The 55,266-nt window shown below is 44.0% G+C and carries 42 protein-coding genes, 1 other RNA gene and 1 pseudogene; 17 read left to right on the forward strand and 27 right to left on the reverse strand.

From position 1 onward, the window contains the following. The first annotated feature begins 45 nt into the window (after positions 1–45). The 5 genes from W293_RS0113905 to W293_RS0113930 all read left to right on the forward strand — a co-directional run bounded on the left by W293_RS0113905 (position 46) and on the right by W293_RS0113930 (position 8,542). Positions 46–561, forward strand: a complete 516-nt coding sequence (locus W293_RS0113905; protein ID WP_025651076.1) for a helix-turn-helix domain-containing protein — start codon at positions 46–48, stop codon at positions 559–561. After that, positions 549–1,394 (forward strand): IS3 family transposase, encoded by an 846-nt coding sequence (locus W293_RS16545; RefSeq protein ID WP_084212336.1) that lies wholly within the window; start codon positions 549–551, stop codon positions 1,392–1,394. Before W293_RS0113905 ends, W293_RS16545 begins: the two co-directional genes overlap by 13 nt. Positions 1,395–1,603: 209 nt before the next feature. After that, positions 1,604–5,374 (forward strand): transcription-repair coupling factor, encoded by a 3,771-nt coding sequence (mfd, locus tag W293_RS0113915; protein WP_025653012.1) that lies wholly within the window; start codon positions 1,604–1,606, stop codon positions 5,372–5,374. 219 nt (positions 5,375–5,593) lie between these two features. Beyond that, positions 5,594–6,025: an HIT domain-containing protein gene (locus tag W293_RS0113920; RefSeq protein WP_025653013.1), complete on the forward strand. Its 432-nt coding sequence runs from the start codon at positions 5,594–5,596 to the stop codon at positions 6,023–6,025. Positions 6,026–6,340: 315 nt separating this feature from the next. Beyond that, complete coding sequence (locus W293_RS0113930; protein ID WP_025653014.1) at positions 6,341–8,542, forward strand: neutral/alkaline non-lysosomal ceramidase N-terminal domain-containing protein; 2,202 nt, start codon at positions 6,341–6,343, stop codon at positions 8,540–8,542. A gap of 87 nt (positions 8,543–8,629) precedes the next feature. Here W293_RS0113930 and W293_RS17285 read toward each other — a convergent pair whose 3' ends face one another. Further along, positions 8,630–8,794 carry a hypothetical protein gene (locus tag W293_RS17285; RefSeq protein ID WP_156915669.1) on the reverse strand — a complete coding sequence of 55 codons (165 nt, stop codon included), beginning with the start codon at positions 8,792–8,794 and terminating at the stop codon, positions 8,630–8,632. A gap of 40 nt (positions 8,795–8,834) precedes the next feature. Here W293_RS17285 and W293_RS0113935 point away from each other — a divergent pair, with 40 nt between their 5' ends. After that, complete coding sequence (locus tag W293_RS0113935; RefSeq protein WP_025653015.1) at positions 8,835–10,235, forward strand: adenylate/guanylate cyclase domain-containing protein; 1,401 nt, start codon at positions 8,835–8,837, stop codon at positions 10,233–10,235. A gap of 474 nt (positions 10,236–10,709) precedes the next feature. Here the strand turns inward: W293_RS0113935 and fdx are convergent, their stop codons facing one another. The 8 genes from fdx to W293_RS0113975 all read right to left on the reverse strand — a co-directional run bounded on the left by fdx (position 10,710) and on the right by W293_RS0113975 (position 18,072). Continuing rightward, positions 10,710–11,048: an ISC system 2Fe-2S type ferredoxin gene (gene fdx / locus W293_RS0113940; RefSeq protein ID WP_025653016.1), complete on the reverse strand. Its 339-nt coding sequence runs from the start codon at positions 11,046–11,048 to the stop codon at positions 10,710–10,712. 93 nt (positions 11,049–11,141) lie between these two features. After that, a complete protein-coding gene (hscA, locus tag W293_RS0113945) occupies positions 11,142–13,022 on the reverse strand; it encodes a Fe-S protein assembly chaperone HscA (RefSeq protein ID WP_025653017.1) in 1,881 nt (626 codons plus the stop codon). A gap of 249 nt (positions 13,023–13,271) precedes the next feature. After that, entirely contained in the window at positions 13,272–13,853 is a 582-nt protein-coding gene (gene hscB / locus W293_RS0113950; protein ID WP_025653018.1) for a Fe-S protein assembly co-chaperone HscB, read from the reverse strand. Positions 13,854–14,030: 177 nt separating this feature from the next. After that, entirely contained in the window at positions 14,031–14,351 is a 321-nt protein-coding gene (gene iscA, locus W293_RS0113955; protein WP_025653020.1) for an iron-sulfur cluster assembly protein IscA, read from the reverse strand. Between the two features lie 266 nt (positions 14,352–14,617). Further along, entirely contained in the window at positions 14,618–15,034 is a 417-nt protein-coding gene (iscU, locus tag W293_RS0113960) for a Fe-S cluster assembly scaffold IscU (RefSeq protein ID WP_025653021.1), read from the reverse strand. Between the two features lie 194 nt (positions 15,035–15,228). Continuing rightward, on the reverse strand, positions 15,229–16,455 hold the full coding sequence (locus tag W293_RS0113965; protein ID WP_025653022.1) for an IscS subfamily cysteine desulfurase: 1,227 nt from the start codon (positions 16,453–16,455) through the stop codon (positions 15,229–15,231). Continuing rightward, positions 16,452–16,961, reverse strand: coding sequence for an Rrf2 family transcriptional regulator (locus W293_RS0113970; RefSeq protein ID WP_010199379.1), 510 nt, complete (start codon positions 16,959–16,961; stop codon positions 16,452–16,454). Before W293_RS0113970 ends, W293_RS0113965 begins: the two co-directional genes overlap by 4 nt. Before the next feature lie 466 nt (positions 16,962–17,427). Beyond that, complete coding sequence (locus W293_RS0113975) at positions 17,428–18,072, reverse strand: hypothetical protein (RefSeq protein ID WP_025653023.1); 645 nt, start codon at positions 18,070–18,072, stop codon at positions 17,428–17,430. Between the two features lie 572 nt (positions 18,073–18,644). Here W293_RS0113975 and W293_RS0113980 point away from each other — a divergent pair. Beyond that, complete coding sequence (locus W293_RS0113980) at positions 18,645–18,917, forward strand: HU family DNA-binding protein (protein WP_025653024.1); 273 nt, start codon at positions 18,645–18,647, stop codon at positions 18,915–18,917. A 374-nt stretch (positions 18,918–19,291) separates the two neighbouring features. After that, complete coding sequence (locus W293_RS0113985) at positions 19,292–21,166, forward strand: SurA N-terminal domain-containing protein (RefSeq protein WP_025653025.1); 1,875 nt, start codon at positions 19,292–19,294, stop codon at positions 21,164–21,166. Between the two features lie 155 nt (positions 21,167–21,321). Here the strand turns inward: W293_RS0113985 and purH are convergent, their stop codons facing one another. The 6 genes from purH to mrcB form a co-directional block, all read right to left on the reverse strand. Then, positions 21,322–22,902, reverse strand: coding sequence for a bifunctional phosphoribosylaminoimidazolecarboxamide formyltransferase/IMP cyclohydrolase (gene purH, locus W293_RS0113990; protein ID WP_025653026.1), 1,581 nt, complete (start codon positions 22,900–22,902; stop codon positions 21,322–21,324). Between the two features lie 152 nt (positions 22,903–23,054). Beyond that, positions 23,055–23,300, reverse strand: coding sequence for a helix-turn-helix domain-containing protein (locus tag W293_RS16550; protein WP_037026284.1), 246 nt, complete (start codon positions 23,298–23,300; stop codon positions 23,055–23,057). 325 nt (positions 23,301–23,625) lie between these two features. Then, positions 23,626–24,822 (reverse strand): DUF3426 domain-containing protein, encoded by a 1,197-nt coding sequence (locus W293_RS0114000; protein WP_025653028.1) that lies wholly within the window; start codon positions 24,820–24,822, stop codon positions 23,626–23,628. Between the two features lie 196 nt (positions 24,823–25,018). Continuing rightward, positions 25,019–25,945, reverse strand: coding sequence for a 50S ribosomal protein L11 methyltransferase (gene prmA, locus W293_RS0114005; RefSeq protein ID WP_025653029.1), 927 nt, complete (start codon positions 25,943–25,945; stop codon positions 25,019–25,021). A gap of 124 nt (positions 25,946–26,069) precedes the next feature. Then, positions 26,070–26,936, reverse strand: a complete 867-nt coding sequence (locus W293_RS0114010) for a tetratricopeptide repeat protein (RefSeq protein ID WP_025653030.1) — start codon at positions 26,934–26,936, stop codon at positions 26,070–26,072. A 33-nt stretch (positions 26,937–26,969) separates the two neighbouring features. Then, entirely contained in the window at positions 26,970–29,447 is a 2,478-nt protein-coding gene (mrcB, locus tag W293_RS0114015) for a penicillin-binding protein 1B (protein ID WP_025653031.1), read from the reverse strand. A 404-nt stretch (positions 29,448–29,851) separates the two neighbouring features. Between mrcB and W293_RS0114020 the strand changes: the two genes are divergently transcribed. Next, positions 29,852–32,686 (forward strand): heavy metal translocating P-type ATPase, encoded by a 2,835-nt coding sequence (locus tag W293_RS0114020; RefSeq protein WP_025653032.1) that lies wholly within the window; start codon positions 29,852–29,854, stop codon positions 32,684–32,686. 118 nt (positions 32,687–32,804) lie between these two features. On the opposite strand, the gene W293_RS0114025 is transcribed toward W293_RS0114020, so the two are convergent. Continuing rightward, positions 32,805–33,527 carry a Bax inhibitor-1/YccA family membrane protein gene (locus tag W293_RS0114025; protein WP_025653033.1) on the reverse strand — a complete coding sequence of 241 codons (723 nt, stop codon included), beginning with the start codon at positions 33,525–33,527 and terminating at the stop codon, positions 32,805–32,807. Between the two features lie 297 nt (positions 33,528–33,824). On the opposite strand from W293_RS0114025, the gene W293_RS0114030 reads away from it, so the two are divergent. Next, positions 33,825–34,829, forward strand: a complete 1,005-nt coding sequence (locus W293_RS0114030) for an NAD(+) kinase (protein ID WP_173238908.1) — start codon at positions 33,825–33,827, stop codon at positions 34,827–34,829. A 38-nt stretch (positions 34,830–34,867) separates the two neighbouring features. Beyond that, positions 34,868–35,179 carry a YeaC family protein gene (locus W293_RS0114035; RefSeq protein ID WP_025653035.1) on the forward strand — a complete coding sequence of 104 codons (312 nt, stop codon included), beginning with the start codon at positions 34,868–34,870 and terminating at the stop codon, positions 35,177–35,179. 106 nt (positions 35,180–35,285) lie between these two features. Here W293_RS0114035 and W293_RS0114040 read toward each other — a convergent pair whose 3' ends face one another. From W293_RS0114040 to W293_RS16555, 5 genes and pseudogenes are all read right to left on the reverse strand, one after another. Continuing rightward, a complete protein-coding gene (locus W293_RS0114040) occupies positions 35,286–35,660 on the reverse strand; it encodes a HopJ type III effector protein (RefSeq protein ID WP_037026278.1) in 375 nt (124 codons plus the stop codon). Between the two features lie 168 nt (positions 35,661–35,828). After that, positions 35,829–35,996, reverse strand: a pseudogene (gene csrA / locus W293_RS0114045) (carbon storage regulator CsrA); the annotation flags it as partial. A 371-nt stretch (positions 35,997–36,367) separates the two neighbouring features. After that, on the reverse strand, positions 36,368–37,654 hold the full coding sequence (locus W293_RS0114050; RefSeq protein ID WP_025653037.1) for an aspartate kinase: 1,287 nt from the start codon (positions 37,652–37,654) through the stop codon (positions 36,368–36,370). A 342-nt stretch (positions 37,655–37,996) separates the two neighbouring features. Next, on the reverse strand, positions 37,997–40,672 hold the full coding sequence (alaS, locus tag W293_RS0114055) for an alanine--tRNA ligase (protein ID WP_025653038.1): 2,676 nt from the start codon (positions 40,670–40,672) through the stop codon (positions 37,997–37,999). A 155-nt stretch (positions 40,673–40,827) separates the two neighbouring features. Continuing rightward, positions 40,828–42,597, reverse strand: a complete 1,770-nt coding sequence (locus tag W293_RS16555) for a DUF389 domain-containing protein (protein WP_025653039.1) — start codon at positions 42,595–42,597, stop codon at positions 40,828–40,830. A gap of 290 nt (positions 42,598–42,887) precedes the next feature. On the opposite strand from W293_RS16555, the gene W293_RS0114065 reads away from it, so the two are divergent. Further along, a complete protein-coding gene (locus W293_RS0114065; RefSeq protein ID WP_025653040.1) occupies positions 42,888–43,100 on the forward strand; it encodes a hypothetical protein in 213 nt (70 codons plus the stop codon). A gap of 297 nt (positions 43,101–43,397) precedes the next feature. Here the strand turns inward: W293_RS0114065 and W293_RS16560 are convergent, their stop codons facing one another. After that, positions 43,398–44,798 carry a L,D-transpeptidase family protein gene (locus W293_RS16560; RefSeq protein WP_037026291.1) on the reverse strand — a complete coding sequence of 467 codons (1,401 nt, stop codon included), beginning with the start codon at positions 44,796–44,798 and terminating at the stop codon, positions 43,398–43,400. A 526-nt stretch (positions 44,799–45,324) separates the two neighbouring features. Here W293_RS16560 and prmB point away from each other — a divergent pair. After that, entirely contained in the window at positions 45,325–46,500 is a 1,176-nt protein-coding gene (gene prmB / locus W293_RS0114075; RefSeq protein ID WP_025653041.1) for a 50S ribosomal protein L3 N(5)-glutamine methyltransferase, read from the forward strand. 76 nt (positions 46,501–46,576) lie between these two features. Next, positions 46,577–47,680, forward strand: coding sequence for a chorismate synthase (gene aroC / locus W293_RS0114080; protein WP_025653042.1), 1,104 nt, complete (start codon positions 46,577–46,579; stop codon positions 47,678–47,680). A 154-nt stretch (positions 47,681–47,834) separates the two neighbouring features. Here aroC and W293_RS0114085 read toward each other — a convergent pair whose 3' ends face one another. The 5 genes from W293_RS0114085 to W293_RS0114105 all read right to left on the reverse strand — a co-directional run bounded on the left by W293_RS0114085 (position 47,835) and on the right by W293_RS0114105 (position 53,334). Then, positions 47,835–48,320 (reverse strand): hypothetical protein, encoded by a 486-nt coding sequence (locus tag W293_RS0114085; protein WP_156915670.1) that lies wholly within the window; start codon positions 48,318–48,320, stop codon positions 47,835–47,837. 26 nt (positions 48,321–48,346) lie between these two features. After that, positions 48,347–48,547, reverse strand: coding sequence for a hypothetical protein (locus tag W293_RS0114090; protein WP_025653044.1), 201 nt, complete (start codon positions 48,545–48,547; stop codon positions 48,347–48,349). A gap of 110 nt (positions 48,548–48,657) precedes the next feature. Next, positions 48,658–50,418, reverse strand: a complete 1,761-nt coding sequence (gene creC / locus W293_RS0114095; RefSeq protein ID WP_025653045.1) for a two-component system sensor histidine kinase CreC — start codon at positions 50,416–50,418, stop codon at positions 48,658–48,660. A gap of 85 nt (positions 50,419–50,503) precedes the next feature. Continuing rightward, positions 50,504–51,319, reverse strand: a complete 816-nt coding sequence (locus W293_RS0114100; RefSeq protein WP_025653046.1) for a response regulator — start codon at positions 51,317–51,319, stop codon at positions 50,504–50,506. A gap of 653 nt (positions 51,320–51,972) precedes the next feature. Next, complete coding sequence (locus tag W293_RS0114105; RefSeq protein ID WP_025653047.1) at positions 51,973–53,334, reverse strand: glycerophosphodiester phosphodiesterase family protein; 1,362 nt, start codon at positions 53,332–53,334, stop codon at positions 51,973–51,975. Positions 53,335–53,494: 160 nt separating this feature from the next. Here W293_RS0114105 and W293_RS0114110 point away from each other — a divergent pair, with 160 nt between their 5' ends. From W293_RS0114110 to W293_RS17085, 3 genes are all read left to right on the forward strand, one after another. Continuing rightward, positions 53,495–54,166: an alpha/beta hydrolase gene (locus W293_RS0114110; protein ID WP_025653048.1), complete on the forward strand. Its 672-nt coding sequence runs from the start codon at positions 53,495–53,497 to the stop codon at positions 54,164–54,166. Positions 54,167–54,251: 85 nt separating this feature from the next. Next, positions 54,252–54,629: a transfer-messenger RNA gene (gene ssrA / locus W293_RS17080) on the forward strand. 215 nt (positions 54,630–54,844) lie between these two features. After that, a partial coding sequence (locus W293_RS17085) for a helix-turn-helix domain-containing protein (RefSeq protein WP_025652747.1) occupies positions 54,845–55,266 on the forward strand: 422 nt, incomplete at its 3' end.

Below are 55,266 nucleotides of genomic sequence, written 5' to 3' on the forward strand. Positions count from 1 at the left end.
TGAACTGACCCCCATAAGTTGGACACAACTTCTGGGGGTTATTTTATGAAATACGACATAGACTTTAAGATCAAAGTCATAGCATACTATCGTCAAGGACATAGTAGCGGTGCGACAAGTGAGAAGTTTGGACTTGATAACAAAATGGTATCTAAGTGGGTTCAGCAGTATCAGCATAGTGGTATAGACGCCATCAAACCTAAGACTAATAAAACTAAATACAGTAGCGACTTTAAGTATAAAGTGATCGCTGTGATGTTAGCAGAAGGATTAAGCCAATCTGAAACCGCTCTTAGGTTTAATATCAGCTCACCTGCGCTTATTAGCCACTGGCATAAAGCTTACAGACTCCATGGTATGTCTGGACTCACATCCAAATATAAAGGTAGTCACCCCATGACCTCTCCTATCACAGACAAACCCGATAATGAAAAGACACTAGCAGAGCTCAAACGTGAAAACGCATATCTACGAGCGGAGAATGCCTATCTAAAAAAGCTCGATGCCTTGCTTCGGGAAAGGGAACACGCCGCGACAAAGCAAGGCTCATCGAAGGATTGAGACTAAAGCACACGTTATCTGACTTACTCAGCATAGCAAAGCTTGCGCGGAGTAGTTTCTACTACCATAGGGCGAGTCTTAGTAGTCAAGATAAATACGCCGAACTCAAACAGCGCATCCGTGATATCTATCATCAGCATAAAGGTCGATATGGCTACCGTCGAATCACCCAAACCCTTAAGAATGAGGGTCTCATTCATAACCACAAACTGATTGCACGGCTGATGGGACAGCTTAAGCTGACAGCGAGAATCAGACGACAAAGGTACCGATCCTATAAAGGAGCGTGTGGCGTCATTGCTAAGAATAGAGTCAAGCGCAAGTTTCGGGCGGGTGCGCCCAATCGCAGATGGCTGACAGACATTACTGAATTTAAAGTCGGCGATGACAAGCTATATTTATCACCGATACTTGACTGCTTTAATAATGAGATCATCAGTTATGAATTATCAAAACGACCTGTCTATGACTTGGTCAAACAGATGCTTGATCGTGCGCTTAAGGGCATACCAACAAAGCGCACCGAGCAGCTCACGCTGCATTCAGATCAAGGATGGCATTATCAGATGAAAGCGTTTGCGAATACGCTTAAAGAGAATAACATTAAGCAAAGTATGAGCCGAAAAGGGAACTGTTTAGATAATGCATTGATGGAAAGCTTCTTTGGGTCTTTAAAGTGTGAGACGATTTATATTAAGAAGCCGAAAACCATTGAAGATTTAGAGAAACAGATTCATGAGTATATGCATTATTATAATCATGAGAGAATTCAGCTTAAACTAAAAGGACTGAGCCCTGTGAAGTACAGAACTCAGTCCTTGGTGCAAACTTAAACTGTCCAAGTTTCGGGGGTCAGTTCACTTAACCGTTGAGGTTTTTACATTTACTCTGTCTTTATATACGAATATAATTTTTATCAACTATTTAGCTATTGGTTTTTTATTAAAAATGCTAAGTGACAAACCGTTACGGCATAAATTTTGGTAATTGCTGAAATATTCGTATAATAGCTTTCTGACTCTTAACGTTGATCCTATTCTTTATGCCTATCACTGCTTTGACTGACGCCTTTGACCCGATTAACCAGCAGTTATTCCCTATCCAGAATGCCCAGCGCCGTTGGCTGGCACCTGTGCATGGGGCAGTCAGTAGTTTGTGGCTGGCAAGTCTGGTGCAAACGCCGCTATGGAATGTTGCCGACCGTTTGAAAGTCGTGGTAACTCGTGACCAAAACCAGCTTAACCAGATAGAGACAGAGTTGGCATTCTGCGGCGTCGATGCTTATGTATTCCCTGATTGGGAGACATTGACCTATGATGAGCTGTCACCGCATCAAGATATCGTCAGCGAACGTATCAATCTATTAACCGATATGCCAGCGTCAGGCGTGCTGCTCATCTCGGTACAGGCGTTGATGCATCGGGTCGCACCGCCAAGCTGGCTGATAGGGCAGCATTTTGATTTGAGTGTGGGTGATAGATTCGACATCAACACCCAACGTGGCTTGTTGGCAAAGGCCGGTTATCGTGCGGTTGAGAACGTCTTTGAGCCGGGCGAATTTGCCGTACGCGGTAGTATTATTGATATCTTTGCCATGGGTCAGCCGTTTCCGCTACGTCTAGATTTATTCGACGATGAAATTGAAACCATTCGCTTCTTTAATCCGCAGACCCAGCGCACATTGACCGTTGATGACCTAAAAACGATGATGAGCGGCAACGATAGTAGCATGGGCAAAGAGTCGCTGTCGCTACTGCATAAACTGCCAGATATCTCAAAGCCTATTGAGCAATTTCAAATCTTACCCGCCAAAGAGTTTCCGCTTGATGAGGGGCGCGAGACCTTTCGCACTAACTTTGCTGCGATGTTTCCTAATACCAGTAGCCGTAAGTTTGAGCTGCATAAAGACGTCATGGCGGGTATCGCCAGTAGCGGACTTGAATACTATCAGCCACTATTTTTTGACTTAAAGGATTGGGAGGCTGAGAGTAGCTTATTTGCTTACCTACCAAGTGATGCGCTATTTATAACAGATGAGTTGATTAACGAAAAACAGGCAGATTATTGGTCACAGATTCAGCGCCGCTATGAAGAGCGCCGTCATGATATCGATAAGCCTATCGTCGCGCCTGAGTTGTTGTATTTATTATCAAATACTCTAAACGAGCACCTCAATCATTATCCACGCGTGATTCTCAGTGCCCGTAATGAACTCGCTACTATGACCGATGTCGCTGCGATTGATAGCAGTGATTCATTATTAAAAGATGCGTCATTGTTAGCAGACAAATCATTGCTGCAAGTTGAAGGGCAGTCAGATTCACAGTCACAACTGTCGCTTGTGCCGAGTAAGCAACAAGGTTTGGTGACGTTAAGCGCACAAGAGCCACCTCAATTGGCCGTGAACCATCAAAAAGCTGAGCCTCTTACCGAGCTGTTAGAGTTTTTAGCGCTGCAAGAACAAACGGCAACCCCAGTATTAGTAGTAGCAGAAACGGCTGGTCGTCGTGAGATTCTCATTGAGCTATTTAAAGGTAAAATTGATATCAAGGCTTATGATAGCTTTGAGGCATTTTTAGCAGCAGACAAATCAAAGAGCAATGGTAATAAGCTGCCGCAGGTTGGACTCACGGTTGCACCCATTGAGCGCGGGGTTTATGTTCCTGAACGTTTAGTGCTGATTAGTGAGACACAGTTATTTGGTCGGCAAGTACTACAAACGCGCCGCCGTCGTCAAAGCGGTGTGTCAGAAGAGTTTTTGGTTAAAAGTGTTACCGAGATAACCGAAGGTAGCCCAGTGGTGCATATCGAGCATGGTATCGGGCGTTACAATGGACTGATTACGCTAGATGTCGGCGATGGTGAACAAGAATTTATTCATTTGAAATATGCCGATGATGCCAGTATCTATGTACCGGTTGCCAATTTACAAATGATTAACCGTTATAGCGGCGGTGATCCTGCACTGGCGCCATTGCATAAAATTGGCAGCGGCAAATGGGATAAAGCCAAGCAAAAAGCGCTCGAGCAAATCCATGACGTGGCGGCTGAACTGCTTAATATGCAAGCACGGCGCGAAGCCAAAGTTGGTATTCATTTTAAAATAGATCCATCACAGTACGAGCTGTTTGCCAGTCAATTTGCTTTTGAAGAAACGCCCGATCAAGCCAATGCTATCCATGCGGTGATGGAAGACATGAGGCAAAACCAACCAATGGATCGCCTTATCTGCGGTGACGTAGGTTTTGGTAAGACTGAAGTGGCCATGCGCGCGGCGTTTATCGCGGTCAGCGCCGGTTATCAAGTGGCAGTATTGGTGCCGACAACCTTGCTAGCAGGCCAGCATGAAGACAATTTCCGCGACCGTTTTGCTGATTGGCCAGTGCGTATCGAAACGCTATCGCGCTTCGGTGGCAAAAAGCATCAAGAAACAGTGCTAACAGACCTTGCAGCTGGCAAGGTTGATATCGTTATCGGCACGCATAAACTATTACAACCCGATGTGAAATTCTCTAATTTAGGCTTGATGATTGTTGATGAAGAGCATCGCTTTGGCGTGCGTCATAAAGAGCGTATCAAGGCGATTCAGACTGATGTGGATAGTATGTCGATGACTGCGACTCCCATCCCTAGAACGCTTAATATGGCGCTCTCAGGTATGCGTGACATGTCGATTATTGCGACACCACCGGCACGTCGTTTGGCTATCAAAACCTTTGTCATGCAAAAAACTGATGCTCTAATGAAAGAGGCTATCTTGCGTGAGCTACTGCGTGGCGGGCAAGTTTATTTATTGCATAATGACGTGGCGAGTATTGAGCGTATGGCAGAAACCATACGTGAGCTGGTTCCTGAGGCGCGAGTAGGGGTCGCTCATGGACAAATGCAAGAGCGCCAACTTGAACAAGTCATGCAGCAGTTTTATCATAAAAAATTCAATGTGCTGATATGCTCGACCATTATCGAAACCGGCATTGATGTACCCAATGCCAATACGATTATCATTGAGCGCGCCGACAAGTTTGGTTTGGCGCAACTGCATCAGCTACGTGGTCGCGTTGGTCGTAGTCATCACCAAGCCTATTGTTATCTGCTAGTGCCTTCTATCAAAGGTCTTAAAGGTGATGCCAAGCGACGCTTACATGCGATTGAACGCGCCAATACCTTAGGTGCAGGCTTTATGCTGGCAAGCGAAGATCTAGAGATTCGCGGCGCGGGTGAGATACTTGGTAAACAGCAAAGCGGTAATATGCAAGCGATTGGTTTTAGCTTATATATGGACATGCTAGAGCGAGCGACGAAGGCGATTAAAGCAGGTAAAGAGCCTGATTTAAGCACACCATTGTCGCTGACCAGCGAGATTAACTTGCATAGCTCGGCGTTGATACCAGAAGAATATCTACACGATGTTCATCAACGTTTATTATTTTATAAGCGCATCAGTAATGCTGATGATAAAGAAGCTCTGACTGATATTCGTACTGAAATGATTGACCGTTTTGGCATATTACCTGAGCAAACCAAGCAGTTATTTGCCATTCACGGACTGCGTATACAAGCTGAGCCGCTAAAGATTAATAAGATTGATGCCAATAGTAATAGCATGACGTTAGAATTTGCACCTGATACACCGGTCGATGCCTTAGCGATTATTAAGTTGATTCAGAGCAATGGGCAGCGCTATCGTATGAATGGTGCCTCTGGCATTCGTTATCAGGATGCCGATAAACTGGCAACACCGCAGCAGCGCGTCAGTGCAATTCAAGAGCTATTACGCTATTTTAGTGAGCATATGGTGGCAGAGTCAGCTTAGCTTCATTGATTTATATTTTTAAACTGAACAGATTCGCTAAATAATTTAAATAAGGTGAATGTTGCATCCTAAGACAATCAGTCATAGCGCTATTTTATCGGTTGGATAACTGATAAAATAGCGACATCCTATATTTAGCTTATTATCCTTATAGCTTATTAATTTTTGAATTAATTCTAATTCCTTTTATTCAAGCGTCATAACAAGAGAACCGTCATTATGTTCCAACTTCATCATAAACTTGCTGCTGATAGTTTTTTAGTGGGTGATTTCCCATTATCGACCTGTCGTTTAATCAATGATTGCCAGTTTCCTTGGTTGATATTGGTGCCGCGGGTATCAGTTATCAAAGAGTTATATGAGCTGTCTGAGGCTGACCAAGCGCAGTTTTTGCGTGAATCGAGCTGGTTATCAAGCCAATTGGCCAAGACCTTCCAAGCTGATAAAATGAACGTGGCAGCACTCGGCAATCAAGTACCGCAGCTACATTTCCATCATATCGTTCGCTATCAAAACGACATGCAGTGGCCAAATCCAGTATGGGGTGTACCTGCTATACCGTATACCAACGAAGTATTGGCGCAGATGCAGCAGACATTAATGATGGCATTACGTGGTCATCATCAAATGCCGTTTGATTGGCAAATGTAATCAGGCATTAAATGATGAGTTGTCAGTTTTGCCTCAATGTTTTTATTAAAGTAGTTTTTATTTAAAAAAAGTCATAGTAAAGTTAGATTTAATGATAATTTCAGCTGAGTTAACATAAATCGTTTTACATTTGTCTGTTATTCATTATATTAGAGAGTGAGTTGGTTAAATGGATATAGCCAACTTATCTGCTCGTAGCCGTTTTTTGCGTATTAATCAGTATGATTTTTTTGCCGCATTGCAAACGCTTCGAGGTACTTAATCTTAGATTGGAAGCTTTCAGTCTAAGATTTCACTCTGTGTTAAGGATAACAGATGGCTACTTCCTCTATCGCACCTCCACTATTACGACCTTCTATGTTACTTATCTCTATTTGTACCGCGGCTCTCGGTTTGACTGCCTGTGAGACGGATTCAACTGAAGACTCCCCAGTAGATAGCTCTGTCACATTAAATTATAGTGCTTCTACGGCAGCGACATCTACAAGAGCAATGCCGACAACACAATATCTCGTTGGTAGCGGTAAGGCAGATATCACCGGTGCTGCTGCCGAGACGGGCATGTTTGGTTATGCTTCTGGACAGGTTGTGCAAGGTATTAATGACCGCTTATATTCTCATGCTTTTATTATCGGAGAGGATACGAATAGTCAAAATCAAGGTAAACGCGTCGTTTATGTCTCAGCAGATATGGGGGCGATGTTTACCGCGGTAAAGCTTGAGGTCATCAGGCGCTTAAAAGCAGATTATGGCGAATTATATAATGATGATAATGTCATGCTCACTGCTACTCACACCCATGTCGGCAATGCTGGCTACTCGCATCAACAGCTGTATCAAATTGCCAGTACTGATGATACCTTATCAGGCTATAGCAGCCAAAACTTCAATGCTATCGTTAATGGTATTGTCACCTCGATTAAGCGTGCTCACGATACCTTGGCTCCCGGGACGCTATCTTTGGCGCAAGGCGAGCTAAAAGGTGCAACGCTCAATCGCTCAGAATTTGCTTATGACAATAATGCCGATGCAAAAGACTTTGATAGTAATGTTAACGAGACCATGACTCAGCTGCGCCTGAATGCTGCCGATGGCACGCCAGTAGGTCTGATTAATTGGTTTGCACTGCATCCAACCAGTTTTAGTAATCAGTTTATGCATCTAAGCGCTGACAATAAAGGTTTTGCTCAGCGCGGCGCTGAAAAGATTTTTGGTAAAAATTCAGACAAGCCGTTTGTCGCCGCTTTTGCCAATGCTGATGAGGGTGATGTGCTGGCGGCAGGCGGCAATGCCAACTCAAAGCCAGGCTATCAAGGCAGTGATAATGAATGGGAAAATGTCAGGCGTGATGGGCAACTGCAGCTTGATAAGGCGGTTGAGCTTTGGAATCAAGGTGTGCCGGTTGCTGGACCAGTAGACGTACGTGCCCGTTGGGTCAATTTGAAGGGCTATCAAGTCGATGGTAAATTCACCAATGGCGCAGGCAATAAAGTCTTATGTATGCCAGCCCGCGGTTACTCGTTTGCTGCTGGCAGCGAGAATGGTCCATCGAACATACCGGGTATGTATGAGGGCATGACGCGAGAAAATTTCCGCATTAATGATGATATTAATAAAGTCGACCAGTCTTTCCTAGGTAGTTTGACGCGCGGCGCCTTTGGTATTGTTTCAACCGTCAGCCAAGATGATTGTCAGGCTGAAAAACAGGTGTTATTACCGACTGGCAGCTGGGGCTGGATTAATACTGAACAACCTGTTCAGCTGATGCGTATCGGTAATATCGCTCTCGTTGCTATTCCTGGTGAGCCGACCACCATGGTCGGACGACGGATGCGCGCGGCAGTACTTGCACAGCTAAAAGACTCAGGAGTTGATACCGTTATTATTAATGGCTTGGCCAATAACTATAGCGGCTATTTAAGTACGCGAGAAGAGTTTGCCACCCAGCATTATGAAGGGGCGTCTACTGAGTATGGCCCTTATCAAGCTGCTGCTTATGTCCAAGAATATACGCAACTGGCCGAAGCGCTACGGGATGGCATAGAGGTTTATGACAGCGCCACGCCGCCTGATCGCTCAGGCAAATCGTTTAATGAGCGTCCGGGGGTGGTGTTTGATGACAAGCCTTTAAGACAAAGTTGGGGACAAACCCTCACTCAGCCCAAAGCCAGTTATCAAAAAGGTCAGGTTGCCACTGCGGTATTCCGCGGCGCTCATCCTAAAAACAATCTACGTACCGAAGACAGTTTCTTAAAAGTACAGCGTTTTGAGAATGGTCAGTGGGTCGATTATTTGAGTGATAGCGACTTTGATACCACTTATACTTGGCAGCGTGAAGGCGCGGCTTATAGTAAGGCTATCGTTGATTGGCGAATCAGTAACGATACCCCAGCGGGTACTTATCGATTGACCCATCAAGGCGACTGGAAAAATGGTTGGACACGTAAAATTAAGCCTTATTCAGGCATTTCTAATACTTTTACTGTTCAACAGACCCTAGTATTTTCCATCTTTTGAATGCTAAAAAGCCAGATATTTAATATCTGGCTTTTTGATAATTGTTTTAAGTGATAACTGCCGTAAATTATTTTTATTTTGAGAGTCTTAAAAGTATTTGAAAGAAAAAGGAACGACCAAGGGTATTCTTTTGGTTACCAATGACATAGGTTGTATAAGCTTATTGTCGTATAATAAGCAATCACTATTATTATCCTCTTTTTTGTCATTGTCATCATGGCTACTATAGACATGCGCTGATGTATTTGTCATTGACTCTCATTAGTTTGTCTTGCTTAAGCGAACATTCCTTATGACCCTTTTAGATAAGTTAAGACCGAAAATCCTGTTGCAGGACGATAGGATTTATCGATTTGACTATCCAGAAGTCTTCGTTTTAATCCTGACCGTTGTACTGATGGCTGTGCATTTTGAGTTTAGCCCAATGTCAATGGCTTTGCTCGTTATCATCTCTCTGCCAAGCCTCATGATTCTTATTTACAACTATCGTCGCCAAACCAGCTTTTGGACGTCTAATATTGTCATTATTTTGTTGTCTGCAGTGATAGGTTCGCTACAGTTCTGCACCGTGATGTCCATTAGCTTAGCGGCGTTGATAGCTATTCGTATTATCATAAGTAGTCCTGAAAATCATTTAAAGCTGATAGCGGTATCGGTAGTAACCATCATTATTTTTTATTATGTCAGCGTTACTTTACATGGTACTGGGATGGACTGTTATGAAGGTTGGCTACCGGCCATCGTGCTGATTACGAGTATGACCGTCATTATTTTTCATTTTCGCTACATTTATCATCAATACATTGGCTACGAAGCCAGCGCGTTACAAGCAGGTGGGCGTTTAAATACTATGGTGTCTGTCATTAGTAAACTGACACGCTTTGTTCCTCCTCAAATCTGGGAGCCCATTGTAAAAGCAGATAGCCCTATTAGTGTCTCGAATAAACGGGCCAAGCTCACCATTATGTTCTCAGATATCGTTGGCTTTACTGAATTGTCTGATAGTCTAAGTGCTGATAATTTGGCCGATATTCTGAATACCTATATGCACTGTATGACCTTGATTGCGCATAAACACGGCGCAGTACTTGATAAGTTCATTGGTGATGGTATGGTGTGTTTTTTTGGTGAACCGGACAGTCGTGGCGCTCGGCAAGATGCCTTGGACTGTGTTGCCATGGCTATAGATATGCGCCGTGAAATGCGCACGTTACGACAAAAATGGCGACTCATGGGTTTTGATGGTTTATACATACGTATTGGTATTACCACCGGTTACTGCCATGTCGGTAATTTTGGTAGTAACAATCGCCTGAGTTATACGCTGATTGGCAAAGAAGCCAATCTAGCATCAAGGCTTGAAGCCAGTGCTGGGAAGGGTGAAATACTCGTTAGCGAAAGTACGCATGATTATATTTGTCACGATTATGAGTGTGATTATTCAGGTGCTTATCAATTAAAAGGCTTCGATGATAAGATTAAAGTATGGCAAGTACTTGATCCTGATGCCAATAAAGGTCGTTTATCAAAGTGGGTCGACCACACACTCCCTGGCTTTAATTTGCACCTCAACTTCAAAGATATGAAAGACAGTGATTATCAAGATGTGAGAAACCGCCTAAATCTTGCACTTGAACGTATTGAGCAAGAAGAGGCGGTGGCGCTTGAGGCTAATATAGTCGATACTAAATAAAATGGATACGTTATTTAATAACGCGAAACTGGTATAAGTTTTTCTGGCTTGCTGTGCCTACGCCGACAGAGGCTGCAAAACTCATATTAAAAACTAAGCATCCCAGTCCCGCTGTATCTTTTTAATATTGGACTGACTATAGCTTGAATAAGAGTAATAATAATCGTCATTAGGGCGTGTCCTCAATTCAACCAATAGCAATCTAAATGGGTTAAAAATGGTTAAATCTTGCCAAACATCGTCAAATAGCTAGGTAATATCTCGATATTATCTGCACTATTTTCCTTGTTTGACTGCAATCTACCTCATTTTTATCACCATTTTTAAAATGAGTACACGCCCTAGAAAAGCTTTAGATACGCTCTTTCTTTAAGTTTTTCCAAAAAAAAGGTCAGTTCATTGTTTTAACAATGAACTGACCTTTTTTACAATACCTAGATATTATAGGGAGCAAGAAGCTAATGCTGCGAGTGCTTAATGATTTTCTTTTGCATGGTTAAGCGTATATTTAGGAATCTCAATAGTTAAGTCATCATCATCAAGCATGACCTGACAAGACAGGCGTGAATCAGGCTCCAAGCCCCAAGCACGATCTAGTAAATCGGCTTCGATATCATCCATCTCATCTAAACTATTAAAGCCTTTGCGCACGACCACATGGCAGGTAGTACAGGCTTTTGACATCTCACAAGCGTGCTCAATCTTGATGCCTTTTTCTAATAGCGCCTTGCATAAATTGCTGCCAGCTTCTAGCTCGACTTCGGTGCCTTCAGGGCAAATTTCATGATGCGGTAGTACGGTAATCTTTGGCATAAATTGTCTGTCCGATGCTAATCAATTAAAAAAATAAAAATATAAGAGGTCAGCTTAGTAAAATTGCTAAGCTGTATTGGTTCGATATTTTTGCTACCAGTCTTTAGCACTCGTACCTGCCATGCTGGCTTTGACGCTTTGATTCATAATTCGAGCAGCAAAGGCATCGCTATGAGGCTTGAGTTTTGCTTGCTTTGCCTCGATAAGCGCCAAATCATCAGTACTGAGCGTGGTTTGTAATGCTTGTATTTGCTCAGCCAATAATTGCTGTTCATCAGATGTCAGTAAGGCAGCAAATTCGTTAAGTGCTGATTGCAGTGCTAAAACTTCACGTTCCGCTTCTACTTTGGTCTCAATTAAAGAGCGTGCATTTTTATCTTCTTCAGCATATTTAAAGCCCGCTACCAATAGTTGTTCTTTTTGTTCATCAGATAGCCCATAAGACGGCACGATTTCAATCTTGCTTTCTGTCTTAGTCGTGGTTTCTTGCGCACTGACGGTCAGCTGACCATTGGCATCAATACTAAAGGTCACTTCAATACGGGCAAAGCCAGCTTTCATTGGCGGGATACCGTATAGCTCGAAGCGGCCCAGTGAGCGGCAGTTATCTACTGTCTCACGCTCGCCTTGTACCACATGAATCACCATACCTGTTTGACCATCTTGATAGGTAGTGAATACTTGGCGTTTTTTGACAGGAATAGGTGTATTGCGTGGAATCAGTACCTCAACCAGACCACCCATGGTCTCAAGACCGAGCGATAGCGGCGTTACGTCTAATAGCAATAGATTGTTATCACTATCACCGTTGACCAATTGATGCGCCGTTTGGGCAGCGCCTAAAGCCACAACTTCATCTGGATTTAGACGGCAAAGCGGCTCTTTAGCAAAAAACTCAGTCACTACCTGCTGTACAGCTGGCATACGGGTAGAGCCACCGACTAAGATAACTTCATCTAAGTCTGAGGTAGATAGCTTGGCATCACGCAGTACTTGTTCACAGACACTTATCGTGCGGCGGCTAACGGGCTCTGCAATAGTTAGCAAGTCTTCACGGCGTAGCACACCTTGATAAGACTGCTCATTGACAGTGATATCGATATCGACCTGTTCAGCATCAGTTAGTGCTTGCTTATAAGCTTTGGCTTGTTGCGCAAGTATTGACTTGTCATGCAAGCTTACGTCTTTGGGGTCGATATTTAATTGCTTAATCAGCCAATTGGTCAGTAAGCGGTCAATATCATCACCGCCAAGCGCACTATTGCCGCCTGTGGCCAATACTTCAAAAACGCCGTCATTTAGTTTTAAGATAGAAACGTCAAAAGTGCCACCACCCAAATCATAAATTAAGTAATAACTTTCTTTATCACCTTCTTGATTAGGCTGATCGAGACCATAGGCAACGGCTGCGGCGGTCGGCTCATTTAATAGACGCAGTACATTGATACCAGCCGCTTGCGCCGCATCTTTGGTCGCTTGACGCTGCGCTTCATCAAAATAAGCAGGTACGGTAATGACAGCACCTGCAATACTATCTTCAGGTAATGCGCTTGCTGCACGTTGCTCAAGAGCGGCTAATATACGAGCTGACACCTCAACAGGAGATACTTCACCCTGAGCGGTGACAAAAGCTGGCATGTCATCTTTATTGCCACTTAATTCGTAAGGATGAGAGAATTTTATATCCGCTTGGCTGCGACCCATAAAGCGCTTAGCCGAGACGATCGTATTTTTTGGATCATCCGCTAAGTGGGCTAGGGCATCATACCCAACCAATGGCTTGCCAGTACTTGGATAATAGACCACAGAAGGTAGTAAAGTGTCGTTAGCTGCGCCTGCTTCTAATACTTGCGCCTTGCCTGAGCGCACCACAGCGACCAATGAGCGCGTGGTACCAAGGTCTATCCCTAGGCCAAAACGATGCTGATGGGGTTGGGCACTTTGATTGGGTTCGGCAATTTGCAATAAAGACATAAGATAACTCAAAGATAAAATGAATAAGTGAAATGGGGCAAATACAACATAGGCGCTATGACAGTTAACGGCTGCGATTCTTCTCTAACATAGAAGAGAGTAGCGTTTAATAGCGCTTAAAATATGGGATTATACGGTATCGTTGAGACTATTTTAACCACCGCTTTAGAATATTGCTTTAAATAAGAGCGATAAATTAGAAAAGCTTGCACATACTATCAATGATACAAGCTTTTGAGTATTCATTGTCTAAACGTATAAATCATCATCATCTGAATGCTCAGACGTTGCGACCTCATCAAGACCCGTTGTCACATCAGCATTTAACTTGACCAAGAATTTTAATTTTTGCGTCGCATCAATCGCGGTTTGCCAGTCTTTGCTTTGGTAAGCATTATTAAAACGCTGAGACTGTTTGGTCAAACGTTCTGTAATCTGCGGATGTAGCTGTTGTAACGTTGAGAGATTTTTATCTTCAATCGCCTCATCCAATTCGATACGCATCTGCATCGCATCTTCTAAAAAGTCTAAATCAGCGATTGAGTGTTCTAGGTTTTGTGCTTGTCCTGCCACATCTAACAGATAGCTTGCACGGCTATCAGGCGCACTCAGCGCTTGATAGGCTTGGTTAATCAATGCTGATGCTTGCTCAGACTGCTGTTGCGCTTGGGCGGCGTCTGTCAAGTTCTTGGCGACATTATCAGGATGATAGCGTTTTTGTAGCAGACGTAGATGCTGATCGAGACTCTCTTGATTGACATCAAACTGTACCGGCTGCTCAAATAGGGCAAAGAAGTTATCAAACTGGGCTTCTTGAGTAATGTCTGTCATATCATACGCCTTGCTTTTTTTATTTATTTTTAAGGTTTTATCTAGCCAGTGGCTACTTTACTATTTGGTTGGCTGCACTGCTTACTGATTTAAGATTGGCTATTGCAGCACTTATTTACCATCGCCCGAATGTTAGGTCAAAAACCCTAAACTCAGAAAAATCAAATTATTTTATCATTAAACCGTAAAGGATTCGCCGCAACCACATTCGCCTTTCTGATTGGGGTTAGTGAACTTAAAGCCTTCGTTTAATCCTTCTTTTTCGTAGTCCATCAACAAGCCATCTAAATATACCAAGCTCTTAGGATCAATAAAAATACTGACGTCACGGCTTTCATAGCGCGTGTCATTTTCGTCAGGGGTATCTACGAACTCTAAAACGTAAGCTAAACCTGAGCAACCCGCTGTGCGGATACCCACTCGAATACCTTCGCCTTTACCGCGATTGTCCAAAAAGTCTCGAACATGCTGAGCGGCGCGTTCTGTCATTTCAATCATGCCAACTCCCATTGACTATCAATAATAGAGATAATAATTTAAGAAAACTGTAGATGATCTGACAACCAAAACAACGGGCTTGCCAAAATAACATCTGGATAACGATGAGTTAATAACTAAATTAATAATTAATAACTGCTAGAAAATAAAAGGTGACAATTACATAAGCGTCATTGTCACCTCTATAGCGTTAGTAGCGATGCTAAACACAACTACTAAAGTATTGCTATTATAATACTCAAAATACAATGCTTACGCTAATAGGCTTAGCTAGTCGCTTCTTCTGCCATAACAGCAGCTGCTGCGCCATGCTTACCTTTATAGTCGCTAATAGCGGCTTTAATGGCGTCTTCTGCAAGAACAGAGCAATGCACTTTTACGGGTGGTAATGCCAATTCTTCAGCAATGTGACTGTTCTTAATCTCACCAGCTTGATCCAAGCTTTTGCCTTTTAACCACTCAGTGACGAGCGAGCTTGAGGCAATTGCTGAACCGCAGCCGTAAGTCTTGAAGCGTGCATCTTCGATGATACCGTTATCATCGACTTGGATTTGTAGACGCATCACATCGCCACAAGCTGGGGCACCAACCATACCAGTACCAACGTTTTTGGCATTTTTATCAAGATTGCCGACGTTGCGTGGGTTTTCGTAATGATCAATAACTTGGTCACTATAGGCCATGGGGTTTTCTCCTAGTTAGATGATGAGCAGTGGCTTCTGAAAGTTGAAACACTACCCACTCATCGATAATTGGGGTCAAACATTTAGGTAATAAAAACGGTATTTATAAAATAAAATTCATAAAAACTATGTTTATAATTGTCTGATTCATCATTTAATAGCTATATCTAATAAGTACTTCATTGTTTCAGGTTTTAGTGTTCAGCCCACTCGACTGAATCTAAATCAACACCTTCTTGATACATATCCCAAAGTGGTGATAGGGCACGTAATTTATCAACCGCTTCGTGCATCTGCTTGATAATCGTATCGATGTTTTCTTCAGTAGTATAACGACCGAAACTAAAGCGAATTGAGCTGTGTGCCAATTCGTCTGGACGACCAATAGCGCGCAGTACATATGATGGCTCAAGGGTCGCTGATGTACAGGCTGATCCTGACGATACGGCTAAGTCTTTTAGCGACATCATCAACGACTCACCTTCAACGAAGTTAAAGCTGATGTTTACAATGTTAGGAACGCTGTGCTCTAAATCACCGTTTAGGTAGATCTCTTCGATATCTTGTAGACCATCCCACAGTTTTTGGCGCAGTTTTGCAGCATGGGCATGGTCTTCTTCGTAACGCTCATTGGCAAGGGCAAATGCCGCGCCAAGACCAACGATTTGATGCGTTGGCAACGTTCCTGAACGCATACCGCGCTCATGACCACCGCCATGTTGTTCTGCTTTTAGACGAATACGTGGCTTACGACTGACAAATAGCGCACCGATGCCTTTAGGACCATAAGCTTTGTGGCCTGAAAAGCTCATCAAATCGATTTTCATCTCTTCAAGATTAATGAGTATTTTACCGACTGACTGAGCACCATCCACATGGAAGACCACACCAGCTTCGCGAGTAATTTCGCCAATAGCAGCGACATCAGTAATCGTTCCAAGCTCGTTATTTACCATCATAAGTGATACTAAAATCGTATCGTCACGTAGCGCTTCTTTCACTTGCTCAGGTAAGATAAGACCGGTGCTTGGCTGTGGCTCAAGATATGTAATTTCAAAGCCTTCTTGCTCAAGCTCGCGGCAAGTATCTAATACAGCTTTATGTTCGATTTTACTGGTGATGATGTGCTTACCGCGAGACTGATAGAAATGTGCCGCCCCTTTGATCGCTAAGTTGTCAGACTCAGTCGCACCAGAGGTAAAGACGATTTCGCGTGGATCGGCGTTGATGACTTCTGCCACTTGTTGACGCGCCACTTCGACCGCTTCTTCTGCCTGCCAGCCGTAGCCATGCGAGCGCGAGGCGGGATTACCAAAGATGCCATCTACCGTCAGATATTCGCTCATCTTAGCTGCAACTGACTTAGCAACTGGGGTGGTGGCGGCATAATCTAAGTATATAAGGTTGTTATGTTGGCTCATGCTGGGTTTGCCTCGCTGGTCGATAGGGTAATAGTATTGATGTCTTTTATGGAAATATCTTTGGTAACGGTCTGCTGACGGTCTGAGACTGACTGCACGTTTTCCATGTCTAATAATTGCGCTAAAGTTATATTTTTCAAGTACTGTTCGATATGATTGGACAGTGCACACCATAAGTCATGGGTTAAACACATTGTACCACCTTGGCAGTCACCGCGTCCTTCGCACTGCATCGCGTTCACAGACTCATCGACAGCAGAAATAATGCTCATCACATCGATTTCGTGCAATGGCTTGGCTAAATGATAGCCACCTGCCGCACCGCGGATACTCGTGACTAAGCCACGTTTACGAAGTTTAGAAAATAACTGTTCGAGATAAGAGATAGATATGGATTGCCGCTTGGCAATATCGGATAACGATACCGCTGTCTCTTGTTGGCTGGTCTGTAACGCCAGATCTAGTAACGCAGTAACGGCATATCTGCCTCGAGTAGTCAAACGCATGTGTTATCTCCCAACTTCTCAGTTATAAGTGTATTTAACAACGATCTTAGTCAAGTAGTTTTGGTAAAAGCGAACTTTTGCCTCTGTTAATTGTCTATCAACTAAGTATGTCTTATCGCTATTAAACAACAGATGATGAACCCGATGTGTGCAACGATAGAGTAATTATACTTAATCCCGAGTAATTTAGTCAAGATTAAAGTGTGGTTGAATGGTTAATCCAATTGATTACTACGATTGATAAAAACAATGGTGGCTAAGGTAGGGTAAAAGCTGGCTTGTATAATAAAAGTTTTGTACCGATTTAAGCTTTTATATTTGTTTCAAGTTCACGGTTAGCAAATTAAAGCGATAAAAAAAGCGTTTGGTAGCTTATTGCAGCTATCAAACGCTTAATGGTCATTAAAGCAATCACCTAACAGGTGCATTATTATTTATCAATAAATATCACCATCATTAACGAAAACTAGTTCATCAATAGTGCTATGACTGAGCCAATCATAATTACAAGCGCCATAATAGTCACAATTATCAATGTCTTCTGTTTACTCTGCAATTCCTTTACGGTGGTTTCAAGCTCACGATTCTTAGTCGTTAATGTACTGATTTGCGTCTGCTGCTCTTTGATACGGAGCTTATAGCCATCTTTCTTTTCGGCCATTTCCGCGTCAGTCGGCTTAGATTTGCCTTTGCCGCCTTTGATTTTTTTGATCAAACCCTGAATCAAGCCACCAAGACCAAGCTGCATAATAAATTGCTTAACCAATTGTACTTGTACGGACTCACCGCGCATCTGTAGTTTTTCAGTCGTTTCGCTATCGTGGGTCGTGATGGCATTGATGACTTGGATACTATAAGCGTTGATGACCACGTCAGGCTCACTACGATCAATGGGTAACTGCGCATCTAATAACACGCCCTTGGTGCTAAAAGTGGCAAAAATCTCGACATGAGGCAAATACAAACGCAGCGCAACGACAGTGCCTTGCTTGGCAAGTGGATAAGCGGCTTTACGTAGCTCGGGATCTAAACGTAACAGTAGGGTCAGAGCCGACTCGACGAACACGAGAATAATATTAAGAAGAGAGGTGGACAACGTAGTACGCTTCATGTAAATAATCCGTTTTTTATTTGGCAAGTTAGAGGCAAAAAGACAAACAAGAGTCAAAGCCGACTCAAAACATATAGCAAGATTTTGCTTATAGTAACGTCTTTATAATAAAAAGTAACGTTGGTTTCTGTCACTTAGCAAATAATTGTCTTAAAATCATCTCACTAATGCTTAGCGTTATGTCACTAATCCCTAGAACTATATTGCTAATAATATATCGTTAACGAAACTGTTAGGATTTGCGCGTAGTAATGTCTATAGTGCTGTCATCAAAAGCTGAATAACTCGTAAAAGTAATAACTCGTAAAGGTATTGTTTAATGTATGAGTTAAAAAACAGTCAGATGTTCAGTTGCATATATTTTGCGTAACATTGGGTGTCAAATACGTAGTACAGTGCACAAAAATATGTAAAATTGCTTGCGCTCCTTATGCTGCCTTGATATAAAGACGTTAACAAAGCGAAACCTGTTTATGCGTGAGTCAGGTGGTTTTTATTGCTTAAGTGCTATGAGAGCGATACAATACCTGGCGTGAGCGTTTATTATCCCCCTTAAACTTGAAGGAAATTTTATGAATAAGTCAGAATTAATTGATAGCATCGCCGATAAAAGTGGTCTAAATAAAACTCAAGCTGGCGATGCATTGAATGCTGTTATGGAAAGCGTTGGCGAAGCTCTAGAAGCTGGCGAAAGCATTTCACTAGTTGGTTTTGGTACTTTTAGCGTAAAAGACCGTAAGGCTCGTACTGGCCGTAACCCTAAGACTGGTGAAGAGCTTAGCATTCCAGCAAGCAAAGTACCAAGCTTCAAAGCTGGTAAAAACTTAAAAGAGCGCTTGAACTAAGCCGATATAGTTAAGTCACTCTATTACAGACAAACCCTACATAATGACGTGTCATACGAATAAAAATAGCGTTTGTTGATAGTAAAATGATAGAGAATCGCTTATTGATTGGCTACAGCCTAAGTAATAAGTGAAACCGCAAAAAAAGCACCTAAATATTAGGTGCTTTTTTTACAGCCATCGTTTGTATCATATAACGTGAATATTTTGAGTCTAGCGTAAAAATCACGTATCATAGGCGCGCGATAGTGGGGTTGTTTAGACAAGCCTTATTTTGCCCTTATAACTTGCCCAGGTTTTTACCCTTGCCATTGCCTGCTTAGATAGCATTAAATGGTCTTTCATCAATATAGGTTAATAAAGCAGAGATAACTATGGATAAATTGCGCGATTTCTTAAAAAGCTGGCCAGGTCGCATTTTATTGATTTTATGCCTATCGCCGCTCGCTCTATTGGGTGTCGAAAGCTACTTTGGTGGCGGTGTCGATCCCAACCAAATTGCGCAAGTAGGTGAGGCAAGTGTTGGATTATCAGAATATCAGACTGCTGTTAATAATCGCCGTACTGAGACCTTAGAGCAAATTGATGATGCCAGTTTATTGAATGAAGATGTGCTGCATGAGCAAGTACTAAAAGGTCTGATTGATCGAACTTTGCTAGAGCAGCAAGCGGGTAAGCTGGGTATGACGGTCTCTGACGACACCATCAATCGTCTACTGCGTCAAGAAGAGATCTTTAAAGATGCGGATGGCAATTTTTCAAACGATCAGTTTTCAAACTTTTTGCGTCAGCGCGGTATGACCAAAGATCAGCTGTTTGCTGAGTTTCGTAACCAGTTAAGCCTCGATCAGCTGAATGCCAGTATCGTTGGTACGGCAGTGTATCCGATGCAAGCGGTTAGTCAGCTAATAGATCTACAGCTAGAGTCGCGTAATATTTGGTTGCATCGCTTTAATTGGCAGGATTACCAAGAACAAGTGAAGCTGAGTAAAAACGATATACAAGCCTACTATGATGCCAATAAAGACACGCTAAAAAGTGCGGCAATGGTCGACTTGGCTTACCTGCAATTGAGCCCGCAGACGGTCCAAATCACTGATGTCACGACAGAAGATTTGCAGCAGCAGTACGCCGCCTATAAGCAAGGACTGGCTGTAGTCGATGAGCGCAAAATCAGTCAAATATTGATAACGGGTAAGGATGCCAAGGCTCGAGCAGATAAAGTAAAAGCCCGTTTGGATAAAGGTGAGGCTTTTAGCAAGCTTGCTAAGACAGAATCTGACGATCCATCAGGAGAGACGGGTGGTGACATCGGTCGCTTCAATCCTTCTGTATTTGGCAATGACGCAGCAGCAGTTGAAAAAGCCTTGGAAGGCTTGAGCGTTGGCGATGTGAGTGCACCAGTTAAGACCAGCTTTGGTTATCAGATATTTACTGTAACCGAAGACAATGGTAGTAAAGTACCTAGCCTCGAGAGTATGCGTGAAGAGCTAACGGTTAAGGCCAAAGAGTATAAGCGTCAGGAAATGTATGCCGATAAAGTCACGGCAATTAACGATTTGGCAGCAGATGGTTTTAGTATCGAAGATATTGCTCAGCAAGAGGGCGTGACACTAAAGCGTATCAAAGATTATCGTAAAAAAGGCAACCAGTCAGCATTGTCGCAACCAGCAGTGATTAAGCAAGCTTTTGATGAGTTTACGATTCAAGACCAAGCGGTGACGGCAGGTATTGAAGTTGGTAATGGCACGGTATGGGTACAGCCAAGCAATTATCGTCCTACCAAGACGCTTACTCTGGCAGCGGCTACGCCAAGAATCACACAGATATTACGTCAGCAAAAAGCCACAGCATTGGCGTTAAAAGACGCTAAAAAACTGGCGGCTGGTATTAAAACAACGGCCGATATCGGTAAGCAACCGGTCAGATTTCAAGCCTTAGGCGAAGTCAATCGTCAAACCACACGATTGACAGAAAAAGAGCGCGGCTTGGCATTTAGTCAGCAAGCGGCCAATAATGGCGTTGTTGCCATTGCGAGTAAAACAGAGATGGGTGCGACGTTATTGGTTGGTGATCGTATCAAGACCGAACAACAATCACCACTGTCTGATATGCAACGTGCGCAAACGGCATCTATTATCCGTGATAATTTGGGTCAAGATCAGCTACAAGACTATCTAGAGTATCTACGTTTAGTGTATAAGGTTGAAATTAATGAGACTAATATGGCCAATGCGCAAGGACGTTAAGCCACTTATAAGGCATTTGTTAAACCCTTTGTCTGAATAAGCTTTATCAAATCTTAAGTATAAAAAAGCCACTATTGATAGTGGCTTTTTTTATGCAATACGATTTTGATTTATTCTTAAAAAATTTGTCTGAACAGCATTATCTTGACAGCAGATTAATGACGGAAATGACGCATACCAGTGAATACCATGGCGATACCATGCTCATTAGCCGCAGCAATCGTTTCGTTATCACGCATAGAACCACCCGGCTGGATGATCGCCGAGATGCCGACTTCAGCAGCGTTATCAATGCCATCACGGAACGGGAAGAAGGCATCTGAAGCCATAACAGCGCCTTCTGTCGCCAAGCCAGCATGTTCAGCTTTGATAGCAGCGATACGTGCTGAGTTGACGCGGCTCATTTGACCGGCGCCAACACCAATAGTGCGCTGACCTTTGGCATAAACGATGGCGTTAGATTTGACGTATTTTGCGACGTTCCAGCTGAACAGTAAATCAGCAATCTGCGCTTCCGTTGGTTGCACATCCGTGACGATTTTTAGGTCATTGGCAGTAATCAAACCCAGATCCTGCTCTTGTACGAGCAGCCCGCCGTTAACGCGCTTATAGTCGAGCTGGCTTTCGCGCTGCTCAGGGGTTGGTAGCTCGCCGCATACCAAGACGCGCACATTTTTCTTAGCAGCAGTCGCCTCAAGCACCCCATCTTCGATACTAGGGGCAATAATCACTTCTACAAATTGATTGTCGATAATTGCTTTTGCTGCCGCAACGGTCAATGGGCGGTTAAAGGCAATAATACCACCAAAAGAAGACTCAGGATCGGTGCTAAAAGCGGTGTTATAAGCAGCGACTTGGTCGGTATCGACCGCGACACCGCAAGGGTTGGCATGCTTAACGATGACGCAAGCAGGGGCGCTGAACGCTTTTACGCACTCAAGTGCTGCATCAGTATCAGCGATGTTGTTATAAGACAGTGCCTTACCTTGTAATTGCTTCGCCGTGGCAATAGAGGCTTGCTGGCTTTTTAGTGGATTATTTTCTGTATAAAATGCCGCGTTTTGATGTGGGTTTTCACCGTAACGTAGATCTTGTGCTTTTTCTAGCTGCACATTAAAGGTACGTGAAAAATTCTCTGGCTCTTGAGTCTCATTGATTCGACTACCTAAGAAGTTGGCAATCATACCGTCGTATTGTGCAGTATGTTCAAAGGCTTTCACCGCTAAGTCGTAGCGTAGGGACGTGGTCAGTTTAGTGCCATCACCCAAGGCTTCAAGTACGCGCGTATAATCAGCAGGATCGGTTACGATACCAACGTGGGCGTGATTTTTCGCCGCAGAACGTACCATCGTAGGACCACCGATATCGATGTTTTCGATGGCATCGTTCATGGTGACATCCGCACGAGCAATCGTCTCGGCAAATGGATAAAGATTTACCACGACCAAATCAATACGCTCAATTTGATGATCGCTCATAACCGTATTGTCAGTGCCACGGCGTCCTAAGATGCCACCATGAATTTTAGGGTGTAGCGTCTTTACACGACCGTCCATCATTTCAGGAAAACCGGTATAATCTGACACTTCGGTCACCGCAACATTATGCTCTGTCAGCAGTCGATAAGTACCGCCAGTAGATAACAAAGCAAAGCCTGCTTTAATAAGGCCTTGAGCAAATTCGACGATATTGGATTTATCGGAGACCGACAGTAGGGCAAGTGGGGCTGTACTCATAAGAAATTTCCATAAAAAAAGCCTGACGTAAACGTCTGGCAAGGTGATAATGACAATCGCTGCCGACAGTATCACAGTGGATAAGGTCATAAACGATAAATTGCCATACATAATGAGGGTTAATGACGATCGGTAAGCTCATCTGGCCGAGGTTACATTAAGTTATAGGTTTTAAGTTTTTTGCGTAACGTACCACGATTGAGACCCAAGATTTGCGCGCATTTGGTCTGATTGCCGCGCGTTTGCTCAAGGACGACAGACAATAGCGGCTCTTCGATTTGTTTTAAGATAAGCTCATACAAATCGGTGGGTATCTCATCGCCTAACATCGCAAAATACTGACGCACCACTCGCTCTACGTTCACACGCAAAGGTTCAGGAGTATGCCCATTGTTCATAAGGCTATCTAGAGAAGGCTCTAAATCACGGATAGAATGCTGATAATCGTCTTTATTATAATCGGCAAGATGCTCAGAGCTTTGGGCAAAACGATTGGCATTATGCTGTGCATGAGTTGCCATAAGATAATGTCCTTGAGATTAAAAAGAGTCAAACCATAGGGGTTTAGACGGGTATTATAACAAATTAATATCGGTTAGCATTGACAGATTGGACGTTATCTCAGTAGCAATGCTATTCAATGAAGACTGTTCAATTCCAAAGCATTTCGTTACTGCTATTTATTAAGGTCTCGCTTATTACTTCTATTTATTAAGGTCTGCTTCAATAAATAGGATTAATACGGACTTCACGGATTTGAGCATTGGCAACCGGTATCGTAAATAGCAGTTGTCTGCGACTGGCAGCCGCTATTTGGTTTTGGGTACTCAATAGATAATCATCTGGTGCTGCAATAAACTCTCCGAGTAGGGCATCTGTCCCGTAAACACTGACCTTAACATTAGGGTAAAGCTGGGCTTGTGGGCTTTGGTTGTTTAACGTTGCACTTACCTCACTAAAAGTCCCCGTTTTTTTAATTTGGCTAGGCTTGTGATTGAGCTCAGTGATCGTCAAGGCAGATAAGTCAGCGCTAGGAAGGCTGCAAGCCGCGATTGTGCAGATTGTCTGTAGGCGTTCTGCATGAGCGGGATTTTTTACCAAGGTTTCTAAATTAAAAATAACATACTGGGCAAAAAGTAGCAGCGCCAGTACCAAACAGCCTAGCGTCCACAGTAGAGAGGCAATTGAATGCCGCGCTGGTGTCGGCGCGAATTTCGCTTGCGCTTGCATTTTTTTGACCCGCTCTTCATGTGTTCGGTCTTCGTCTCTAAAGGGTACACCCATGCTAAGCAATAGCTGCGATAAATCCGTATCCTCTTGGATGCTATTGTCATTTTTATTTTGCTCTTTGAGCAGATCTTCGAGCCAAGCGTTGTCAGTCGTATCATCAATATTGGCATGGATGTTATTGGCCGCCGCTGAACTAAGTGCAACCTGAGCAGGTGAGGTAGACTGCGTTGCTGCCGACGCTGATTGCGCTGCTGACTTGGGCGTTTTATCAAGCTTATTACTGGCTATAGAATTAGTATGACTACTGTCGGTTGCATGGGTCAGCCAAGCGTCCATATTTTCTAACGAGTCATATTCCAAACTGCTTTCATCTGCTTCGTCGATATCCATGTCATCATAAATTAAACCATCATGAATTAAGCTGTCAGAAGATAAGACGGCTGAAGATTGCTTATTAGAAAGTTGTTTATGAATAGGCGGTTTGACATTACTTGTGTTATTTGGGTCGGTGGTGGTGCTATCTGCCATTTTTGGTGGCGTATCGGTGGTGACGATAAGGTGCTTATTGACCAAAAAACTCTGCTGACACTGATCACAGCAAACGGCGGTGTTTACTTTATTTAACTGGGTTTGTTGTAATTTAAAGCAAGCTTGGCAATGAGGGCACTGAGTTTTTATTGGCGTGGTCATAGGGTCGAATCCAAAAAAGTATGGTTATCAATACCGCGTAGCCACTCACCAATAGCTGCCTCTACTACTCAGGCTTCTACTTAGATACTCATCGTTAAATGCTTGATACATTTATGAGTGATAGACAAGGACAGAGTGGCGTCAAATACATAACATTTGACTGCCCCTCTATCGTAACAGATGTAATTAAATGTTGCTAGCCTGTAAATGTACCAGATAAACGCTGCCAATGTTGGTCCTCTTGCGCCGTAAAGGCGTGCTTCGGATCGAGCGCAAAATAAGGCTGATACGCAGCAGTCACTTCTTCAGTTTGTGACTCGATTAAGCCGGCTAACACGATACGACTTTTTGGTGCCATTAAGGTAACAAAATAAGGTGCTAAGCCAATCAGTGGCTTGGCTAAAATATTGGCGACCATCACTTCTACAGGTTTAACGTCGTGTTGTTTCCAATAATCAGTAAAGTCTTCGGGTAAAAATGCTTGCAAGCGATCATCGACATGATTGCGTACAGCATTTTGATTGGTCGCCAGCACAGCTTGTGGATCGATATCAACGGCATAGACGTGACGTGCCCCTAACAATAATGCCGCAATACCTAAAATTCCTGAGCCACAACCATAATCAATCACCACTTTATCACTCAGATCTTGCTCTGTTAGCCAGTCGAGGCACAGGCGCGTGGTGGCATGATAACCAGTACCAAAGGCTAAGCCGGGGTCCATAATGATATTGGTCGCCTCAGGATTGGGCGGCGTTATCCAGTTAGGCACAATCCATAAGTTATTGGCGCATTCTATAGGATGATAATTGCTCATCCATTCACGTTCCCAATCTTTATCATCCACAGCACTTAGCCAAATACGACTGGCGTGTACCTGTGCGCCAATTTCGTGACTTAACTGTTCAACCGCATGACGGCTACCAGTGTCTGTGCTGGCATCGAACAATCCTGTCAGGATCACTTCATCCCATAAGGGTGACTCACCAGGCAATGGCTCAAACAAGGGTTGATCCCCTGCGTCATCTAAAGCGATTGATAGTGCACCTGCTTCTAGTAACAGCGCCTCAGCCAGATCGACGTTTGCTTTTTCACACTGTAAGTGCAGTTGTTGCCATGCCATAACGATAACCTTAATCTAAAATAAAAATGAGTGTTTTGGATAAATGATGCGTATGCACAATATAAAAAGTGAGTAGATAGCAAGTTATAGACTTAGTATTTACTCACTTCGGTATGTCTTGATACTAACGCAGTGCTTGCTTTGCTTCATTGATGACGCGTGAGTTACCCTGCGCTTGCCCTGATTGCAAAATAATTTGCCAGAGCGCGCGTCTGCGATTGGCATCTTGCGAGACGCTAAGACCACGGCGAGCCATGGCTTCTGCCTTGCGCGGTTGGTTCTTTTTGAGAGCGACTTGTGCCAGATAAAAATACACCGCTGAGGATTTGGGCGCGAGGCGCTGGGCGCGGGTAAAGCTGCTCTCAGCATTGGTCAGCTTGCCTGATTTTAACTGACCAATCCCTGTTTGCATAAGATTGCGAAATGCTGGCAGGTCACTGTTGTTAGTAGCCGCTTGTTGACTGCGTTGTTGCGAGTTTTGGCGCGCGCGCTCTAATAGGTCATTGTGCGACGGTATTGAAGGTTCAGAAATTATATAGTCATCACGGGACGGCGTAATGATTACGGCATCGGGCTGTGAAAACACAGGACTGGATGGGGAGTTAGGCGCTGTGTACACTGGAGTTTGTTGCGTTAATGGGTTTGTCGCTGAAGATGGGCCAGACGGCGCATCAGACTGGATAGGGTAGTCATTTTTTTCATCATTATCGTCGCCTTCTCCATAGCCCCTGTGATCAATAATCGGCGCTTGAGTCGCAGGTTTTACGTTGGTAACCGATGAAGGCGCTGCTGTCTCTTGACGTTGTGTTGCTGGCATCGTTTGAGCAGGTGTTGTTCTCGTCGCAGTAATGGGCGCCGTTTGACAGGCACTCAAGCTCATTATGCCAACGAGCGCACCAGCAGCAAGGACCGTATTCGCTAGGGTATTCTTTTTAGCCGTGCTAATAATGTCCTGCTTAACGGATACGCTTTGCTGTATAGATGACACCATGTTAAGCCCCTTTTTAAGTTTTTAAAAACAATGTTAGAACCATTCAACCGCACGGTCGTACCAAGTATCGGCACCGCCCTGCGCATCATTATCATCTTGGCTCTCGGTCTCAACCGCTTCGCCATTTGGAATGTCTAAGCCTTCGCGGCGGCGTTGCTGATTGATAGCGCCTTGCTCACTCTGTTCTTGAGCGCGATCTTGTTGATACAATCCGATGGCACAACTACTGGCTTCTTCGGGCAAATGTGCTGACATTACTGGCAAATAGCGCGCATCAGTACAGCGCTCATTTGATAGCTTACCAGAATTGTTTTCAAGCCATAACCACTCAATACCTTCCGGCTCAGGTAGTGATACTGGCGTCAATTTTAAGCGACTCATATAGTCGACCCAAACTGGTAATGCACCTGTGCCACCACTCAGACCGATTGGCTTATTATCATCACGACCGACCCAAACCACGCTGACATAGTTACCACTATAACCAGCAAACCAAGCGTCGCGATAGTCATTTGTGGTCCCTGTTTTACCAGCGAGATTCAGGTTGCTACCAAGCGACTGTGCTCGTTTAGCCGTTCCGCTGGCGACCACTTGCTGTAGCGCGTAATTGGTCAAAAAGTTGGTCTCAGGCGGGATACTACGCTGTGTATTGAGTCCAGTGCGCTGCAAGATACGACCGCGATCATCAATGACGCTACGAATACTATGAATGGGCGTGCGAAAGCCACCAGTAGCAAACACTTGATAGACGCCAAGCATATCCATTGGGCTAAGATTGACCGATCCTAATAATGCAGAAGGATAAGGCGATATTTTCTCTTTAATACCCATACGCTGTAGCTGCTTGGCAAAAGTATCGATCCCAAATTCCATGCCTAAGCGTACCGCTGCTTGGTTATAAGACTGAGACAGTGCAGTGGTAAAGGGGACATAACCATGATCACGCTTGTCATAGTTTTGTGGATTCCACTTCGTACCGTCATTTAGGTTGACGGTAACTGGTGAATCATCGACCGAACTTGCCAAATTATAGCGACCGCTTTCGAGCGCTGTCATATAAATGATCGGTTTTAATAAAGAGCCCACTTGACGCTTGGCATCGACGGCGCGGTTAAAGCCCGTAAATTCACTGCCGCTACCGACCACAGAGACCAGCTCACCAGTCTCTGGATTGGCACTGACCAAGGCACCTTGTAAATCTTTGGTTTTGCTGCTGCTACGACGGAGCTCGCCCAGTTTTTTATCGACTGCTTTATCGGCGGCTAATTGGGCAATAGGGTCGAGCGTACTAATAATCGTCAGACCTTCATTTTTTAAGTCATCAGAATAATAGACGGTATTCAATTCACGCTTGACGATATCGAGAAAGTCAGGAAATTGGCTTTTGCCTTCGACAGGCTTGTCAGCGATACCCAGTGATCTCTCTATGGCTTTATCATAGTCTGCTTGACTGAGCGTGCCCATCGCTAGCATGTTGCTAAGAACGACATTACGACGTGCTTTTGAATCGTTTGGATGGCGACGTGGATTATAGACACTCGGGCCTTTTGCCATACCAACGAGCAAGGCTTGCTGGTCTAAGCGCAGCTCGTTCAGCGGTTGATTAAAATAGAACTGCGCTGCCAAACCAAAGCCATTAATAGAGCGGTTGCCGTTTTGTCCTAGGTAAATCTCGTTCAGATACGTTTGTAGAATTTCATCTTTACTATAATGGAGCTCAAGTAACACAGCCATTAGGGCTTCATTGGCTTTGCGTTTTAGGGTGCGATCTGAATTCAGATAAAAGTTTTTAATCAGCTGCTGGGTGATGGTCGAACCACCTTGTCTAGAGCCGCCAGAGAAATTATTAATGACTGCACGGGCGATACCGCGTATCGATACGCCTTTATGCTCATAAAAGCCGCGATCTTCCGTGGCTATTAATGCATCAATCAATGGCTGTGGCACCTCATCTAAAGAGACGACCATACGATCTTCATTGCTGTCTGGGTAAATACCGCCAATACTAACCGGCTCAAGGCGAATAATGCCGCTCTTAGCCGGTAAAGTGCTTTGAATCGACTCAATCTTATTACCAGCAATCGTCATTTTGATGACTTGCTCAGTGTCTATATCGTTGGAGCTATAAGTAAAACCGCGCGTATGGATATAATAGGTATTGCCAGACTTACGATAGGTACCGGTGCGATCATAGGCTTTGTTGCTTTGATAATTAAGCAGCTCGAGCCATGTCTTAATCGTGCTGTTATCGACGCTGGCACCTTGGTAAAGCTCAAGTGGCTGCGAGTATACCTTGGCAGGAATATCCCAGCGCTTACCTTCGAACTTGTGGGTAATGGTGCGATCAAGCTTGATCAAATACAGCGCCAATAGCACCATGCCAGCGATAATGACAATTAATAAAATACTACTAAAGACCAAGCCGCGCTGCTGTGAGGGTAGCGTGCTGATAGCAGACGTAGATGACGAAGGAAGCTTGGAGATTGGTCGCTTAGAATTAGATTTTTGCACGGATGATGCACCATTTAGGGATAAAAAACTGCCTCATAATGACGCAAATTGACAAATTTTTCAATCTATCATCATCAACTCAGGCATTCAGTGGGATGACTCTGTGAGGGGTTATGCTGTTCACAGCACCGGCTTATAGTATAATCGATCTATTGACAGCGATGTTTATACGAAAACACAGCGCGCTTTTAATTTGCTTTATCAGTGCCATATAAGATAACAATTTACGATTATTCTAACGATGTTTTTTGTATGAATTAGCGGTTGATTCTCTATCTGTGCTAGCCGTGTCGAGCTTATTTAAAATAGCTGTTTTAAATAACATTAGGCATATTTGATGATAGCAAGTTTTCTCAAAGTGAATTGGGTTCGAGCAAACCTGTCTAAAGGAAGTAAGCGCGATTATGTCTAGTGCCCCCTCACCAATACCAACCTCCAGCCATTATTATGAAGACAACTCTATCACCGAAGGGTTGGTACTGCCCCTTGCTGGTCATTGCTTCCACTGTGGCGATCCAGTACCGCAGCCGCCGTTTTATGCCGATATATTGGGTAAATCCCGTGAGATGTGCTGCATGGGTTGTCAGTTGGCCTCGCAAAGTATCGTCGAGGCAGGGCTTGAGCAATATTATCTTGATCGTTCGGAAATCAACCGTACGGCAAGTTTGCCTACCCAACTGACGCGCCTCGAAGCCTATGATCATGATGAGATAAAATCACAGTTCGTCTACGCTCAAGATGGTCTGTCGGTGGCAGAATTGTCCGTTAACAACTTGCGCTGTGCTGCCTGTACGTGGCTTATCGAATCGCGTCTTTATGAGATTGATGGTATCAATAAGTGTCAGGTCAATTTGACCAATCAGCGTATGCGCGTCATTTGGGACGAGAGTAAGCTGCCTATCAGCCGTATTCTAGCTATTATCAATGAAATAGGCTACGAAGCTAAGCCTTACCGTCAAGATACCCATGAGGCAATGCTGGCTAAGCACAATAACAAGATGCTGCTACGCCTAGGAATCGCTGCACTTGGTGCGATGCAAGCAATGATGTATGCGGTCGCGCTATATTTTGGTGAATATAGCGGGATGTTGATATTACAGCGCGATTTTTTGCGTTGGGTGTCGTTATTCGTCAGTATTCCCGTGTTCTTTTATGCGGGCATACCGTTCTTTACGTCTGCATGGTCGGCAGTTCGCGCGCGCCAAGTCAATATGGATGTACCGGTCAGTATCGCCTTGATTGTTACATTTTTCGCCAGTTTGTACGCCACCATTACTGGAAACGGTCAGACCTATTATGATTCGGTCAGCATGTTTATTTTCTTCTTATTGGCAGGGCGTTATATCGAGTATAATGCTCGTCTAAAAGCGGCGACGATGGCCAATGACTTAGTAGTGGTAGAGCCAGTTTTAGTACAAAAAATTGCTGAAAACAAAGGAGACGCTGCGCTCATTTTGCAGCAGTTACAACAAAATGCCTTTGATAAAGTAGATACGAGTGCTATTAATCAGGCAGTTCATGAGACAGGTGCTGATAGTGCAATAAGTGCCGCAGTCAGCGCTCCAACGAAGTATACACCCAATTTTATGCAGAGTATGGATGCCAATGTTCATCAAATAACCAATCGTATAGCTCAAGACTGGCAACAAACCAGCCGTCAACCAGACCTATTAAAGCCAGATTTGTTAAAGCCAGTGTATGGTGCAGAACAAAAACAGATGGTGACCGCTCAAAGCTTGCAAGTGGGTGACATCATCATGGTTGAGGCTGGCTCTGAGATTATCAGCGATGGTATTTTGCTTAGTCCAACTGCGACCGTCTCCCAAAGTCTGCTGACGGGTGAGGGTGATTTAATCATCAAGTCTCAAGGCGACTATATCGTCGGCGGCGCACAAAACGACAGTCAGCCGTTTGAGATGCTGGTCACGGCACTGCCAGAAGACAGTCAGATTGGATTAATTGATCGGCTGATGAACCGTGCCATGAGTGAAAAGCCCAAACTGGCACAGCAAGCGGACAAGCTGGCTCGTTGGTTTGTGGCGCGGATTTTAGTATTGTCAGCATTGGTATTTATCGGCTGGTATTTTGTCGATCCAAGCCAAGCTATTTGGGCAACGGTTGCAGTCTTAGTGGCGACTTGTCCTTGCGCGCTGTCACTAGCCACACCGATTGCTTTGACTGTCTCTACCAATCGATTGGCCAGCTATGGCTTTTTGACCACGCGTGGTCATACGCTGCAAACCTTAGCAGAGATTACGCATGTGGCTTTTGATAAAACAGGGACATTGACTTATGGCAAGCCAAACTTACTGAACATTGAGCTAATAAAATCGTTCAGCCAAGATGAAAACGATGACTCAAGCGCGTTGCCTTTGCAAAAAGACCGTTTCTTAGCCATTGCTGCGGCCTTAGAAGTAGGCAGTCGTCACCCGATTGCTCATGCGCTACTGACCGCCGCTTATCAATTACATCTGCCGCCCACTCAAGCCTTGCTGCATTATCCAGCAGGCGGGGTAGAAGCCATGATTGATGGCGTTCTATATCGTATTGGTCATGTAGACTTTGCTTTGGATAAAGGTGCTACTGGTGCAAAGGCAGACAATGATTTAACGATCGATTTACTGAGCCAGCGTGCCAGCTCAGCGGTTGTGTTGTCTTGTCAAACAAGCTCCTCAACCACATGGCAAGCGCTGGCGTGCTTTTACTTTAGCGATAAAGTACGTGATAATGCCCGCTCAATGCTGGATACGCTCAAAGGCTTAGGTATTGAGTCTGTGATGCTGACGGGCGACCCCAGTCCGCAGGCGCTGGTCATGGCGGAGACTTTGGGCATGCAGGCGGCATATAATGGTCTGTCACCAACAGATAAGGTCAATCATATCCAGCAGCTGCAAGCACAAGGGTCAGTTGTGCTGATGGTTGGTGACGGTATTAATGATGCGCCCGTGTTGGCAGCAGCAGATGTGTCGACTTCGATTGCTGGCGCGGCAGATTTGGCGCAGGTGTCAAGCGATAGCATCATCCTTAATGGACAGATTGAAGCCATCACGGCCGCCAAGCGTATCGCGGATAAAACGGAACGCATTATCAAACAAAACTTCCGCTGGGCACTGGCTTATAACAGTATCGTATTATTACCTGCCGCGTTTGGTTATGTCCCACCTTGGCTTGCCGCCATTGGAATGTCGCTTAGCTCATTATTTGTGGTATTAAATGCGCTGCGTCTAAAACGTGCTTAGTTTCTTATACGTGGTATTTATCTGCATATAATACCTACTTTGGTTCAAATATAAAAAAACCGCCTTTAGCAAAAGACGGTTTTTATTTTAGGTATCATTATTATTAGCCAGTTATAGATTAGTCTTGTAGGTAGCTAAGCAGACGCATAAATTCGATATACATCCATACTAGCGTCGCAAGAATACCGATACTAAATAACCATTCGTAGTCTTCAGAAACACCAGCTGCTACGCCGCGATCAATGTTATCAAAATCAAGTAATAGCGTAAAAGAAGCGATAACAATCACAAATAAACTGAAGCCAATAGCGATAACGCCACCTTCAAATAAGAAAGGTAAGCTCGAACCGAACGCTAAAGAAAGAACCCACTGGGCGACATAAACGAGCATGATGGCTATAAGCGCTGAGGTGACGATAGAGCGGAATTTCTGCGTCACCTTAACGAGACCAGAGCGATATAGCCCTAGCATAACGGCTGCTGTCACAAAGGTCGCACACATTGCAGTCACTGGCACGCTTGGATACATTCTCATAAAAAACAGCGAGATGCCGCCTAAGAAAATACCTTCTAAGAGCGCATAAGGGACCGCGAAAGTTTTGGCTTTTTGTGGCTTAAAAGTGATAAAGATCGCGAGACCAAAAGCGGCAAACATACTACCAAAGGCCGCCATGGTAATAAAACCTTGCGATAGACCTGCCATCAGCGCATAAAAGAAAAAGCCGACACCAGTGATAGCAGATAAACCAAGCAACAAGCTGGTCTTTTGGATGACACCTTTGACGGTCATCGGCTGACCGCCGATCGCAAGCTCTGCGCGACTGACAATAGGATTGGCCATACATATGTCCTTAATTAAAAATGATATAAATTACTGCTACTTTAGCAAAAGCTTGGTTATTGTCAACTGTGTTTGCGTGACGGCTGTCAAGGATTGACGCAGCCATCATCTGACTTATTATTTGGACTAGCTAGGGATGCTCAGTAGCGCGGTAAGCAGGCCATAAATGGGCGTGCAATGGTTGTTATATGGGGTTGATTACGACAGTTAACAACGATAATTGATAAAACATGCTAGTTTAAGCGCTCATTTATCGCTATCATTGCCCTGTATTTTACCGTTATTCCGAGTCGTTTTATGGAAAACTCCGCGCAGTCCGAAAGATTGCCACACTTACATGCATCAGAGCTGTTCCACGCCATCAAAAATCCAGCGTTTCGGCGTATTGGATTAATGGGGCGCGCAGGCAAGCGCAGCGTCACCCAAAGTCTGGTGCAGATTGCCCAAACGATCAATGAGATGAATCTCACCCTGATAATGGACATGCAAACTGCCCATCTACCAACCTTGGATCTTACTGAGATCGAAAAAGTCAAAATCGTTAAGCGTAGCTTGATAGGTGAGATTTGTGATTTGGTTATCGTCGTCGGTGGTGATGGCTCTATATTGCATGCTGCTGAAGCACTGGCTCGTTATCGCGTGCCAGTCTTGGGTGTCAACCGTGGTCGCCTTGGTTTTTTAGCTGATGTCAAACCTGATGAAGCTGCTTTTAAATTGCGTCAAGTATTGATGGGCGATTATCAGTTGGATCATCGGTTTCTCTTGACGATGGAAATACGAGAAGGGCGAAATATTATCCATGAAGATATGGCGCTCAATGATATCGTGTTGCATGCTGGTAAGTCAGTACATATGATTGATTTTCAGATGAAAATTGATGGTCACGATGTCTATAGACAGCACAGCGATGGCTTGATTGTGGCGACGCCTACTGGTTCCACAGCCTATGCACTATCTGGTGGTGGCCCTATTATCCATCCGAGTATGGATGCAATATGTCTGGTGCCCATGCATCCGCATACCTTGTCCAGTCGTCCGATTGTAGTCAGTGGCAATAGCGAAGTTTGTATTCGCATCCATGAGGACAATCGCACGCAGCCGATGGTTAGTGCAGATGGCAAGCCCAGCATACCGCTCGACCAAGAGCAGCGGCTTTATATTCGTAAGCACCCTGATAAGCTAACGCTGCTACATCCTCCAGGATTTGATTTTTATGAGGCTTGCCGTACCAAACTACACTGGAACGTCCATGCCGAAGAATTCAGTCTTGATATCGATGATGATATTATGGATGATGAATAAAAGCAGTTGTCGTATAAAAAATAGTCGTGGAGAGTGAGATGGATAAGCAAACAATATTAGCAACGCTAACACCAGACGTGGTCGATAAATTCCGTATGGCCATTGAGCTTGGCAAATGGCCAGATGGCCGTAAATTAACCCCTGAGCAGCGCGACACTTGTATGCAAGCGGTAATGGTTTGGGAGCATGAGCATCTACCTGCGGCCGAGCGTACCGGTTATATTCATAAACCTGTAAAGGACGATGGCTCAATCGTCGGTGCTGAATGTGATGTCGAGCACGAACATCATTATCCCAATATGCCCAATCCTAAGGGCGCTATCCAGCCAGTTAAGTTTCGTGATAAATAAGCTTTGTGATAAATAAGCAAGAGTATCGCTAATCACAGCAGTAGTCGCTCAATAAAAAAGCCACGCTATATTATATAGCGTGGCTTTTTTTTGTGCTTAAAAATGATTAAAGCGCAGTCGTATCAACACTTGGACGGACCGTCAATGGATTCTTTTGCATCAAAAACCCTTGCCAACCCCAATGCAAAAAATTGCGGATATTGGCATGATCAGTGCCTTTAGGCGTCTCTAGCACTTTGGTATAATGCTCACCAAATAGTTTTAGCGTGTCTAATTGATTGAGACCATGGTGTTTGGCAAAACCAAAAATTTTCGCACTGCCTTCGTTTTCGCCAGCGGCATTGTGCTGCATGCCATTAACGAAAGGGGCGGGCGCATAACGATAAAAATCATCAATAAAACTGATGACATCATTGAATCCAATGGCTTTTTTATTCAAACCATTAAGTAGAGCCGATACATCTGATTGGCGAATACTCATAAATAAATGACCTCAGAGCAGATTAAAAAGCAAAGTACGGTGCTTGGTGTGTGCTCAATGATTATTAGTGGTTAGGTGTTAAGACTCAGCTTAGCGATTAAAATAGTCTTCATCATCAAAGGAAGGCGCAAAACTGCCTTGCTCAAGATGCTGCATTTGTGATTGTACCGAACGCTCATGCTGTATGCGTTGGTAAATCTCTTCGCGGTGTACGGCAATGTCTTTTGGCGCATTAACACCGATACGCACTTGATTGCCTTTAACGCCTAGGACAGTCACACTGACCTCGTCACCAATCATTAACGTTTCGCCCACGCGGCGTGTCAAAATTAACATGCGTCACACTCCTTATGTCGCATCAACAGATTATTACTCATCAGATTACTTCTCAATTACAGGACATTACCGCCGCACTAAACACACCTTGTATTTAGCTTACAAGCTACTATGTCTAACGTTAGGCGAATAGCGGTAATGATAGGTAGATTCATTTAGCCCAAATGAAAGCCCCATTATAGGGGGCATAACAGATACTGTCACGGGTTTTCACAAAACTATTAGGTATATACCAATCAGAACAATAATAAAAATAAAAATAGGATCTAAAAAGACCCTATTTGGATAAACACATTATTGAAAGTAATTGATGCCGATGTAATCGATAACTGTTAATGCTATGTCTATATTTTTAATGGTTTTAATATAAATTATAGCCCAGCGATTTTGCTGTCGCCATCTTCACGATCAAGACCAAATGCCGTGTGCAGTGATTTAACTGCTTTTTCTAGATACTGCTCTTGGATAAGCACAGATACTTTGATTTCACTGGTCGATATCATTTGAATATTGATGTTGTTTTCTGCGAGGGTTTGGAACATGAGGCTAGCAACCCCAGCATGCGAGCGCATACCAACACCAACCAAAGAAACTTTGACGACTTCGCTGTTACCCAAGATTTCTTTGGCACCAATCTCGTCTTTGACTTCATCGTTTAACACTTTCATGGTTTTGTCCATGTCAGTACGATTCACCGTAAAGGTAAAGTCAGTGGTGCCATTGGTTGATAGGTTTTGCACGATCATGTCAATTTCGATATTGGCGCGACCAATAGGGCTCAAGATAGCAGAGGCGATGCCAGGGTGATCGGGCACACCGCGCACGACTATTTTTGCTTCGTCTCGATTAAAAGCGATACCTGAGATGATTGCCTGTTCCATATTGTCTCCTTCGTCTATCGTAATTAGGGTGCCGACATTGTTCTTAAAGTCGTCGTCAAAGCTACCATCGGTATTTTCATCAAAGCTAGAGAGGACGCGTAGCGGTACGCCATATTTACCCGCAAATTCTACTGAGCGAATTTGTAAGATTTTTGAGCCTAGGCTCGCCATCTCCAGCATTTCTTCAAAAGTAATTTTTTCAAGCTTTTTGGCTTTTGAGGTGACGCGTGGATCAGTGGTATAGACACCATCGACGTCGGTATAGATTTGGCATTCATCTGCGCCCAAGGCTGCGGCAATCGCAACACCTGTCGTATCAGAGCCGCCGCGACCTAACGTCGTTGCATTACCATCCTCATCGATACCTTGAAAACCAGCCACAATCACGATATTACCAGCATCCAATTGCTCACGAATGTTTTTATCATCGATGCTTTCGATACGGGCTTTATTATGTGAGCTATCAGTTTTAATAGCGACCTGACGACCGGTGAATGAACGAGCACCAATACCAAGATCTTTGATGGCCATTGCAAGTAACGAGATAGAGACCTGCTCACCCGTTGAGACCATTTGATCGTATTCGCGAGGATCAGGCTGGGTGCTAATTTGGCGTGCCAGATCAATCAAACGGTTGGTTTCGCCGCTCATGGCAGAGACAACGACCACCACTTGATGACCATTATCATGCCAGCGCTTAACTCGTTTGGCGACGTTTTTGATGCGGTCGATACTGCCCATCGAGGTGCCGCCGTATTTCTGTACTATTAACGCCATAAAAATCTACCTATTATTCATTAATGGCCTTTTATTATCATCGATAAGCAGCAATGTATCTGTCAATCAATGCTTGCGTAGATAAAGCCGTATTATAAGAGTTGCGCCCTATGCCTTTTGTTTATCCATTGGTGCCTGCGTTAAACTGAATGAGCGATATGAATGGAATTAAGGATATGCCCAAACGTCGACCTTTATACCATACTCGGCTTGTAAGGTTAAGTGTCAGTACGGATTAGATATATGGCGATTGGTTATAAAGCGTATAACCAATCGTATCATTCCTGCTGCTCGCCCATACTAATGACGTTTAACGCACTGAATGGCAGTCAGCTAAATGGCTTATTCACCAAGCTGGGTAGTTATCCAAGCGGGTAGCGCGTCAATGACTGCTTTACTGTTGCCAGACTTCGGTGCGCCGCCTTGGGCGTAATCGGGCTTGCCGCCGCCTTTACCGCCAAGCTCACTTGCCAAATGACGAATGATATCACCGGCTTTTACTTTAGCAGTGACAGACTTTGCGACACTTGCGGCTAAGGCTAGCTGATCGTCTTTATCACCAACCAATACAATCACGCTATCAGGCAGTTTGGATTTGATATCATCCATCAGCGTACGGATTGATTTGCCATCCACACCGCCTAAGGTGCTGATAAGAACTGGCGTACCGGCGATAGTCTGCACATCATCAAGCAAGTTAGCGGCTTGCGCACTGGCCATTTTCTGTTCTAAACGCTCTAACTGCTTCTCTAGGTCGCGCTGCTTATCCGCCATAGTACGGACACGCTGTGCCACTTCAGGGCGTTTTACTTTTAGCTGACTGGCAAGCTCGCTGAGTTGTTGCTCACTTTGCTGAATGTTTTTTATGGCATTCATACCTGTGACGGCTTCAATACGGCGGATACCTGCGGCAATACCTGATTCGCTAGTAATTTTAAAGACACCAATGTCGCCCGTACGCTGCACGTGAAGACCACCACACAGCTCAATAGAGAAGGGCTGACGCTGACCATCGACAATGCTGTCGGTGCCCATAGTAAGCACGCGAACGTCATTGCCATACTTCTCACCAAACAGTGCCATGGCACCTTGCTTCATCGCTTCATCGATAGACATATGCTCGATACGGGCTGGGGTATTGGCTTGGATTTGCTCATTAACGAGACGTTCTACACGTGTAATCTCGGCAGCAGTGACGGGCTTATCATAGGAGAAGTCAAAACGTAGCACGTCGCTTGAGACCAGCGAGCCTTTTTGTGTGACTTCATCACCCAATACCTCTCTTAATGCGGCATGCAATAAGTGAGTGGCCGAATGGTTTTTGGCACTAGCAGCACGGATACTAGATAAAACTTGGGCGTCAGCTGTTTGCTTAGTGCTGATATCACCCATGGTCACGACGCCATGATGAATAATGGCTTGCCCGGATTTTTTGGTATCTTGCACTTCAAAAACACCAGATGCGCTACGAATTTCACCCAACTCACCGACTTGACCACCACCTTCAGCATAAAACGGCGTACGGTCAAGGACGATAACGCCTTCCATACCTTCGCTTAAGCTATCGACAGGATTGCCATCTTGATAAAGGGCATTAACAGTCACGCCATTTTCTTCAAGTTGCTCATAGCCGATGAATGTCGTTGGGTTGTCTACTTGAATGACACTGCTATAATCAACATCGAATTTGCCAGCATCACGGGCGCGTTCACGTTGTGCTTGCATGTGCTCATCAAACTCCGCTTCGTCGATTACAATACCGCGTTCACGAGTGATATCGGCGGTCAAATCAAGCGGAAAGCCATAAGTATCATAAAGTTTAAAGGCGGCTTCGCCAGAGAGGGTATCGCCGTCTTGTAAGCCTTCAAGTTCGCTGGCAAGCAAGCGTAAACCCTGTGCCAATGTCTTGGCAAACTGCGCTTCTTCTTTTTGAATGGCGTTTTCGATGACGCTTTGTTTGTCTTTTAGCTCTGGATAGGCAGTGCCCATTTCAGCGACCAGTGGCGCGACCATCTTATAAAAGAAATCACTATCAGCGCCCAACTTATTACCATGACGTACGGCACGGCGAATGACGCGGCGCAGCACATAGCCACGACCCTCATTACTTGGCGTGACACCATCAGCAATCAAAAATGAAACAGCGCGAATATGATCAGCGATGACTTTTAGCGACGACTGCTGCTGATTTTCAATGTCTAAAATCTCAGCAGCGGCATCCATCAAGTGCACAAATAAATCGATTTCGTAGTTGCCATGCACACCTTGCATGATAGCGCTGATACGCTCAAGCCCCATGCCAGTATCGACACTAGGAGCAGGTAGTGGCAACATGGTGCCGTCTTTTTGACGGTTAAACTGCATAAAGACACAGTTCCAAATCTCGATATAGCGGTCGCCATCTTCTTCGGGTGTACCCGGCAAACCGCCTTCAATGTCTGCGCCATGGTCATAAAACACTTCGGTACAAGGGCCACAAGGGCCAGTATCGCCCATCGTCCAAAAGTTATCTGATGCGTAAGGCGCGCCTTTATTATCACCAATACGGATAATACGCTCGCTAGGAATACCGATGTCTTTATGCCAAATATCAAAGGCTTCGTCGTCAGTCTCATAAATGGTCACATATAGACGATCTTTATCGATAGCCAACCATTCATCGGATGTCAAAAATTCCCAAATGTACTCGATACCCGCTTGCTTAAAATAATCGCCAAAGGAGAAGTTGCCCAGCATCTCAAAGAAGGTGTGATGACGCGCCGTATAGCCAACATTGTCCAAATCATTATGCTTGCCGCCCGCTCTTACGCATTTTTGCGAGGTTACTGCACGGGTATAATCACGCGGCTCCATGCCCAAAAACGTTTCTTTAAACTGATTCATACCGGCATTGGTAAATAGCAATGTCGGGTCATTGTGCGGAATTAGGCTAGATGAAGAAACAGGGGTATGCTGCTTGCTTATAAAAAAATCGATAAAAGCTTGACGAATATCGGCTGAGCGAAATGGCTGGCTCACAGCGGCTCCTTACTGACGGATAGAATTGAATAGATAAAGTAAAATAATTTTGCAAGCGATTTTAGCACAAACGCCCAAGCTCTTGGTACAAGAGTTACAACTGCTAGGTTATTCTGCGTCTCTAAATAGTCGATGGTTTTGGTAGCGCATAAAAGCTAATTGGTCAAAATCGCCGCATCGGTCTTGTCGAGTTTGTCTTGTATCAATGGATTGGACTCAATGACTTGTACTGGCAAGTAGCGCAGCTGTAGCTTAATGGGTAAATACTCAGGGAAATTCTCTGCCATATCTTGGGTAATGACAGTTTCGATTTGTCGTACATCGTATGAGGTAGGCGTCGTCTCTCCGCGAATGACCGCACGTACGACTTTATTTTCTTTCGAGGTATCAAACTGAGTATTGGTCAGTACGTTACCCTTATCAATAAAGTAGCTGTTGATGGCTTCTTTGACGCTGCTTTCAAAGACTTGCTGCTTGGCGTTGGTTTGTAGATTAATAGTTAAATAAGTGCCCAACCCTGCTAACAACAATAGGGTCACTGCATTACGTTGCAAAAAAGTCAGGTAGGTGTTTGATTTGTAGTCGTCCTTGACCAAACGACGAAAGCCTAAAAGCCATAATACAAGCGCATTGGTAAATTGGATGGCAATAATGTTGGTAACAGCTAACAGTAAGGCGCCAAAGCCTAGCTGAATCTCGCCATTGGCAAATAAAATACCACTGGCAGCCAGTGGCGGCACCAAAGCGGTTGCTACTGCTACGCCGACCACTGCCACTGATAGGTGCGGTGATACCATCGCATAAGCACCAGCAGTACCACCTGCTAAGGCAATCATCAAATCCATCGAGGTCGGCTGAGTGCGCGATAGTATCTCTGTCGTTAATGGCTGATCTTTGTGCAGCCAACCGACGACGAAGCCGACCAGTACGACCAATGATACGCCGACGATAACCGTAATCAGTGATTTACGTAGCAATGGCATACGATGATCAATAATCGCTAATGCTATGCCAGTAATGGGACCTAACATCATGGCAACCAACATGGCGCCAATGACCACGGCAGCTGAATTGGTTACCAACCCATAACTGGCGATGATGGCAGAAAGTATATTCATAATAAAATACATTTTGCTAGGCAGAGCGTTGGCCTCGATTCTGACTCGTACTTCTGGATAGTCTACCTTTTGGTTGCTGAATTGCTCAGCAACAAACTGCTTATAAGACTCCAGTTTGGCTTCCTTTTTTTCTTTAATCTCGTCTTCTAGTTCTTCCTGATTATCGACTTTATCTTTCACAGTATTTTTTACGATAGTGTCATTATTTTTAGGCGTGTCTGGCTGTTTATCAATTGAGGACGGTTTTGTGTTGTCACTATTTGCTTTGCTTTCTTGCTGAGGGTTATCAGAGATAGGATAAGTGCCCTGTACATCAGCGGGGGCAATACCCTCTACCGTTACCTCAGCGTCAGCATCTTCTTGAGACGTTTGCTCGGAAGCGTTATCTTCTTCTGCTTGAGCATGTTCTGCTGATACATTTTCTAGATTTTGATGATTGGGCGCTGTTGTCGATTTTAACGACTCATTGGATAGTGGTGTCTCAAGCCCAGTGATTTCAAGTTTAGTTATTTCAGACTCATTGTTGGGCTTGGCGGTTTCTAACGTTGCCACTACCTCGTCAGCACCAATGGACTTTATCGCTATCGTTGTTTCAGGCGGCTGCGCACAAGCCATATCCTCGCCGCAGTCATTGTCATCACGAGTCTCTGAGCTTTTTGAAGGCTGAGTATGTTCGACAGTGCTATCTAGTACAGAGCTACCATCTGCGTCAGTTAGCGCCGTTTTTTTGTCTGGATAAATGGCTGTGCTTGAAGCATTTTTTATAACTGAAGAATCATTAGAGAGTTTGTTTTCAGATGAGGTCATGGCAGATGGCTTTCTTAAAAAGTAAAAGAAAGACATTATTGTAATGATAAAACGAGGACAACGTATGGGTTTTTTACGACTAAATAGAGCGCAGTGTCATTAAGTAGTAATACTTAAAATAGTAAAATTATGCATCATTAACTAATAACAATAAAAACCTTAACTTTAACAGGGTTTTTATGCTTAGTCACTTACTATAGCTGGCTCGCAGGTTTATAGGAAATACTTACTTTCTTTGTGGATTTAGTGTATAAAGGGAGTATACCCACAACAAAAATGAGGAATAAATTATGAACTGGCCATTATTTTCTGTCATCTACTCCATAGCAGCAACCGTCACCATTGGCGTATTCATGATTGGCGCCTTGGTTACAGGGTTTAATCAGATTCCACATATCCAAATGGCAGTAGCCGCAGGTATCTTGATCTCTATTCCTGCAGGATTGTACTTTACCAAAAAAGTAGGCAGCATCACTGGTAATGAGGAAGGCTATAAAGTATAAGTCATAGGGCAGTGGGCAATTTTTACTTTACGGGTTATATTTTAAATTGATGCTCTAAGCGAGTGCTTTACATCGTTATTTTATACCGTTACTTTACATTGGCACGTTAAATACGGAAAGCTTACTTTGTAGAGTAAGCGTGGATGTATCATAAGAAAAGCGCCAATAAGACGCTGCTTTAGGAAGCTGTTTTGCTGCTCTCTGATAGTAAGTATCTAAAAATTGAGTGAAACTCAGTCATAAAAAAAGACCCTCTTAACAGGGTCTTTTTTTCATTGAGCATTTTGTTAAACTAAACTATTTTAGGACAACGGTTGCGCCATTCTCAATGTTGGCATACACCTCTAGTACATCCCAGTTAGTCAAACGTACACAACCTGCTGATGCTTGACGGCTGATACCTTCAGGTTTTGGCGAGCCATGCAAACCATAAGACGGTTTAGACAAGCCCATCCATACAACACCGACAGGGTTGTTCGGTCCTGGTGGCAGCATATGAACCTTTTTCTGAGCACCGTCACCGACAGTCGCTTTATACCAAGGCATTTTTACCTTGTTGATAATTTTGAAAGTACCCTGTGGAGACGGTGTGGCATCGCTACCAATAGTCGTTGGGTAGGTGGCGACCAATTTGTCATCATTGTAGGCGTACAATGTTTTGTCTGCTTTATTGGCGACAACGCGGTTGATGCGCTGATTCAGCGGTCCACGGGTGTTAAGGACTGTAATGGTTTCGCCAGCTTGGTAAGCTTTATTTTTATTTAGCTTATCTAAGTAGCGTACGTCCATGTGGAAGCGTTCGCCCAGCATCTCTTTGATATCTTGATAATACAAACCTTTCATTTTCGACTTCGCTTCTGAGCCAGCAGGGGTAGGCGCGAAGTTGGTTTTGAGATCATCTTCAGTCAGTGTGTAAGTCACTAACACGGGCTTATTGGCAGGAATGTTTTTGATTAAGGCATTCCATGTTTTTTGATCCATTTTGCCGGTTGCTGGCAAGCCTTTCATGGTTTGAAAGTTGATCAAGGCTTTTTTACTGTTCATACCCCAGCCGCCATCGATAGGACCCGGTGAAGCATGGTTCCAATCGAGTAATGCCTGCATTTTAATAGTCATCGCTGAGTTGACCTTCATGCTTGGTGACCAGACGGCATCATTGACTTGTTTGGCATAGTTGGACAAGTTTAGCGTGGTGTATCTTTTACCATCTTTGTCTTCGATGTTTTTGATGGTAGGGTCATCGCTAAAATCTTGACGCTTTTCGCTTTCAGGTAACTCAAAAGACAAAGGGTCAGAGGAGTCAATAGACGAGACGTCGCTAGGGGCGGCAACGGCTTGACCTTCACTAATATCATCAGTGCTGTCAGATTGCTCATCTTTACGAGTCAGCTCTTCTGCGCTCATATTATCAGCAGTGCTCGATTGAGCGGCTGCCATCGGCTTTTGGCCTTGCTTTGAATCAATCAATTGCGTCATGCGGTCAGCTGGCTTAGCAGTAGTGGCGGGAGCGCGACCATCGACTGAGCGGCTACGATTCTCTTGCACATCAAGGCTCACTTTCTTAGCGAGGCTAGGCATGGAGTCGGATGTGCGTACTGGCAATGAGCGAGTATTATCAGCGGTGGCGGCAAGCGCACTCACGCTGGCACTAACGACTACGATAGATATGGCGGTAATAAGAGGCTTTATTTTCATCATATTTAAGTTACTTGTGGTTGCTACTAATGCGGCTATTATGCGCATAATTGAGACGCTTCGCAAACTTTTGACACATATTTTTATACCTATATAGTACTAAACGTCAACTGCTGACGTATTCACTACAGTTGGGCAATAATTTAGCCATGGTGTGTATGGATTTTTGCTAGATTCTAGGGCGTGTCTTCAATCCAAGCGCTTGTATTTAAATGGGCTAAAAATGGCTAAACTTTGCCAAACGTCGTCAAACAGCTGATTAATATCTCGATATTATTTGTGCTATTTTCCTCGTTTGACGGCAATTTATCTCATTTTTATGACCATTTTTAACATGAGAACATGGCCTAACTCAATACACTCAGTGTTTTTCTGTTTTTAGTAAACTAAAAAACACAGTGATTGGCGCAACCTAGTGTTTGCGTCTATAATGTAGGGCTAGATTATTATTTAATAAGTCGGCTTTTTATAGAGAGCGATTTAACCCATCCGCATGTAGTCAGTGAACATGTAATCAGCAAGGTGCGATATGTCAGAAGACCAAACAATGAGCGCAGAAGAGTTTCAAAACCAATACTTCAATGAGACTGAGCCTAAGGGCTTGGACGGTGAGATGGAGTACGATTTGAAGACAGGCCTTCTCGGTGAGCACGATGAATTTGCCAACTTGCATGCAGAGCTCGAAGAAGCGCGCGAGCAACTGGTTAGTATTCGTGATTTTATACGTTTTTCGGTCACTCAACTTCGTAACTATGATGTGGTCGTGGCTCAAGGCACGACAGATGAGTTTGCTGAAGCATCAGCGATTGTATTGCACTCGTTGTCGTTAGATTGGTCCGCGAATGAGCAGATTCTAGACTGCCGGCTGACCACGTCAGAGAAGCAATTGGTATTGAGCCTGTTAGAAGAGCGTATCGCGGAGCGTAAGCCTTTAAGCTACTTGATCAATTTATCCTACTTCTGTGATTTGCCTTTTTATGTTGATGAGCGCGTGCTCATTCCGCGCTCGCCTGTAGCAGAATTAATACGTCAACAGTTCCATCCGTATTTTGATGTCAATGAGCTGGCGAAGCCACTGGGTATGACGGTCAATGATAAGGCTACTGCCTTCTATGATCATGGTTTGGATGTCAAGCAGCTATCACAGCCTGAGCGTGTTTTAGACTTATGCACCGGCTCTGGCTGTATTGCTATTGCCTTGGCGACGCGCTTCGTCGATGCCTTGGTCGATGCTGTAGATATTGATAAAGGCGCGCTTGAAGTGGCGATGGTCAATGTCGATCATCATGATCTTGGCCATCAAGTGAATGTGATTGAGTCGGATCTGTTTGCCAAGATTCCTGCTGAAAATCAATACGAGCTGATCGTTACCAATCCGCCGTATGTCGATGCTGCTATCATGGCAGACTTGCCACCAGAGTTTTTATACGAGCCTGAGCATGCGCTAGCAGCAGGTCAAGATGGACTGGACTTGGTACACCGCATTCTTTTTGAAGCGCCAGACTATCTCAGTCCAGAAGGCTTACTGGTCTGTGAAGTGGGTGATAGTGAGTGGGCGTTAAAGCAAGCCTATCCTGAGATTCAGTTTGACTGGTTAAAGTTCGCTCATGGTGGTCATGGGGTGTTTGCGATTACTTATGATGAGCTAATGGCACATCGTCAGCTGTTCGCTCCTTTTGTGCAGATGTTAGACAGTCATAAATAAGTATAAATTAGCAGTCAAAAATTACAAACGATTGATCAAAGAAGCATAAGTTACGTTTACTTGTTTAAGGATAAATATGGCAGGCAATAGTATCGGGCAAGTTTTTACGGTCACCACCTGCGGTGAGTCGCATGGTGCCGGTCTCATGGCAATCGTTGATGGCGTGCCACCGGGTTTAGCATTATCCGCAGAAGATTTGCAGATTGATTTGGATCGCCGAAAGCCGGGCACGTCTAAGTACTCGACCCAGCGCCGCGAGTCTGACGAAGTTGAGATCATCTCTGGTGTATTTGAAGGCAAAACCACAGGTACTTCTATCGGTCTGCTGATTCGTAATACCAATCAAAAATCCAAAGACTATAGCGAAATCAAAGACACCTTCCGTCCCGGTCATGCCGATTATACTTATAGTATGAAGTATGGTTTTCGTGATTATCGCGGTGGCGGTCGCTCTTCGGCGCGTGAGACTGCAATGCGCGTGGCGGCGGGCGCTATCGCTAAGAAGTATCTGCAAGATCGCTTGGGCGTACAAATTCATGGCCATGTGACGCAGATTGGTAATGAATACAGTCAGGTCACCAACCCCGAGCAAATCGATTGGGACTTTGTCAATAGCAACCCGTTCTTTTGTGCGGATGCTGATGCCGTCAGTCGTTTTGAAACCTTGATAGATAGCTTGCGCCGAGAAGGCACCAGCTGCGGTGCCCGTCTAGAGATTATTGCTAGCGGTGTTCCAGTCGGTTTAGGTGAGCCAGTATTTGATCGCCTCGATGCAGACATTGCTCATGCAATGATGAGTATTAATGCTGTCAAAGGCGTTGAGGTTGGTGATGGTATGGCGGTCGCAGGGCAGTTTGGTCATCGCTCTCGTGATGAGCTGACGCCGGACGGCTTTACTGCCAATCATGCTGGTGGTATTTTGGGCGGTATCTCATCGGGTCAAAATATTCGGGTCAGTATCGCGCTCAAGCCAACTTCTAGTATTACTACCGCTGGCAAGAGCATCAATACAGAGGGTGAAGCAATTGAGATGCTAACCAAAGGTCGTCATGACCCTTGCGTGGGTGTCCGTGCCACGCCGATTGCAGAAGCTATGCTAGCCATTGTTTTGCTAGATCACTATCTGCGCCATCGCGGTCAAAATGCGGATGTAAAGCCACCAGTAGAATCGATTACTTAGTGGTTTGATTTCGCTAATTATTCAAGAAAAGTCTTTTCCCTGTTGATGGATTTCATTGATAAGGTAAAAGACTTTTCTATTTTAGAACTTATAAGCTATTTAGCGATCTAACCGTAATGCACTTTACCACTTAGCTTTTATATCTTGAAGCTATTTACCCTTCTGTGACAATGATATTTTTAGCGTAATGTAAGAGTATTCTTTTATAACAAAAATTCTTGTTAGATCCTTTAGCTTCGGCGTATTGCTCATGAATAATGATGTCGTAGTCGCAAAAGCCATCTTCTGAAAATATGAAGGAGCTACCTTGACTGTCTATCATTGAGATACGGTCGCCATTATTATCATATACGCGCGTATCCCAACCTATTGAGATGTCTATTGGGTGATTTGCTGTTTGCGCGCTAAAACGAATTGAATACTGCTCCTCACTTTTAGGTGTGATAACTAACCTTTGTTGTTTATCTATCTCTCCTGAGCTTACGTCTGTGCTTTTAGCAAGATACTCGCCTTTTACTGAGTAAATATCATAGTTTGTTTTATTGATTGATTTAATGTGAGTAGCAAAAAATTCGCTGTAAATAAACCATACTACAAGAAATAGTAGTAATACTTTTAGTGGTTTGTTTAGTGATGACATGTTAATCATATTGGGCACTTAGTGATTTAAGCAAGCAATGGATAATCATTAACCGCCACACATTGCTGATGACGAAACACCAGAAGTAATTGCTGACTAGGAATGGCTAGCCAATGCCCAAAATCAATACTATCAATACCTTCGCATGACAGCGCTTGTAGGCAAAAATGACGACTACCGCCTAAAAAGTTTTCTAGAACTTGGGTTTGATTAATAAGGTTTTTCATAGTGTTTCTACTTTTATTGTTGATGAAGAATTTGAATAACAGCATCATAAAATAAAGAGATAGAAAACCTGTGTAGGAATGATGGAAGTTTAATGAATTGTCATAAATTTTTATTCTTGAGCCAAGGGTAGGGTGATACTGACCATTACTCCAGAACGATGCTTGATAACAGAGGATTCCTCCTCACTACTGGGGTTAATATTGCTAATAGCGACCTGACCGCCGTGATGTTCAATAACTTGTTTTACCAAGGTTAAGCCCAATCCTGTGCCTTTTTTGGGCGTAGACTTGGACGCGTTAGATGGTTCTAATTCATTATCTTTTTGGGTAACGCTATGAGTAGCGTGGCTGTTATGTGAGTGGCTGTTATGTGAGTGGTCGTGATGCACATGACCGTGATGAGACAAGCTAAAATAGCGGTCAAACGCTTTAGTCACCGCGTAATCTGGCAATAACTGACCATCGTTAAATATATCAATTTTGACGCTTTGTGCTGAGCGATGAATATAAATATTAATTGTGCTTTCAGCAAAATGAATGGCGTTGTCCAATACGTTTTGCAGCACTTGTACCAACCAAAATTGATCGGCAAAAACGTTAATATGAGCGGATATATCTGCGTTTAAAGGTGATGATTCACTAACCACTTTATCATCTGCATAGATATGAATAGGGGCTAGGTGCTGCTGTTGCAACTTCGCGGTATTGTCTTTTGCAAGGCTCTGCATCAACGGTAATAAGGGAGTAAGTTGTTGATTCAGTTTAAAGGTCGGTTGTTCAATCTTAGCGAGTAACAGTAGCCTATCGATTAATTGCTGCATTTTTATACTTTGTTCACCAACGGTTTGGATAAGCATCTGCCGATCGTCTTCATCCAAGCCGTCGTCCTCTAGCAGCTCGCTACTGGCACGAATGGCCGTCAACGGGCTTTTTAGCTCGTGGGTCAACGTATGCACATAGTCGTTGACATAGCCTCTATTCTCTAAGCGATGCTTCATGGTTTCAATGGTATCGGTCAAGCTATTGAGCTCATGACCTAAGTAAAAATAGGGCTTTTTGGTGTCTTCTGCCAGCGCCTTGGTATATTGGGTCACAAGGCTGATGCTTTGTTTAAGCCACCATGCCACGAGCCCAGCTAAAATAAGAGCGACAATACTAATGAGCAAGGCAGTAATCAGCATACGCCGACGAGTATTGTCCAAGTAAGGCAGCACGCTCGCGACTGGCTTACCGACGCTAACGACGCCAATTATATTGCTTGCCTCATCCTTGATTGGCTGCGCCACATACATGACCGTACCATCGCGCTGATTGTGATCTCGTGTCGTACTTCTCGCGCCGTATTGGCCTTTTAAGGTGAGATAGACGTCATTCCAGCGGCTATAGTCCTGTCCTTCAGCATTGTCAGGCGTGCGGAATGAATCATAGATGACCGTGCCTTGCTTGTCTGTGACATAGACTCGAAAGCTACTATAGGTTTTTTCATCATACTTGATGTCTGGGCGGGTTATATTGTTGTTTGCTAAGGTATTAATAAATGCAGTATCAAGTTGGCTTTGATAATCCTCATCGTACAGCTCTTTTGATTGCAGTGGTTGCTGTAGGCTGGCTGCTAGTAGTTTACTGGTGTCTAAGAGCGTGTCCTCAATCACTTGCTGCACGGTCGGCTTGACGTAGCTAAAAAGCTGAGTAAACACGACGATGCCGCAAATAATCAGCACTAAAGCCACTGCCAACCAAATCCTAAAAAAGATACTTAAATTCAGCAGTTTTTTTGGGTCAGCCGTTTGTTGTGCCGTGCCAATGGGGTGCAGTTTTGCATACCAATTACTTTGGCTGGTATTAGCACTATTATTGGTTTTATGAGTCATATTTTTAAAACTACTATTGGTGCTAGGCAAGATCACTTTAAGTATATGAATATACCATTTAGTATCGAAGGAATAATATCAAAGCCTAAGCTGGACATAACGCATAGCCAAGACCACGATGGGTATGAATGACTTCAATGCTAGAATCGACGCTTGCCAGCTGCTTACGAATGGATTTGACATGACTGTCAATCGTCCGTGCCAAGCGATGGTCAGGATAATCACTGACAGCATTGAGTAGCTGTTCACGGCTAAATACTTGATTGGGCGCTTTTAATAAGGTCAATAAGATTTTGCGTTCAGTGTTACTCAGTTCAAGCTTTTGCTCTTGCCACAGTAGCGAGTAATTGAGCGGTTGATAATGCCAGATACCAGACTGACACTCAAACGTCAGCGCTTGCCCCGACATGTTATTAGAAGAGCCATTGCTTAGTGAAGTATTGTTAGATAAAGCGTGGTCGGCGCTATTATTTGCTGTTTCTGTATGGTTATTGGCAGCCTGCTCATAAAGTAATTGCTCACGTCGCCAAATCGCTTTTAGGCGGGCGACCAACTCTCTAGGGCTAAAGGGTTTGGCACAATAGTCATCACCGCCCATCTCTAAACCTAAGATACGATCGACCTCATCACTACGTGCAGTCAAAAATACCACAGGCACATCCTTGAGCGTTCCTACATCAGGCGCATGACGTATCTGCTGGCATAGGCTTAAACCATCACCGTCTGGCAACCCTACGTCTAAGATAATCGCTGATAAATCTTGCGCTTTTTCGCTACGTAGCAACGGTAGTACGCTGCTGGCATTATCTAACCAAGTGATTTGCCAGCCTTCACGCTTGCAAGTCACTTTAAGCGACATAGCAATAGCGGGATCATCTTCTACCAATAAAATATGAGTCATAAGCGTTATATCGTTTTATAAAAAAATTAAGCTAAAGTATAGTCGATGAATAGTAAAGCTAGTACAGCTGTATTAGTGTGCTATTGGGATAAGTTTTTCTGGCGTGCTGCATACGCAGAGGCTGCGCAAAATTTATCCCAATAGCACTGTAGTCATTCTAAGTTTTTTGACTGTAGCGTTAGTCACAGCTATATTTACAAAGATTAAAAAATGTTGATAAGGCGTCATACAGTCAGTATCAATCCATTAAATTATCGTAGCATAAAAGTAGTGCTACATTTTGCTAGCACTCATCAATCGCTGTGAAAAATTGATGGAAAAGCTGAGGCAAGTAATAGTAAGTAAGATAATGGTAGGACATTGAACCTTACTGACACTATAGTCTATTCACAATAAAAGAGCGTCACTATATCAACGTGCTACTGGTATAAATTTTTCTTGCGTGCTGTTCGCCAGCGTGACAGAGGCTGCAAAAAATTCATTCCAGTAGCCTAGTAAAATTGTATCGTTTTTAAATTGAATCTATCTTACTTTTTAGAGAGAGATACTTAAAAATTTATTTGACAGAGTTAACCAAAAAAGGCCAACTTAGTCTCAGCTAAGTTGGCCTTTTTACTAAATATATTTACCGAGATGTTTTGACCTCATAACGACTATGTCAGGCCTTTACAATTGGCATAATAGCTGACGGTCGCGGGCCAATCTGAGAAGATGCCTTTGACACCAACGTCTTGTGCCAGTACATCGATATAGTTCATCATATCGCCATCATTATTAATGGCATCGCCCAGACCACTATAATACCAGTCGCCGCCACCTGCAAGTGGCCCTGAGCGTTCGAGTGACCAGGCGAGAATATTCAGCCCGTTGGCTTGGGCTTGTGTTGCGTATGCAGAAGGCATCATTTTACCCTTGCCATTGGTAGTGACCAATAGCCACGATGCCGGTGCGATAGTATTGACACCGCGAGCTTTGATATCGGCTAATGAATGCTTCCACGTGGTCGGGTCATTTTTGTCAAAAGTCTTGCCTGCAGCAGTTTCATTACTGTCATCAATTAAGTAGACGGCATTGGCAGCAAAGAGGGGCTCGTTGTTAAGCCAGTATTCGATATCTTCAATATTAAAGGACTGCGGGTACACCTCACTAGCGGACACGCCTGCATTCTTATAAGTGTCAATTAACTGTTGACGATAAGCATCCAAACTATAACCGTTGAACGGCATAGTAACGACTGGGGCTTTCAGCTCAGGCGTATGCTTCATGCCCAAGCTGCTGGCAAGTGTAATGTGCTCTTTTAAAGTCAATAACTCACCATTTTGTGAATACAAATCCGTTCGCCACGGTGCTGTTGCATTCATATACCCACTAATACTAATCGCTTGAGGGTTCGCAGCGTCCATTTTCCCTTTGAGGCTTTTGAATTCACTCGCGCTAATATCTGAGGTTCGGCATTCAATATCCGCCGCATTGGTCAGTATGCCATTGGCGTCCACTATTGGTGGTACGGTACATTGGTCAGCCAGTGTGGTCGCGAGAATGTTGGTGGTGGTATGTAAGTCGTTTTGCGCGTGGCGACATACCAACTCGCCATCTTTGGTAAAGGCAACATCACACTCCGATATGCCTGCGCCCATTTGCGCCGAGGCAACATAGCCGTCATAAGTATGCTCAGGGAACTGTAGTGGTGCGCCGCGATGAGAAATAGAGAAGTCTGTCTTGCTGGGTATTTGCGTTTTACATGCCAGCAACTCGTCTTTGAGCGGGCCCTCATCCATATCATTGACCAAGTAAAAGGGTCGAACCCCGTAAGTGTATGCGACGGATTGGGTCGGCTCAGTAGTAGGCGGTGTAGGTGGCACTGCAGTCGAAAAGTCGTCATCTTCCTCGCAGCCTATTAGCAGTAGGGTACTAACAATTACTAACGGCAAAGTAAGATTTATTTGACCGATTTTTTTAAGTGGCACTTTCTTAAGCTGATTGCGTTTAAGCACTGAATTATCCGAAATTGTCATGTAAACTGTCTCCATAAAAAGTGCAAAATAATAAGAATAACTTTTATTGTCATTTAACTAGCACTCAAAGTACCGAGTTATGTTTAAGGAATGATGACAACCGAACCTATTTTGTAACTTTAACCCTATTTAAATTTTTGAATATTATTAAGGATAAATGATGAGTGAATATCTAGAGTGCGTTATCGTTGAGCATAATCCCAGCCAAAAAACCATAGACCGCGCTGTTATTTGGCTGCATGGTTTGGGCGCGAGTGGTCATGATTTTGAGCCAGTGGTACCACAGCTCGGTTTAGCGGATGATATGGCAGTGCGTTTTATTTTTCCACATGCACCAAAGCGCCCAGTGACGGTGAATGGTGGTATGGTCATGCCAGCATGGTACGACATCTTAGAGATGAGCCTAGAGCGTAAAGTCGATGTCGCTCAGATTGAAGAGTCTGCGCAGCAAATCCGTGATTTGATCAGCCGTGAGATAGAGCGTGGTGTTAAGCCTGAACACATTGTAATCGCAGGATTTTCGCAAGGTGGAGCAGTGGCATATCATGTGGCACTTGGCTACCCGCAGCGTTTAGCTGGCTTGATGACACTCTCTACTTATCTAGCGACTAATGATAATATTAGCTATAGCGCTGCTAATAAAGATATGCCAGTATTGATTGAGCATGGTACGCATGATCCAGTTGTTCCTGTAATTTTGGGCGAGCAGGCGCAGCAGTTATTATCCGCTAAAGGCTATAATGTTGCTTATCATACTTATCCGATGGCACATCAAGTTTGCATACCGCAGATTCAAAATATCGGTAAATGGCTCAACAAAGTGCTGGCTTAGAGAGTTCAGCTGTAACGTAATGTAATACAGATATTATATAGGTTGAAAGTCGACGTATAAGTCCTATATAATAGACGACCTTATTGGGGATGTTCTGGCTTCGACGCTGGTAATGAAACTCAATGATGCATGTCGAGAGTATATGTCCTCTCGTTAATCAAACATATATTGTTATAGTCGCAAACGACGAAAATTACGCTCTAGCAGCTTAAACCCTGTTTACATGGTTTAAACCTGTTTACTTAGCTGCTGATCACCTACAGTTGGTCAACTAAGTTGAAGCGTCCGCATGTAGGCTCGCCACAAGTGATTGTCTCAATCGCTTGGGTTCAAAAGTAGAGAATCGTCCAATCCATCCTGACTGTCGGATCGGTGCGGATTAAAACCAAAGACAGAAACTAAACATGTAGATTCATGAGCGTAATGCTGGCGGACGCGGGTTCAACTCCCGCCATCTCCACCAAATTTTATTAAAGAAGTCAGTCACTTAGGTGGCTGGCTTTTTTTTGGTGTGATTTTAAATGTAGATAGTTGAAATAAAAGTTAAAATGGACAATCAATTGATTCTTCATTACTTAGATTAACACATGAAGTGCAATACCAAATGTGAGGTGAAAAAAAGACCTAGATGCGCTAGCATCAAAGTTTTTATCCACCGACCAAAGTGAGATTGCAACCATGAACTATACGCATCTAAGCCTAGGGGAACGATACCAGATTTATGCCCTTATAGGGGCAGAACATAGTATTAATTTTATAGCGCGGGCGTTAAACAGAAGTCCCAGTACCATATTAAGAGAAATCAGACGCAATAAAAGCCTGCGCGGTTACCGAGTCAATAACGCTCATAAGAAAGCTTGTGCAAGACGATCAAACAATGCGCTCAGCATCATCGCTGACGTATGGGACTGGGTCACAGACAAGCTTAAAGAGAACTGGAGTCCCCAGCAAATAGCAGGTGTTCATGGTGGACTCAGTCATATGAGCATTTATCGCTATATATGGACAAACAAGCGTAAGGGCGGCAGGTTATGGCAGTGTCTCAGACGTAAAGCCAAGCCTTATCGGCAGCGTTTAACTGCTGAGACTCGTGGTCGTAT

Source organism: Psychrobacter sp. TB67 (genome assembly GCF_000511065.1).
Lineage (GTDB): Bacteria > Pseudomonadota > Gammaproteobacteria > Pseudomonadales > Moraxellaceae > Psychrobacter > Psychrobacter okhotskensis.

Bases quoted from the DNA above. Each gene is read 5' to 3' on its own strand.
- W293_RS0113905 (WP_025651076.1), top strand. From the start codon at position 46: ATGAAATACGACATAGACTTTAAGATCAAAGTCATAGCATACTATCGT.
- mfd (WP_025653012.1), top strand. From the start codon at position 1,604: ATGCCTATCACTGCTTTGACTGACGCCTTTGACCCGATTAACCAGCAG.
- W293_RS0113920 (WP_025653013.1), top strand. From the start codon at position 5,594: ATGTTCCAACTTCATCATAAACTTGCTGCTGATAGTTTTTTAGTGGGT.
- W293_RS0113930 (WP_025653014.1), top strand. From the start codon at position 6,341: ATGGCTACTTCCTCTATCGCACCTCCACTATTACGACCTTCTATGTTA.
- W293_RS17285 (WP_156915669.1), bottom strand. From the start codon at position 8,794: ATGACAAATACATCAGCGCATGTCTATAGTAGCCATGATGACAATGAC.
- W293_RS0113935 (WP_025653015.1), top strand. From the start codon at position 8,835: ATGACCCTTTTAGATAAGTTAAGACCGAAAATCCTGTTGCAGGACGAT.
- fdx (WP_025653016.1), bottom strand. From the start codon at position 11,048: ATGCCAAAGATTACCGTACTACCGCATCATGAAATTTGCCCTGAAGGC.
- hscA (WP_025653017.1), bottom strand. From the start codon at position 13,022: ATGTCTTTATTGCAAATTGCCGAACCCAATCAAAGTGCCCAACCCCAT.
- hscB (WP_025653018.1), bottom strand. From the start codon at position 13,853: ATGACAGACATTACTCAAGAAGCCCAGTTTGATAACTTCTTTGCCCTA.
- iscA (WP_025653020.1), bottom strand. From the start codon at position 14,351: ATGATTGAAATGACAGAACGCGCCGCTCAGCATGTTCGAGACTTTTTG.
- iscU (WP_025653021.1), bottom strand. From the start codon at position 15,034: ATGGCCTATAGTGACCAAGTTATTGATCATTACGAAAACCCACGCAAC.
- W293_RS0113965 (WP_025653022.1), bottom strand. From the start codon at position 16,455: ATGAGCCAACATAACAACCTTATATACTTAGATTATGCCGCCACCACC.
- W293_RS0113970 (WP_010199379.1), bottom strand. From the start codon at position 16,961: ATGCGTTTGACTACTCGAGGCAGATATGCCGTTACTGCGTTACTAGAT.
- W293_RS0113975 (WP_025653023.1), bottom strand. From the start codon at position 18,072: ATGAAGCGTACTACGTTGTCCACCTCTCTTCTTAATATTATTCTCGTG.
- W293_RS0113980 (WP_025653024.1), top strand. From the start codon at position 18,645: ATGAATAAGTCAGAATTAATTGATAGCATCGCCGATAAAAGTGGTCTA.
- W293_RS0113985 (WP_025653025.1), top strand. From the start codon at position 19,292: ATGGATAAATTGCGCGATTTCTTAAAAAGCTGGCCAGGTCGCATTTTA.
- purH (WP_025653026.1), bottom strand. From the start codon at position 22,902: ATGAGTACAGCCCCACTTGCCCTACTGTCGGTCTCCGATAAATCCAAT.
- W293_RS16550 (WP_037026284.1), bottom strand. From the start codon at position 23,300: ATGAACAATGGGCATACTCCTGAACCTTTGCGTGTGAACGTAGAGCGA.
- W293_RS0114000 (WP_025653028.1), bottom strand. From the start codon at position 24,822: ATGACCACGCCAATAAAAACTCAGTGCCCTCATTGCCAAGCTTGCTTT.
- prmA (WP_025653029.1), bottom strand. From the start codon at position 25,945: ATGGCATGGCAACAACTGCACTTACAGTGTGAAAAAGCAAACGTCGAT.
- W293_RS0114010 (WP_025653030.1), bottom strand. From the start codon at position 26,936: ATGGTGTCATCTATACAGCAAAGCGTATCCGTTAAGCAGGACATTATT.
- W293_RS0114020 (WP_025653032.1), top strand. From the start codon at position 29,852: ATGTCTAGTGCCCCCTCACCAATACCAACCTCCAGCCATTATTATGAA.
- W293_RS0114025 (WP_025653033.1), bottom strand. From the start codon at position 33,527: ATGGCCAATCCTATTGTCAGTCGCGCAGAGCTTGCGATCGGCGGTCAG.
- W293_RS0114030 (WP_173238908.1), top strand. From the start codon at position 33,825: ATGGAAAACTCCGCGCAGTCCGAAAGATTGCCACACTTACATGCATCA.
- W293_RS0114035 (WP_025653035.1), top strand. From the start codon at position 34,868: ATGGATAAGCAAACAATATTAGCAACGCTAACACCAGACGTGGTCGAT.
- W293_RS0114040 (WP_037026278.1), bottom strand. From the start codon at position 35,660: ATGAGTATTCGCCAATCAGATGTATCGGCTCTACTTAATGGTTTGAAT.
- W293_RS0114050 (WP_025653037.1), bottom strand. From the start codon at position 37,654: ATGGCGTTAATAGTACAGAAATACGGCGGCACCTCGATGGGCAGTATC.
- W293_RS16555 (WP_025653039.1), bottom strand. From the start codon at position 42,597: ATGACCTCATCTGAAAACAAACTCTCTAATGATTCTTCAGTTATAAAA.
- W293_RS0114065 (WP_025653040.1), top strand. From the start codon at position 42,888: ATGAACTGGCCATTATTTTCTGTCATCTACTCCATAGCAGCAACCGTC.
- W293_RS16560 (WP_037026291.1), bottom strand. From the start codon at position 44,798: ATGATGAAAATAAAGCCTCTTATTACCGCCATATCTATCGTAGTCGTT.
- prmB (WP_025653041.1), top strand. From the start codon at position 45,325: ATGTCAGAAGACCAAACAATGAGCGCAGAAGAGTTTCAAAACCAATAC.
- aroC (WP_025653042.1), top strand. From the start codon at position 46,577: ATGGCAGGCAATAGTATCGGGCAAGTTTTTACGGTCACCACCTGCGGT.
- W293_RS0114085 (WP_156915670.1), bottom strand. From the start codon at position 48,320: ATGTCATCACTAAACAAACCACTAAAAGTATTACTACTATTTCTTGTA.
- W293_RS0114090 (WP_025653044.1), bottom strand. From the start codon at position 48,547: ATGAAAAACCTTATTAATCAAACCCAAGTTCTAGAAAACTTTTTAGGC.
- creC (WP_025653045.1), bottom strand. From the start codon at position 50,418: ATGACTCATAAAACCAATAATAGTGCTAATACCAGCCAAAGTAATTGG.
- W293_RS0114100 (WP_025653046.1), bottom strand. From the start codon at position 51,319: ATGACTCATATTTTATTGGTAGAAGATGATCCCGCTATTGCTATGTCG.
- W293_RS0114105 (WP_025653047.1), bottom strand. From the start codon at position 53,334: ATGACAATTTCGGATAATTCAGTGCTTAAACGCAATCAGCTTAAGAAA.
- W293_RS0114110 (WP_025653048.1), top strand. From the start codon at position 53,495: ATGAGTGAATATCTAGAGTGCGTTATCGTTGAGCATAATCCCAGCCAA.